Origin of the sequence: Clostridium sp. LS (assembly GCF_002760435.1) — a bacterium.
In the GTDB taxonomy this organism is placed as follows: Bacteria; Bacillota; Clostridia; order Clostridiales; family Clostridiaceae; genus Clostridium.
In genome coordinates this window covers 1-57,671 of sequence record NZ_AUUU01000046.1, presented here as the reverse complement: position 1 = coordinate 57,671, position 57,671 = coordinate 1, and the positions used below count along the sequence as shown (strand labels likewise).

At 30.7% G+C, this 57,671-nt stretch carries 58 protein-coding genes and 1 pseudogene (1 of these 59 running past the window's edge); 48 read left to right on the top strand and 11 right to left on the bottom strand.

The window, feature by feature from the left end:
* The 3 genes from COL3_RS11950 to COL3_RS11940 all read left to right on the top strand — a co-directional run.
* A protein-coding gene (locus COL3_RS11950) for an ATP-binding protein (RefSeq protein ID WP_008423889.1) crosses the window boundary here: on the top strand, positions 1 to 509 show its 3' portion. The gene continues 199 nt to the left of window position 1, outside the view; the window shows 509 of its 708 coding nt (coding positions 200–708); its start codon lies off the left edge, out of view; it ends in the stop codon at positions 507 to 509.
* A gap of 27 nt (positions 510 to 536) precedes the next feature.
* Positions 537 to 2,255, top strand: coding sequence for a methyl-accepting chemotaxis protein (locus COL3_RS11945; protein WP_008423892.1), 1,719 nt, complete (start codon positions 537 to 539; stop codon positions 2,253 to 2,255).
* A 100-nt stretch (positions 2,256 to 2,355) separates the two neighbouring features.
* Positions 2,356 to 3,609 carry an HD domain-containing phosphohydrolase gene (locus COL3_RS11940; RefSeq protein WP_008423894.1) on the top strand — a complete coding sequence of 418 codons (1,254 nt, stop codon included), beginning with the start codon at positions 2,356 to 2,358 and terminating at the stop codon, positions 3,607 to 3,609.
* Positions 3,610 to 3,704: 95 nt separating this feature from the next.
* On the opposite strand, the gene COL3_RS11935 is transcribed toward COL3_RS11940, so the two are convergent.
* Together COL3_RS11935 and COL3_RS11930 are read right to left on the bottom strand one after the other, a co-directional pair.
* On the bottom strand, positions 3,705 to 4,211 hold the full coding sequence (locus COL3_RS11935; protein WP_008423896.1) for an ImmA/IrrE family metallo-endopeptidase: 507 nt from the start codon (positions 4,209 to 4,211) through the stop codon (positions 3,705 to 3,707).
* Between the two features lie 15 nt (positions 4,212 to 4,226).
* Positions 4,227 to 4,676, bottom strand: coding sequence for a helix-turn-helix transcriptional regulator (locus COL3_RS11930; RefSeq protein WP_008423899.1), 450 nt, complete (start codon positions 4,674 to 4,676; stop codon positions 4,227 to 4,229).
* A gap of 166 nt (positions 4,677 to 4,842) precedes the next feature.
* On the opposite strand from COL3_RS11930, the gene COL3_RS11925 reads away from it, so the two are divergent.
* From COL3_RS11925 to COL3_RS28725, 6 genes and pseudogenes are all read left to right on the top strand, one after another.
* A complete protein-coding gene (locus COL3_RS11925) occupies positions 4,843 to 5,397 on the top strand; it encodes a hypothetical protein (RefSeq protein ID WP_008423901.1) in 555 nt (184 codons plus the stop codon).
* A gap of 214 nt (positions 5,398 to 5,611) precedes the next feature.
* Positions 5,612 to 6,022, top strand: coding sequence for a sigma factor-like helix-turn-helix DNA-binding protein (locus tag COL3_RS11920; RefSeq protein ID WP_008423903.1), 411 nt, complete (start codon positions 5,612 to 5,614; stop codon positions 6,020 to 6,022).
* Between the two features lie 528 nt (positions 6,023 to 6,550).
* Positions 6,551 to 8,569, top strand: a complete 2,019-nt coding sequence (locus COL3_RS11915; protein WP_008423905.1) for an ATP-dependent DNA helicase — start codon at positions 6,551 to 6,553, stop codon at positions 8,567 to 8,569.
* A 150-nt stretch (positions 8,570 to 8,719) separates the two neighbouring features.
* Positions 8,720 to 8,860: an SHOCT domain-containing protein gene (locus COL3_RS28735; protein ID WP_008423908.1), complete on the top strand. Its 141-nt coding sequence runs from the start codon at positions 8,720 to 8,722 to the stop codon at positions 8,858 to 8,860.
* A gap of 72 nt (positions 8,861 to 8,932) precedes the next feature.
* A pseudogene (locus tag COL3_RS28730) lies at positions 8,933 to 10,078 on the top strand (recombinase family protein); the annotation flags it as partial.
* 456 nt (positions 10,079 to 10,534) lie between these two features.
* Complete coding sequence (locus tag COL3_RS28725) at positions 10,535 to 11,713, top strand: tyrosine-type recombinase/integrase (RefSeq protein ID WP_035283434.1); 1,179 nt, start codon at positions 10,535 to 10,537, stop codon at positions 11,711 to 11,713.
* Between the two features lie 148 nt (positions 11,714 to 11,861).
* Here the strand turns inward: COL3_RS28725 and COL3_RS11905 are convergent, their stop codons facing one another.
* Entirely contained in the window at positions 11,862 to 12,044 is a 183-nt protein-coding gene (locus COL3_RS11905; RefSeq protein ID WP_008423912.1) for a hypothetical protein, read from the bottom strand.
* A 195-nt stretch (positions 12,045 to 12,239) separates the two neighbouring features.
* Positions 12,240 to 12,614 (bottom strand): helix-turn-helix transcriptional regulator, encoded by a 375-nt coding sequence (locus tag COL3_RS11900; protein ID WP_008423915.1) that lies wholly within the window; start codon positions 12,612 to 12,614, stop codon positions 12,240 to 12,242.
* Positions 12,615 to 12,866: 252 nt separating this feature from the next.
* On the opposite strand from COL3_RS11900, the gene COL3_RS11895 reads away from it, so the two are divergent.
* From COL3_RS11895 to COL3_RS11860, 8 genes are all read left to right on the top strand, one after another.
* Complete coding sequence (locus COL3_RS11895) at positions 12,867 to 13,091, top strand: helix-turn-helix transcriptional regulator (protein WP_008423917.1); 225 nt, start codon at positions 12,867 to 12,869, stop codon at positions 13,089 to 13,091.
* Positions 13,092 to 13,207: 116 nt separating this feature from the next.
* Complete coding sequence (locus COL3_RS11890; protein ID WP_008423918.1) at positions 13,208 to 13,429, top strand: helix-turn-helix domain-containing protein; 222 nt, start codon at positions 13,208 to 13,210, stop codon at positions 13,427 to 13,429.
* 18 nt (positions 13,430 to 13,447) lie between these two features.
* Entirely contained in the window at positions 13,448 to 13,678 is a 231-nt protein-coding gene (locus COL3_RS11885; RefSeq protein ID WP_008423922.1) for a hypothetical protein, read from the top strand.
* 140 nt (positions 13,679 to 13,818) lie between these two features.
* The gene (locus tag COL3_RS11880; protein ID WP_008423924.1) at positions 13,819 to 15,135 is read left to right on the top strand and encodes a phage replisome organizer N-terminal domain-containing protein; all 1,317 of its coding nucleotides are present in this window, start codon (positions 13,819 to 13,821) and stop codon (positions 15,133 to 15,135) included.
* A 49-nt stretch (positions 15,136 to 15,184) separates the two neighbouring features.
* A complete protein-coding gene (locus tag COL3_RS11875; protein ID WP_008423926.1) occupies positions 15,185 to 15,811 on the top strand; it encodes an ATP-binding protein in 627 nt (208 codons plus the stop codon).
* A 164-nt stretch (positions 15,812 to 15,975) separates the two neighbouring features.
* Positions 15,976 to 16,218 carry an AbrB/MazE/SpoVT family DNA-binding domain-containing protein gene (locus COL3_RS11870; RefSeq protein ID WP_008423928.1) on the top strand — a complete coding sequence of 81 codons (243 nt, stop codon included), beginning with the start codon at positions 15,976 to 15,978 and terminating at the stop codon, positions 16,216 to 16,218.
* A 1-nt stretch (position 16,219) separates the two neighbouring features.
* Positions 16,220 to 16,612, top strand: coding sequence for a hypothetical protein (locus COL3_RS11865; protein ID WP_008423929.1), 393 nt, complete (start codon positions 16,220 to 16,222; stop codon positions 16,610 to 16,612).
* Positions 16,613 to 16,685: 73 nt separating this feature from the next.
* Positions 16,686 to 17,441: a phage antirepressor Ant gene (locus COL3_RS11860; protein WP_008423932.1), complete on the top strand. Its 756-nt coding sequence runs from the start codon at positions 16,686 to 16,688 to the stop codon at positions 17,439 to 17,441.
* A gap of 83 nt (positions 17,442 to 17,524) precedes the next feature.
* On the opposite strand, the gene COL3_RS11855 is transcribed toward COL3_RS11860, so the two are convergent.
* Together COL3_RS11855 and COL3_RS11850 are read right to left on the bottom strand one after the other, a co-directional pair.
* On the bottom strand, positions 17,525 to 17,743 hold the full coding sequence (locus COL3_RS11855) for a DUF2922 domain-containing protein (protein ID WP_008423935.1): 219 nt from the start codon (positions 17,741 to 17,743) through the stop codon (positions 17,525 to 17,527).
* A 43-nt stretch (positions 17,744 to 17,786) separates the two neighbouring features.
* Positions 17,787 to 18,011, bottom strand: coding sequence for a DUF1659 domain-containing protein (locus tag COL3_RS11850; protein ID WP_008423937.1), 225 nt, complete (start codon positions 18,009 to 18,011; stop codon positions 17,787 to 17,789).
* Positions 18,012 to 18,300: 289 nt separating this feature from the next.
* On the opposite strand from COL3_RS11850, the gene speB reads away from it, so the two are divergent.
* From speB to COL3_RS11790, 12 genes are all read left to right on the top strand, one after another.
* Complete coding sequence (speB, locus tag COL3_RS11845) at positions 18,301 to 19,200, top strand: agmatinase (RefSeq protein WP_008423940.1); 900 nt, start codon at positions 18,301 to 18,303, stop codon at positions 19,198 to 19,200.
* Positions 19,201 to 19,340: 140 nt separating this feature from the next.
* Positions 19,341 to 20,357 (top strand): ABC transporter substrate-binding protein, encoded by a 1,017-nt coding sequence (locus COL3_RS11840; protein WP_008423942.1) that lies wholly within the window; start codon positions 19,341 to 19,343, stop codon positions 20,355 to 20,357.
* 254 nt (positions 20,358 to 20,611) lie between these two features.
* The gene (locus COL3_RS11835; RefSeq protein WP_008423945.1) at positions 20,612 to 21,838 is read left to right on the top strand and encodes a PucR family transcriptional regulator; all 1,227 of its coding nucleotides are present in this window, start codon (positions 20,612 to 20,614) and stop codon (positions 21,836 to 21,838) included.
* 269 nt (positions 21,839 to 22,107) lie between these two features.
* Positions 22,108 to 22,434 (top strand): P-II family nitrogen regulator, encoded by a 327-nt coding sequence (locus COL3_RS11830; RefSeq protein ID WP_008423947.1) that lies wholly within the window; start codon positions 22,108 to 22,110, stop codon positions 22,432 to 22,434.
* 12 nt (positions 22,435 to 22,446) lie between these two features.
* The gene (locus COL3_RS11825; RefSeq protein ID WP_008423949.1) at positions 22,447 to 22,803 is read left to right on the top strand and encodes a P-II family nitrogen regulator; all 357 of its coding nucleotides are present in this window, start codon (positions 22,447 to 22,449) and stop codon (positions 22,801 to 22,803) included.
* A gap of 27 nt (positions 22,804 to 22,830) precedes the next feature.
* A complete protein-coding gene (locus tag COL3_RS11820; RefSeq protein WP_008423951.1) occupies positions 22,831 to 23,628 on the top strand; it encodes an ABC transporter permease in 798 nt (265 codons plus the stop codon).
* Positions 23,629 to 23,644: 16 nt separating this feature from the next.
* Positions 23,645 to 24,469 carry an ABC transporter ATP-binding protein gene (locus tag COL3_RS11815; protein ID WP_008423953.1) on the top strand — a complete coding sequence of 275 codons (825 nt, stop codon included), beginning with the start codon at positions 23,645 to 23,647 and terminating at the stop codon, positions 24,467 to 24,469.
* Between the two features lie 46 nt (positions 24,470 to 24,515).
* Entirely contained in the window at positions 24,516 to 25,883 is a 1,368-nt protein-coding gene (locus tag COL3_RS11810; protein WP_008423954.1) for an aspartate aminotransferase family protein, read from the top strand.
* A gap of 94 nt (positions 25,884 to 25,977) precedes the next feature.
* Positions 25,978 to 27,111 (top strand): iron-containing alcohol dehydrogenase, encoded by a 1,134-nt coding sequence (locus tag COL3_RS11805; RefSeq protein WP_008423956.1) that lies wholly within the window; start codon positions 25,978 to 25,980, stop codon positions 27,109 to 27,111.
* 47 nt (positions 27,112 to 27,158) lie between these two features.
* Complete coding sequence (locus tag COL3_RS11800; RefSeq protein ID WP_008423958.1) at positions 27,159 to 27,809, top strand: cyclase family protein; 651 nt, start codon at positions 27,159 to 27,161, stop codon at positions 27,807 to 27,809.
* A 99-nt stretch (positions 27,810 to 27,908) separates the two neighbouring features.
* A complete protein-coding gene (locus tag COL3_RS11795) occupies positions 27,909 to 28,940 on the top strand; it encodes an ABC transporter substrate-binding protein (protein WP_008423960.1) in 1,032 nt (343 codons plus the stop codon).
* Positions 28,941 to 28,967: 27 nt separating this feature from the next.
* On the top strand, positions 28,968 to 30,437 hold the full coding sequence (locus COL3_RS11790; protein ID WP_008423962.1) for an aldehyde dehydrogenase family protein: 1,470 nt from the start codon (positions 28,968 to 28,970) through the stop codon (positions 30,435 to 30,437).
* Positions 30,438 to 30,686: 249 nt separating this feature from the next.
* On the opposite strand, the gene COL3_RS11785 is transcribed toward COL3_RS11790, so the two are convergent.
* Positions 30,687 to 31,766 (bottom strand): response regulator, encoded by a 1,080-nt coding sequence (locus tag COL3_RS11785; protein ID WP_008423963.1) that lies wholly within the window; start codon positions 31,764 to 31,766, stop codon positions 30,687 to 30,689.
* A 168-nt stretch (positions 31,767 to 31,934) separates the two neighbouring features.
* On the opposite strand from COL3_RS11785, the gene COL3_RS11780 reads away from it, so the two are divergent.
* The 16 genes from COL3_RS11780 to COL3_RS28720 all read left to right on the top strand — a co-directional run bounded on the left by COL3_RS11780 (position 31,935) and on the right by COL3_RS28720 (position 49,151).
* Positions 31,935 to 34,568, top strand: coding sequence for an ATP-binding protein (locus COL3_RS11780; protein ID WP_008423965.1), 2,634 nt, complete (start codon positions 31,935 to 31,937; stop codon positions 34,566 to 34,568).
* Positions 34,561 to 35,604, top strand: a complete 1,044-nt coding sequence (locus COL3_RS11775) for a response regulator (RefSeq protein ID WP_008423967.1) — start codon at positions 34,561 to 34,563, stop codon at positions 35,602 to 35,604. Before COL3_RS11780 ends, COL3_RS11775 begins: the two co-directional genes overlap by 8 nt.
* 308 nt (positions 35,605 to 35,912) lie before the next feature.
* Entirely contained in the window at positions 35,913 to 37,172 is a 1,260-nt protein-coding gene (gene urtA, locus COL3_RS11770; RefSeq protein WP_008423968.1) for an urea ABC transporter substrate-binding protein, read from the top strand.
* 162 nt (positions 37,173 to 37,334) lie between these two features.
* Complete coding sequence (urtB, locus tag COL3_RS11765) at positions 37,335 to 38,243, top strand: urea ABC transporter permease subunit UrtB (RefSeq protein ID WP_008423969.1); 909 nt, start codon at positions 37,335 to 37,337, stop codon at positions 38,241 to 38,243.
* A gap of 17 nt (positions 38,244 to 38,260) precedes the next feature.
* Complete coding sequence (urtC, locus tag COL3_RS11760; RefSeq protein ID WP_008423970.1) at positions 38,261 to 39,337, top strand: urea ABC transporter permease subunit UrtC; 1,077 nt, start codon at positions 38,261 to 38,263, stop codon at positions 39,335 to 39,337.
* 13 nt (positions 39,338 to 39,350) lie between these two features.
* Positions 39,351 to 40,121: an urea ABC transporter ATP-binding protein UrtD gene (urtD, locus tag COL3_RS11755; RefSeq protein WP_008423971.1), complete on the top strand. Its 771-nt coding sequence runs from the start codon at positions 39,351 to 39,353 to the stop codon at positions 40,119 to 40,121.
* The gene (gene urtE / locus COL3_RS11750) at positions 40,121 to 40,807 is read left to right on the top strand and encodes an urea ABC transporter ATP-binding subunit UrtE (protein WP_008423972.1); all 687 of its coding nucleotides are present in this window, start codon (positions 40,121 to 40,123) and stop codon (positions 40,805 to 40,807) included. Before urtD ends, urtE begins: the two co-directional genes overlap by 1 nt.
* A gap of 81 nt (positions 40,808 to 40,888) precedes the next feature.
* Positions 40,889 to 41,191, top strand: a complete 303-nt coding sequence (gene ureA / locus COL3_RS11745) for an urease subunit gamma (protein WP_008423973.1) — start codon at positions 40,889 to 40,891, stop codon at positions 41,189 to 41,191.
* A gap of 20 nt (positions 41,192 to 41,211) precedes the next feature.
* Complete coding sequence (gene ureB / locus COL3_RS11740) at positions 41,212 to 41,577, top strand: urease subunit beta (protein ID WP_008423974.1); 366 nt, start codon at positions 41,212 to 41,214, stop codon at positions 41,575 to 41,577.
* Between the two features lie 14 nt (positions 41,578 to 41,591).
* Positions 41,592 to 43,310 (top strand): urease subunit alpha, encoded by a 1,719-nt coding sequence (gene ureC, locus COL3_RS11735; RefSeq protein WP_008423975.1) that lies wholly within the window; start codon positions 41,592 to 41,594, stop codon positions 43,308 to 43,310.
* 49 nt (positions 43,311 to 43,359) lie between these two features.
* Complete coding sequence (locus COL3_RS11730; protein WP_008423976.1) at positions 43,360 to 43,830, top strand: urease accessory protein UreE; 471 nt, start codon at positions 43,360 to 43,362, stop codon at positions 43,828 to 43,830.
* Positions 43,831 to 43,950: 120 nt separating this feature from the next.
* Positions 43,951 to 44,649, top strand: coding sequence for an urease accessory protein UreF (locus tag COL3_RS11725; protein ID WP_008423978.1), 699 nt, complete (start codon positions 43,951 to 43,953; stop codon positions 44,647 to 44,649).
* A gap of 16 nt (positions 44,650 to 44,665) precedes the next feature.
* Positions 44,666 to 45,277, top strand: coding sequence for an urease accessory protein UreG (ureG, locus tag COL3_RS11720; RefSeq protein ID WP_008423979.1), 612 nt, complete (start codon positions 44,666 to 44,668; stop codon positions 45,275 to 45,277).
* Positions 45,274 to 46,071: an urease accessory protein UreD gene (locus COL3_RS11715; RefSeq protein WP_008423981.1), complete on the top strand. Its 798-nt coding sequence runs from the start codon at positions 45,274 to 45,276 to the stop codon at positions 46,069 to 46,071. Before ureG ends, COL3_RS11715 begins: the two co-directional genes overlap by 4 nt.
* Positions 46,072 to 46,567: 496 nt before the next feature.
* Positions 46,568 to 47,410: an ATP-binding protein gene (locus tag COL3_RS11710; RefSeq protein WP_008423983.1), complete on the top strand. Its 843-nt coding sequence runs from the start codon at positions 46,568 to 46,570 to the stop codon at positions 47,408 to 47,410.
* 1,594 nt (positions 47,411 to 49,004) lie between these two features.
* Positions 49,005 to 49,151, top strand: coding sequence for a hypothetical protein (locus tag COL3_RS28720; RefSeq protein ID WP_180277937.1), 147 nt, complete (start codon positions 49,005 to 49,007; stop codon positions 49,149 to 49,151).
* 347 nt (positions 49,152 to 49,498) lie between these two features.
* Here COL3_RS28720 and COL3_RS11705 read toward each other — a convergent pair whose 3' ends face one another.
* A complete protein-coding gene (locus tag COL3_RS11705) occupies positions 49,499 to 49,819 on the bottom strand; it encodes a hypothetical protein (RefSeq protein WP_002582491.1) in 321 nt (106 codons plus the stop codon).
* A gap of 371 nt (positions 49,820 to 50,190) precedes the next feature.
* Here COL3_RS11705 and COL3_RS11700 point away from each other — a divergent pair, with 371 nt between their 5' ends.
* The gene (locus COL3_RS11700; protein WP_008423991.1) at positions 50,191 to 53,373 is read left to right on the top strand and encodes a S8 family serine peptidase; all 3,183 of its coding nucleotides are present in this window, start codon (positions 50,191 to 50,193) and stop codon (positions 53,371 to 53,373) included.
* Positions 53,374 to 53,515: 142 nt separating this feature from the next.
* On the opposite strand, the gene COL3_RS11695 is transcribed toward COL3_RS11700, so the two are convergent.
* The 3 genes from COL3_RS11695 to COL3_RS28710 all read right to left on the bottom strand — a co-directional run bounded on the left by COL3_RS11695 (position 53,516) and on the right by COL3_RS28710 (position 54,967).
* Complete coding sequence (locus COL3_RS11695; RefSeq protein ID WP_008423993.1) at positions 53,516 to 53,887, bottom strand: hypothetical protein; 372 nt, start codon at positions 53,885 to 53,887, stop codon at positions 53,516 to 53,518.
* 671 nt (positions 53,888 to 54,558) lie between these two features.
* A complete protein-coding gene (locus tag COL3_RS28715; RefSeq protein WP_008423995.1) occupies positions 54,559 to 54,735 on the bottom strand; it encodes a hypothetical protein in 177 nt (58 codons plus the stop codon).
* A gap of 58 nt (positions 54,736 to 54,793) precedes the next feature.
* Positions 54,794 to 54,967, bottom strand: a complete 174-nt coding sequence (locus tag COL3_RS28710; RefSeq protein ID WP_008423997.1) for a hypothetical protein — start codon at positions 54,965 to 54,967, stop codon at positions 54,794 to 54,796.
* Positions 54,968 to 55,130: 163 nt separating this feature from the next.
* Here COL3_RS28710 and COL3_RS28705 point away from each other — a divergent pair, with 163 nt between their 5' ends.
* Together COL3_RS28705 and COL3_RS11690 are read left to right on the top strand one after the other, a co-directional pair.
* Positions 55,131 to 55,295: a hypothetical protein gene (locus COL3_RS28705; protein WP_008423999.1), complete on the top strand. Its 165-nt coding sequence runs from the start codon at positions 55,131 to 55,133 to the stop codon at positions 55,293 to 55,295.
* Between the two features lie 126 nt (positions 55,296 to 55,421).
* Positions 55,422 to 55,808 (top strand): hypothetical protein, encoded by a 387-nt coding sequence (locus COL3_RS11690; protein WP_008424001.1) that lies wholly within the window; start codon positions 55,422 to 55,424, stop codon positions 55,806 to 55,808.
* The last annotated feature ends 1,863 nt before the right edge of the window (positions 55,809 to 57,671 follow it).

Below are 57,671 nucleotides of genomic sequence, written 5' to 3'. Positions count from 1 at the left end.
AATTGGAATCAAATAAAATTGAGTTAGAAGAAATTACATTTAATTTATATGATATAATAGAAAGATCTATAAAACCTTTTAGCGTGAAGATAAATGAAAAGAAATTAAAATTAGAAGTAATTATTGATTCAGATGTGCCTTTCTTTGTTATAGGCGACCCAACTAGGCTCACCCAAGTGATAATGAACTTAATGAGTAATGCTATTAAATTTACTAATGAAGAAAAAATTTTGCTAAAAATTAGTATTGACAATAATTATATCATTAATAATAAAATAATCTTTGTTGTAGAAGATACAGGGATAGGAATGACGGAGGAAGCAATAAATAAAATATTTAAACCTTTTACACAAGCAGATAAATCTATAACACGTAATTTTGGTGGTACTGGACTTGGACTTGCAATTTGTAAGGAACTTGTAGAAATTATGGGTGGAGAAATAAAAGTAAAGAGTTATAAAGGAAGGGGGACAAAATTTACATTTACAGTAAAGTTAAAAATGGTATAAAATTTTGTATTGGATGGGGGATAGAAAATGTTAAATAATCTTAAAGTAAGAACAAAAATAGTTACTATGGTATTATTTATAGGTGTTTTATTTTTTATAATAGGTTCTATGATGTATGTAAATATTAGAAGTTTGAAGTCAGAACTAGATTCAATGTATAACAATAATTTAGTATCGATACAAAGTTTAAACGATGCTAGAGCGCAACAAAGAGCTGAAGAAGCAGATATTTATTATATTATGCTTCATACTAATGACAAAGAAGCGCAAAATAAAAAATTAAAGGATATTGAAGAAAGAAAGGAAAAATTCAACAAATCAATTGAAACTTATAAAAAAATAGAACTTGATAAATATGAAACTGATCTCTTGCCAACTCTTGAAAGTACTATGCAAAAATATAGAGATGGGAGAGAAAGTGCTATAAAACTTGCTCTTGAAGGTAAACAACAAGAAGCTATTAAAGAATTTGATAAAGTAGAAAATGTATTATTGGAAGTTGGAAATAATTTAAGAGACCTATCTGATTATAACGTTAAAGATGGAGAAAATACAATCAAAAATAAACAATTGGAATATAACAAAACGATGTTAGTATTAAATATTATTATTTTCTTTGCAATCCTTTTTGCAACTATAGCAGTTTATGTTATATCACGAAATATAGTAAACCCCTTAACACTTGTTGTAAATCATTTAAATGTTATGGCTACAGGTGATTTTTCAACGGAGGCACCAGAAAAATTCACAAAAAGAAAAGATGAAATGGGTGAGATTGCACAAGCTATAAGCAGGACTCAAAATTCACTTAAAGAGTTAGTTTTAAATATAACTTTTGAAGCTGATAATATTGAAAATATAGTTGGAAATGTTAAAAATAGTATTAATAATTTAGATAATGATGTAGAAGAAGTATCAGCAACTACAGAAGAGCTTTCAGCAAGCACGGAAGAAACAGCAGCTTCAGCAGAAGAAATGGCAGCAACCTCTGGGGAAATGGAGAGAGCGGTTAGTTCTGTAGCACAAAAGTCTGAGGAAGGTGCGGGGAAAGCTACAGGAATAAGTGAAAAAGCTAAAAATATTATGCTTACATCAGAAAATAATCAAAGAGAAACAGAAAGAATGTTTAAAGAAACAGAAAAAGCACTAAAGCAATCTATTGAAAAAGCAAAAGCAGTAGAACAAATAAATGTTTTAGCAGATTCAATACTTCAAATAACCTCCCAAACTAATTTACTTGCGCTTAATGCAGCTATAGAAGCAGCAAGAGCAGGTGAAGCAGGTAGAGGATTTAATGTAGTAGCAGAAGAAATAAGAAAACTTGCAGAACAGTCTAGTGAAACTATAAATAAAATCCAAAGCACTACAGGAATTATATTATCTTCCGTTAACGATTTAACATCAAATTCTAGTAATATGTTAAACTTTATTGAAAGTAGAATTTTAAAAGACTATGAAATCTTGGTTAAAACAAGTAAAGAATATAATGATGATGCAATATATTATAAAGACTTTTCTACAGATTTAAGTGCAACTTCAGAAGAACTATTAGCATCAGTACAAGAAATTTTAAAAACAATAGATGGAGTTGCAGAAGCAGCAAGCGAAGGAGCTGGAGCAACTACAGATATAGCAAATAGAGTACAAGAAGTAAATGCTAAATCCAATGAAGTTTTAGGAGAAGCTTTAAAAGCAAAAGAAAGTGCAGAAAATTTAAAAATGAAAATTTCTAAGTTTAAGATGTAACATAGAGTATAATAATAAAGAGTAAGTTCTCCGGATTTTTACAGTATTTTAATTATATTGCTTTTATATATTTAAGTGATAGAATTTCAGGAGTGAGTAGATGAAAAAAAGCTTTGAAGTTACTTTAAGACAAATGATACTAATAATTCATAATGCTATCAATTCGGTAGATATCAGACTATTTAACCATGGACAAAGAGTAGCATACATTATGATGAATTTATTAAAAGTAAAGGGAAAATATACAGATGAGGAAATAAGAGAACTATGTACACTAGGTGTTTTCCATGATATAGGGGATTATAAAGTTGAAGAAATAGACAAGCTTGCTGAAATAGATATCAATGCACCTTTTAGGCATGCGATTTATGGTGCATTGTTTATAAAATATTTTTCGCCACTTTCAAAAATGTATGAGATAGTTTTAACACATCATTTTTCGGATAAATACTATAAAAGTAGAAATATGGAGATTATAAGTAAAGAGGGACTATTGCTAAACTTTTGTGATTACATAGAGAGAATTTATTCAATTAAGAAAGAAGCAGCAAAAGAGTTAATCAAGATGAGTGGAGAATATTATACAGAAGAGAATATTAAATTGTTTTTAAAAGCGGATAGGGAGTATAGTATTTTAGAAAAATTATTAGATGATTCATATGAAGAAGAATTATATGGTTTTTTTGAAAAAAAGATTTTAACTAGGGAAGAAATATTAGCAAGTAGTAAGATGTTAGCATATTCTATTGATTTTAGAAGTGAAGCAACAGTTAAACATACCATATTAGTAGAAGCAATAAGTTATCAAATAGGAAAATTAATAGGATTAGATGAAGAAGCTTTAGATAAAATTAAAATAGCTTCAGTACTTCACGATATAGGGAAAATAGCAATTCCAGTACAAATATTAGAAAAGCCTGAAAAACTTACCCAAGAAGAGTTTGAAATTATGAAAAAACATTCCTTAATAGGTTATAATATTTTAAGTAACTTAAACATAGATGATATAAGAGATATAGCAACACTCCACCATGAAAAAATAGATGGGACAGGATATCCTTTTGGAATTAAAGGTGATGAACTCACAGCTGAGAGTAAAATTGTGGCAATAGGAGACATAGCCAGTGCGTTAATAGGTGTAAGAAGTTACAAAAAATCTTTTGAAAAAGAAAAAGTAATTAAAATATTAAATGATATGGTAAAAAGCAACAAAATAGACGCACAGATAACTAATTTATTTATTAACAATTATGATTTTATTGTTTTTGAAGCTTTAAATGAAAGTAACAATTTAATGAAAACTTATATAAATATTAAGGATGAGTATAAATGTTTATTACAATTATATTCTTAAAAGATTAATAATATAATTGTAATCAAAAGGATATGGATATAAAAAATTAAACTACTGATGATACAAAAAGTAATTTTATATAATCATTTTTTGTATCAGTTTTTCAAAAAGTTTCCTTTAGAAATGCATAGTGTACTTATATTATACCCTTTAGCTTTTAATATTTGACTTTTAAAATCAACTAGCTCAATAGGCACGTTTAGTTCAGCAGCTACTGATGAAAAGGTATAATCGCCATAAAATAATTCCATAATAGTAGAGTCTGGAATTAAAAGTTCTGATGCGAAAAGATTAGCTTCTCTTTCAGGTTTTGATGTCATATCAAATAAAGAGAATTCTCTTATAGCATCATTTTTGGCATAACTTTGGTGAAATCTATCATGTCCAAGTTCATGAGCACATATAACTGGTAATAGTTCTTCCTGAATATTTTTATTGATTACAATATACCGAAACTTAGATTGATAGAAATAATACCCCTTTAAGTCACCTAAATCATGATAGCATATATTAATATTCATACCTTTAGCCATTTCAAAAGGATCTCTTGTCTTATATTTTTTAATAAGCTTATCCACTTCTTTAGAAATAAAATTAGTCATAAGCAATTACCTCTCTTAAGGAGTTTTATTATCGTCATTGCCTATAGATGTTGATTTATTACCATATTTTTTTCTTGCCTTTTGTTTTGCATCAAAATATATTTCCGTAATTGACTTAAAAAAAGCATCCTTATCTTCATCGGACAATTCCCCTCCTGCAAGTACTGCAGAAGTTCTCTTTAAAATCATTTCTGCCTCTTTTTTCCCTTTGTAACCAAACTCAGCTTTAGCAGAAGATATAAAATTCTCATCTCTTGAAACATCTTCATTATCAGATATTAAATAATCTACTGAAACATTGAATATTTCAGCAAGTCCAGTAATAATTTTTTGCCCTTTAGGGAATCTAGTATTATTTTCGTAATTACAGATAGATTTTTGAGTAATACCTAACTTTTTGGCTAAGTCTTCCTGAGAAAGTCCAGCTTCTTTACGGAGTAATTTTATTTTATCACCAAAATTCATTTCTGTGACCTCCAAATATAATTTTAAAAACAGAACATTTGTTCTTAAAATTATTGACAAGATAAATTTGCCAATATATACTTATAATTAGAACGAAAGTTCATAATATTATTCTAATTCAGAACAATATTTCTGTCAATGATAAAGTGTAAGGGGGATGTGTCATATGGCTATTTATGAAGGAATTCAAAGTAATAATATTAATGCTGGAATTGATAACATAAAAGATAATAAGAAAGTAAGTCCTAATATTTATCATAATACTAAGCTACTTTTAAAACTATACAATAAAGTTTTATGGAGAATAAATAATTCCTTTGAGGAGATAGAGGAAGATTGTATTTCTTTCTCTGGAAAGAGACTGGATGAACTATTACATAGTCTTACTGATACAGAAGAATTCATAACAGAAGCAAGACTTGAAAGTAGGCTGCAATCTATAGAAGATAGTAAAAGTATTATAAATTTAATTGAAAAAGCTTTACTTATGTTAAAGTCCTATCCTGAAAATGGAGAGAGGTATTATTCAATAATTTATAAGATATATATTTCTGCCTACCCTTATAGTGAAAGTGAAATAATTGATTACTTATGTTGTTCAAGAGCTACCTATTATAGAGAGAAGAAAAATGCAATTAATTTACTTGGAACAATACTATGGGGATTTTTATTTCCTAATTTTATGAAAGAAATTAAAAGCATAAAATTGATACAAGATTGATACTAAAAAGATACATAACTGGTACTGACACCATACTTTGATACTGCTATGATATATACAATGGAAATAATATTAGCTGTTTTTTAGCCTTGAAGCGTTTATATACGCCTCAGGGCTTTTTTTATACCCAAAATTAAAAATTAATATAAAAACTCAGGAAGGAGTCGCACATTTTGTGCGGCTCCTTTTTGCGTTCTGAAAGGAGTTATTAAAAATGTCAAAGGAAGAAAAACAAAAATTTAATGAAGAATTCAAAGTTGTTATTGAGGAAGAAAACAAAAAAGAAAAGAACAATGAACGGAAGTATTATAGGCATAACATTTCTCTGGAATATTTACAAAGTTGTGAGGTGCCAGTGGAATTTGCAGAAACAGAAAAAGATTCTCAGGTTGAAAAAGAGGTAGACAAGCTTATGAAATTCATTGATTTAATTTCAAACCCACGGCTTATAAAAGCACTGAAAAGTTTAAAAGAAGATGATCTTAAAGTAATTGAGCTTAGGTATAGATTTGGGCTTTCTATAAATGAAATAGCATTAAAACTGCAAGTAAAGGATGAAACTGCAAAAAAGAAACATCAAAGAGCAATAAAAAAATTAAAAGTAATCTTAGAAAAAAATAAATAAAGTTTTCAACTTTTGTCCCCTAATGTATTTTCTCAAGGCTATATAGTGAAGGCATTTTTTATAAGTGCTTTTATAGTTCTTTGAGAATTTAATACTCCATATATCAAGAAAACTACCTTTGCTGCTGGGACACGGCAAGCAACTTAAGCAGAGCGCCAGGACCATTAAATATGTGAGCGATTAACTCTAGCTTTAAATAGTCTGTGGAAAGACTAATTGCGATGACAGGCAAAGGGATAAATAATGATACTTCTGCCTTGAACGCTTATCGGCATTGGGCAGCCCACAAAGAATGATGGGATAACGCTCCTTTGGTTTGAGAACTTATAGCCATGGCAGCTTATATGATGCTTCTCCAAAAGCAACTTGATATATGCCCGAAGGTGTCAGGGGTGTTGAGAACAAATATGATGCATATTAATTTAGAAAAAATTATTTTTATAAATAAACTGCTTGACAGCAGAAACTATGCGGTGGAGTAAATTCCACCGTATCCTTGTGCTGTCAAGGAGATGTGAGGAGAAGAAAATGAAAAAGGAAAGAGAAAATTTCCTATTGGAGCCACAAGAAATGATTGAATTTATTTTCAAAAGGCTCATGTATGGAAATGGATTTATAGTAAGAGATAATCAAATTGAACTATCTAAAAAAATATTTAATGGTATAAAAAATAATAATATTTCAATCTGTGAAGCAGGGGTAGGTACTGGTAAGACTTATGCATATTTAGTAGCCTCTATAGTATATTCCCTTTATAAAACAGGTAAGAACAAATCAGTTTCAATAATATCAACATCAAGTATTGAGTTACAGAATGCCATAATTAAGAACTATGTACCAGTTTTATCAAAAATTTTAGTTGATAATAAGATTATAGATAAGCCATTAAGTGCAGTTTTAAGAAAAGGTAAAGAACATTATTTTTGTATCTTAAGATTTAGTAGAATAATGAACTATTTGAAAAGCAGTGATAAGGATATTGATAAGGAACTGCTTAATAAATTAATAGGTTTAAGAATAGGAGAAATTTCAATAGATTTAGATGAGTATAAGGGACTTAAAAATCATATAGTACAAAAGATAAATGTACCTAAAGGCTGTAATTATAGTTGTCCTTTTTATGAAAATTGTAGTTATATAGAACTCATGAAATATGTAAAATCATCAACCCATGATTTTCAAGTTTGTAATCATAACTACTATATAGCCGATGCAATTAAAAGATCTAAAGGAAAGACAAGTCTTATGCCAGAGCATTCGGTAGCAATAATTGACGAAGCACATAAATTAATGGATGCTGCCATTCAAATTTTTGAAAAAAGATTTTCTTATGAAGACGTACTTATTATTGTTAATAGCTTAAAAAGTAAAATAAAGGGAAATAAAGCATATTTGACAGTGGCAAAAGGCTATTTAGATGATTTATCTCTGGAGGCTAAAAAGTTCTATCAAAGTCTTTTAAATCAGTTAAAAAACATTGAGCTTGGGGAAGAGAGTTCTCAGATTAGAGTTAAACTTGGAGCATATGAAAGAAAAATACTTGGAAATATCATTTTAAAACTTGATAAGATAAGCCTATATTGTAAAGCTGATATTGAAAAAAATAGACAGCTTGAGTTAATGATTGAAAGTTTAAGAGAAGTTATAGAAATATTTCATGGGTCGGTTAATATAATTTATTGGCTTGAAAATCCACAAAGTGAAAGATTAATTTCTATTTGCTCTATTCCAACGGATATGGAAAAACAGCTTTATAAGGTTCTATGGAAAAGTGGAGTGCCTAAGATACTAACATCAGGTACACTTTCAGATGATAGAGGCTTTAATTATTTTAAAAGCACTTCAGGAATAGATATGAGCTACAGTAATAAGCTAAGTGAAGTTAGTTATTCATCACCCTATGACTATAAGAATAATACCTTACTATATATTAATGAAAACATACCTTATCCAGATAAGCAAAGTGAGGAATATATTTCAGCCATAGCAGATGAAATTTTAAGGCTTATAGATGCATCTTTTGGACATGCAGTAGTTCTATTTACAGCCTATTCACTGTTATCAAAGGTTTATGAATTAACAAAAACTAAAATAGAATATCCATTATTTAAGATGGATAAAAGTGAGAAGAACATCGTTGATGCTTATAAAAGGAGTAAAAACGGTGTTTTATTTGCAACTGGTTCCTTTTGGGAAGGCGTTGACTGTCCTGGAGATATTTTATCATCACTTATAATTGTAAATTTGCCTTTCCCAACACCTACACCTATTTATGAGCATAAAAAAATGCAGTATGAGGAGCTAAAGGAATTTATAGAGTACATTGTGTTCCCTGAAATGCTAATAAAGCTAAAGCAAGGTATGGGAAGGCTTATAAGATGTGAAACGGATACAGGTGTTATTTCAATACTTGATTATAGAGTAAGCTTAAAAGGAAAGTACAGAAAAAGAGTTCTTCAAGCTCTTAAAGATTATAGGGTAACAGATTCTCTTTATGATGTGAGAAGATTTTTTAGGAAAGTTAAAAAAGAAGAATATTTTTTATAACAATATAAAGCAATTACAGGATTAGCTGCTTTTCCTATATTAAAAATTAACAAACACAAATTGTATTTATAAGTAACAGGCAAAGAATTAATGACTTTTTAATTCTTTGCCTGTTATTTTGATTAGAAAAAGTAAGGGGGATATTATTATATGGATAATAACATGAAATATAGTGTTCAGCTTGCAATGTTAAGTCAACTATTAAAATTAAATTTGATATCAAACAAAGAATTTGTAGCAATAAAAAATGAATTAATGAAAAAATATAAGATTAGTATGATCAGCGCTTGAAAAAACATGATAGGAGTCATATAATAGTAACTAATAAGTTATAGGAATACATGTTTTGAAGGAGCGATTCATATGGCAGATGTTCAGGTGATAAAAGCTAGTACAAGCAGAGTTAATAGAAAAAATGCAAAGGTTATAGAAAGATTAAGAGTAGCTGCTTATTGCAGAGTAAGTACGGATTCAGAAGAACAATTAAGTAGTTATAATTCCCAAGTAGAACATTATAGAAATATGGTAGAAAATAAGCCGGATTGGGCACTTGTTGATATATATGCAGATGAAGCGATTAGTGGGACTCAGACAGATAAAAGATTAGATTTCCAAAGAATGATAAATGATGCGGTAGATGGGAAGATTGATTTAATAATAACTAAATCAATATCCAGATTTGCAAGAAACACTTTAGATACATTAAAATATGTAAGACTTCTTAAAGAACATAATGTTGCAATCTTATTTGAAAAGGAAAATATCAATACCCTAACAATGAATGGTGAAATGCTACTTGTCATTTTAAGTTCTTTAGCTCAACAAGAAAGCGAATCTATTTCAGCTAATGTAAAAATGGGATTAAAGATGAAAATGAAAAGAGGAGAAATGGTTGGGTTCAATGGATGTTTAGGGTATGATTATGATCCAATAAATAAAGTAATTACAATAAATGAAGAAGAAGCTAAGACAGTTAGATACATTTTTCAAAGATATGTAGAAGGTGCAGGCTGTTTTGTTATAGCAAAAGAGCTTACCAAATTAAAGTATAAAACAAAGAAGGGAAATACAAATTGGAATGATGGTTCTGTAAGAGGTATAATTAAAAACGAAAAATACAAAGGAGATTTACTGCTAGGTAAGACTTTTACAGTTGATCCAATATCCCATAGAAGACTTGATAATATGGGAGAAGAAGAAAAATATTATATTAACTCACATCACGAACCAATCATTTCAGAAGAAATGTTTAATGAAGCTCAGAAGATATTAAATAAGAGAAATTCAGGAAGCAACAATATGGGAAGAAAAGAAAAATATAGCAGGCAGTTTGCATTTAGCAGTAAAATTGAATGTGGTTTTTGTGGAGGAACGGCTACGAGAAGAAGATGGCATAGTAATACTTCTCATGAAAAGACCATTTGGCATTGTGTTGTATCAACTAAAAAAGGTAAGAAATACTGCCCAGATAGTAAAGGGATAGACGAAAAGATAATAGAAAATGCATTTTTGGAAGCATTTAATATGTTTTGTCTTCAAAATAAAGAAATAGTAGAAGAATTTATGGAAACAGTAGAAAATACAATCAATGCTACTAATTCTATAAAAGAATTAAAAAAGCTTCAAAGAGAAGTTTCAGCTATAGAAAATAAGATTAGAAAATTAGTTGATATGAGAATAGATGAAATGATAGACAAAGATACTTATGAACTTAAATACACAGAACTATCAACAGAATTAGAAAAACTTAAAACACAAAGAGATGAAGCAGAACTGGTTAATGAAGATAATATTGATGTAAAGAAAAGAATTGAAAGTTTTAGAAAAGTTTTTGATAGCAATAAGCCTATAAAAGAATTTGATAGAGTAGTTTTTGAAAGTGCAGTTAATAAAATAATATTAGGTGGAACGGATGAAGAAGGAAATAAAGATCCATATATGCTAACATTCATATTTAATTCTGGCATGAGCCATTCATTAAAAGGGGAAGGAAGCGTTAGAAAGAAAGGTAACAAATGGTACTATAGTTTTGAAGTAGGAAAGGAGAATGGAAAAAGAAAAAAGATTGAACGTGCAGGAGGATCTACAAAAAAAGAAGCACTAGAATCGCTAAGAAAGGCAATTATTGAATTTGAAAATGCAGGTAGCTATATAGATGAAAGTAATATTAGCGTTAGTGACTACTTTGACTATTGGTTTAAAGAATATGTTTTACTTAATTGCAAACCTAACACTCAAGTTAGCTATAAACAATTAATTCAAAACCATATTAAGCCACAAATAGGTATATATCACCTAAAAAAAATTACTCCTGCTAAATTACAAGAACTGATTAATACAAAGTATAGAAATGGATTTAGTAAGAACTATTTAAGCAATCTATATGGAGTTTTAAGTGGAGCATTCAAAAATGCTGTATATCCATATCAATTAATAAAAGAAAATCCAATGACATTTGTAAAAATGCCTAAGTACAATCAAAAATTAATTAATAATCTAGAAGATTTAAAAATTATAACTCTCGAGCAGTATAATACTATATTAAAAAGATTCCCTTATGGCAGTAACATGCATATCCCACTTCAAATAGGTTTCCACACTGGAATGAGAGCTGCAGAAGTTATGTCATTAACTTGGGACTGCATAGATCTTAACGCTCATACTATTAAAGTAGAAAAAATACTGTATAGAAACGAATTTAAACAATGGGTTTTTGGCACTCCAAAAACTCAAAGCAGTTATAGAACTATAAAAATTGGAGGTACATTAATTTCTTTATTAAAAAGATTTCATACTGATCAAAAAGCAAACAAATTACGTTATGGTGAATATTACATTAAAAATGATTATGATTTTGTTTGCTTAAAAGAAAATGGTGAACTCCTAACTACAGATAGTATTAAGTATCTAAGTAGAATTGTAAATTATGAATTAAACATACCATTTAAATTTCATTCATTAAGACACACTCACGCAACCATGTTATTAGAAGCTGGTGCCAATATAAAAGATATTCAAGAAAGACTTGGTCATAGTAAATCTTCAATTACCATGGATGTTTATTCTCACGTTACTAAAAAGATGTCAAATGATAGTGTTAATATTTTTGAAAATATGTTAAAAATAAATCTTCCGACCACATAAATCCACGGTCGGAAGAATGTCGGAAGTCGGAAGATTTTTAACTAATTATGCTATCAAAAATGGCTTTATTGCTTAATTAGCTTCACTACAGTTTCAACATGTGGCGTGTTCTGTATAGGAACACACTTTTCCCTCTTTTGAATCACCATTAAATTTTACCACATCTTCCATGTTTTAACACCTCCACGTTAGCTATTGTTTCGCAATTTGCATTATTTATACTTGATAACTCTTCATCATTTTTATGTATGAAATTCTCATTTTCGCCTATATCCCTTTTATAAACGATTTCATTATTGAGTTTTATCTTCAAAATGTATTTCCACAACATTAAAATCTCCCCCTAACATAAAGCGAACTCTTGTTCTAAGGAAAATTATAACATTATGTAAAATTAATTTCAATATTTTGGAATAATTTTTTGATTTTTTAGGAGAAGGCATAAATATTTAATACATTAAACTCAAAAATAGTATAAAAAACAAATAAAAAACTATAGATAGTTTCTACAGTTTTTCTTTGTACTTTATTTCTTTTTAGAGTTTTCAATTAGTTTGTTCACATCTAAACCCACGGCATCTAACTGCTTAATTATGTTTTGAACCTCTTCAGCAGTTAGTTCATGAGGAAATCCTTTATCGATTTCAATTTCTATAGTTTGATTATGCAATGTCCCAGAGTATACTTTTGAAAGTTTATCATCAGTTCGGCCTAGAAGATAATCAGTGCTACAGTCAAAATAGTCAGCAATTTTAATTAATACATCATCCTTAGGAAATCTATTTCCTTTTTCCCAATTGGTTACTGTTGCAGGTTCCACGTTCATAATTTTAGCAAAATCTTTACCTAATAACCCTTTTTCTTCACGAAGTTCTTTAAGTCTAATAGGAAATTTACTCATATTATCACCCCCCTATAACTATATGCAATTCACTAACCTATATTATAAACTATTTGCTAATTAATAAACATCGAATTAACTAAAAGAAAAAATAAAATTTATTAAATTAAGTAAAATATGTTGAAATTATCTAAATGCTAATTTATAATAAAGCTAAATTAGCATTTAGATAATATACATATTCTGATTATCATTTTGAAAATTAAAATAATAATTAGTTTATAGTGAATAATTAAAAAAGGAGAATGAGAGATGTATAGCAAATTAAAAGGCCTTATGGTAGAAAAAAGAATTACTCAACAGGAATTAGCTGAAAAACTTAAAATAACTGGAAGTGCTTTAAACTACAAAATAAATGGTAAATCTGATTTTAGTGTAACAGAGGCTAAATTCATTTCGAATTTTTTTGGGAAAACAATAGAAGAACTATTTATTATTGATGAATTTAACAATATGAAAACTGATAGAAACGCTTAATATTAAGTAGAAAATTATAGATACGATCTTTTTGTTAGGTTGGAGTGAAATAGCACTTGTAATGTGAAGTAAATTTGTGAGGGTTGAATTATTGAGATGAGAATAGGGGGATAATCATGGAGCCGGTTTTATATACTGTGTCTGAAGCTGCAGAGTTATTAAAAGTTAATAGAAATTCTGTGTATGATCTATTAAGGAATAATGTGATACGAGGATTAAAGCTTGGAAGTCTAAAGATAACCAGAACAGAATTAATGAAGTTTTTAGAAGAGAGCAATGGAAAGGATTTATCTAACTTAGAGGATATTAAAGAATTAACTTTTGATAGAAATGAATAATAGAATAAATTCATTTTTATGGATATAGTTAACGATTTTAGAAAGAGGGGATTTAGATTGATTAGAAAATTTGAAGGATTAACAGCTAATGATTTAATACAAATATTAAAGAATTATCAAAGGGATACAAAAGTATGCATCCAAATGCTAGGAGAAAATTTTCCGGTTAAGCAACTTGAAGAGTGTATTTATTATGACTTTGAAAAGGGGAAGAGGGGAAAGGCACATAAGGGAATTCTAATAAAATAAGGTATTACTAAATGAGGGAGAAGGGTGAATTTTAAAATCTTAAAATGTTACGTATATGTTTGTAATTCAATTGGAATAAATCCATCCTGGGATGGACTTGAAAGATTTAGAAAATTTTATTTATGGGAGCGTGAAAAATAATGGCAGATATTAAATGGATTAAATTAGCTACTTGTATGCCTGATGATGAAAAAATGAAATTAATAGATGCAATGAAAGAAAGGGATACAATCCATTATGTGTGGATAAGAATACTTTTACTAGGTGGAAAGCTTAATGCTAATGGTGAAATATTTTTATCAGAGGGAAAGCCTCTTACTGCAAATATGTTAGCTATATTATTTTCCAGACCAATAGATGCCATTAAACTTGCATTAAGAGTTCTATCTAAATTTGGAATGATTGAAATAGCTCCTGATAAAGTAATCAGAATTGTAAACTGGGACAAGTATCAAAATATAGAAGGAATGGAAAAAGTTCGTGAGCAAAATAGAAAAAGAGCTGAGACTCATAGAGAAAAGAAAAAATGGGAGAAGAAGTCTAGTAAAAGTGATGCTCAAGAAAGCTATGAAGATGAAGTTTTAGAAGAAAGCATAACTTTGAATGAAAATGAGCAATTAGAACAAAAGAAAAATTCATCAGAGGAGAATTATGCGCCAGAAGAAAATAAAGCTCTTGATGAAAATGCAACATTAGAGAATTTAGAAACAAGGGAAGAAGCTTCTGTAAATACTGATACTGATGAAGCAGCTAGTGATATCAGTTCGGAAATTGCTAATAATAAAGATATCAGTAATAACATTATAGAAATTACTGATAATAATAGTACTGTTACTAAAAATACTAGTAACGTTACGCAAAATAAAAGTAACGTTACAGTAACGCAACAGAATAAGAAAGAGATAGAGAATAAGATTAAGAAGGAGAAAAAAGAAATAGATAAAGATAAAAATATAAAAAGTACAAAAAGGATTTTTGATTTAAATAATAAAAGCTTAACTTATGACATGAATAATAAAAACTTAGATTGTAATGAAGCAGTAAGTCAACCTAATCTCTTTGATAATAATAATAATGGGTCGGTAGAAGAGGTGGATATAAATTCTAAGGCAATGGAGCTTATGAAGTATCATGAAAAAATAACAGGAAAACCAGGTAGTTGTGAGTATGTTGCGCTTAGATCAGCTATTGATCTTTACGGAGAAAAGTGGGTTAAGAAGGCTATGGATGTTGGGTTTCAAAAAAATTGTCCAGACATAAATTATGCAATTGGCGTATTAAAAAACTGGAAGAGAGATGGATGTCCAGAAGATAATGTGGAGGTGAAGAAAAATGGCTTTAGAGGCACTAGAAAGAGTAACACAGCAGATAAAAATGAATTTGCAGGATTCAAGCCAAAGGAACCACGAAAACTTACAGAAGCTGAAAGAAAGAGGATTGAGGCAAATCTCATATAGGTGTGACAAATGCTGCGATACTGGATGGATACTTATCAAGCAGGAGCATATGCAGCCTCTTGCTGTAGCTTGTGAATGCAGGAAAATAGAAAAGCTAAAAAGTGAGTGGAAGTATTCAGGAATCAATGTTGAACAAAGTAAACTTACTTTTTCTAGTTTTGAAGTTTGGAATGAAGCGTCAAGTAGAATCAAGGATACTGCTGCAGCGTATTGTACTGATTTTGATGAAATAAAAGATAATAGGCGAAATAGTATTTTATTATGCGGACAGGTTGGCAGCGGTAAAACGCACTGCAGCATTGCTGTTGCATTAAACTTTTTAAAGCAAAGGATTAAAGTAGTGTACATGCCTTATCGTGATGTAATCACAAAGATAAAACAAAACATGATTGATGAAGAATATTATACTAGGACAATTTCAAAGTATCAATTATGCGAGGTCCTTTTGATTGATGACCTCTTCAAGGGGAAAGTAACTGAGAGTGATGTAAATATTATTTTTGAAATCATTAATTATAGGTACCTTAACTTTCTGCCTATTATAGTCAGCAGCGAATTTTCTATTGATAGACTATTAGCTTTTGATGAGGGGGTTTCTTCAAGAATATATGAAATGTCAAAAGATTATGTAGTAGAAATTGAGAAGGATATTAGGAATAATTATAGGCTTAAGTAAGAGTGTAAAAAGTGGGCTTTCACATTTGGCTGCTCGCACTTACTCCTATGAATGTGAGTAGGAATTTCCTTAATTTTGCCTAATCTGTTATGAAAATGTGATTTTAGAAGAAAAGATAAGAGTAATTCAATGCAAGAAATAATTTATATGAGGAGGAAGTAAAAATGAAAGCATCAGGGATAGTAAGAAATCTCGATAACTTGGGAAGGGTTGTAATACCAAAGGAAATAAGAAAAGTGTTAGGCATTAATGAAGGAGATCCAATCGAAATAGCTAAGGTTAACAATGATATAGTTTTAAGGAAATATAGTAAAGGATGCATCTTTTGTGGAAGTGATAAAGATATAAGTGAATTTAATAATGTGCTTGTTTGTAGTGGCTGCAGAAAGACTTTAGGACAGAATTAGAATGAACAGACCGAAAGATTTACCTAACCGTCTGGAATGTGCATATTGCAAGAGGAATTATAAACATGGTGGAGAATGTCAGGGGAAAAGCACGAACAGAAATGAAGATGGATGTCTTTATTTTAGTATGAATGAAAAAGGTTGTATAAGAAATTTAGATCAAAGTATACCTTTTAATCTATATAGTGATATTCCACCAGTTGGTATGTGGAGAGATGGATGGACTATATATAATCAAGATACTCAGATCAGAATAAATAAGATATATGCTTTAAGCTGGAATGAAAGAAAAGGTTTGTTGTATGTTAAATGTAACTTTGATTATTTTATTAATGAGTTTAGTGAAGATTATAAAAAAGAAGCTAATAAGCCAAATCTAAAGATTATAAAATAAGTTAATATGGAATGAATATTTTATATTATAGAAGTATTAAAAAGATAAAATTCTGAGAAAAGGAGATAAACAAATGGATAGTTTACGAATTTTTAAAGATGAACGCTTTGGAGAAATAAGATGGTTAAAAATTAATAATAAAGATTATGCTGTTGGAATTGATATAGCAAAAGCTTTAGGGTATAAAAATCCAAGAGCTGCACTTTTAAGACATTGTAGGGGTGTCGTGAAACACGACATAGGGGTAGTAACAGGAAAAAGGAAAGATGGAACGGATGCTATCCAAAATGTAGAAATGAGTTTAATACTGGAAGGGGATGTATACCGCCTAACTGCAAAATCCGAATTGCCAGGTGCAGAGAAATTTGAGGCATGGATCTTTGATGAGGTATTGCCTAGCATACGAAAAACAGGAATGTATGCTACAGATGAATTATTAGATAATCCAGATTTACTTATTGTTGCAGCTACTAAGTTAAAAGAAGAGAGAAAAGCAAGGGTTGAAGCCGAAAATAAAGTGAAGTTATTAGAGCCTAAAGGACAATTTTATGATGATGTTGCAGGCTCTAAAGATGCAATTGAAATGGGACATGTTGCAAAGGTTCTTGGAATTAGAGGAATGGGAAGAAATAGGCTGTTTTCTCTACTTAGAGATAAAAAAGTTTTAGATAAAAATAATATTCCTTATCAGCAGTTTGTAGATTCTGGTTATTTTCGCATATTGGAACAAAAGTATACTGTACCTAGTGGAGAAACTAAAATTAATATAAAAACCATGGTATTTCAGAAGGGGATAGATTTCATAGGAAGAAAGATTAGAGAGTTATAAATTAAAGATTTGTATGAGAATTCATATATATAAATGGAGGCTATCCTATTCGTAAGGACAACCTCCATTTTTAAAAAAAGCAACTAAGCTACTTCATATTTAGTAACTTGTCTTTGAGTCAATTGAGCACTAGATTTCTTAACTAAATCGCCAGAATTAGTTTTGAAAATATTCTTGGCAATAACAACATCCATAAGTGCATTTACTTCATCTTTAGTGAGAGTAGATTTAACACCACTAACGCTTAAAGTAGTCTTTAAACCAGCAGCAGTTAAAAAAGTCATAGCTAAAGTGTATTCCATTTAACATACCTCCAATCTTAAAAATTTACTTAGGAATGCTATCCTAAGCATTTAATAAACTAGAAGATTCATTTATAAAGTAATCTCTAGTTGAAGCTTCCATAACGCCTTTTATTGCTTCAGCAACATCATAGACATTTTGAGGAGCAGCATCTGTTTTTACACCAGAAAAAGTCTTCTTGCTGTAGATCGCGTCCCCCGCTTTATCAGTCCCGCTTTGAACTTCAATGCTTAGGGATGCAGTTTGAATTGATTTTGTTACAGCCATAGTTTTTACCTCCTTCATTTTGTTTTCATAAAGGATATATGGACAAATGTTCGCTATTACATAAATAAATAAAATTTATTTGTTTTTTAATCAACAAAAGAACTAAAACAGATTAAAAGTATTCAAAGGATAAGTATGTAGTAATAATAAAAAAATAAAAGCTCTCGGTTTTGTAGATCAATTTGTATTGTGCTTTTAGCACAATAGTTTTTGATAGATGGCAATATTGTTAAAATAAAAGTGATAGTTATAATTAAAGTATAGTTAAACATTGATTGGAGGAATAGTAATGGAATATGAAGTTCAAAAACACTTGCACTATGCTGGAATACCAAGCTTTAATCTTTATCCAGTAACCAGAGATCTTAATGATGTAGATATTGTTGTAATGGGAGTACCTTTTGATAGTGGTGTTACTAACAGACCAGGTGCAAGGTTAGGACCAAGAGCAATACGCAATATGAGTCAGTTGACATGTTGCTTTAAATATCCATGGAATTGTAAATTAAGCGATGAGGCTAAAATTATAGATTATGGAGATATTGGTTTTTATGTTGGTGCTGATACAACAAATATAATGCTTGAGGAAACATATAAACATGCTAAAAAGATCATTGATGCGGGTTGTAAGCTCCTTACATTAGGTGGAGATCATACAATTCCTTATGGTATGGTACGTGCAGCAAGTGAAAAGTATGGAAAGCTTGCATTACTACATTTTGATTCACATCAAGACAGTACACCAAGTACAGGAAAAAATGTTTCACATGCAAATTTTGCATATGATTTACAGGAGGAAGGATGTGTTGATCCAAGCCATTCAGTACAGGTATTTATACGTACAGAAATGTCTGAATGTGGATACAATATTATTTATGCTCAAGATGCAGTCTTTATGAACATGGAAGAATTGGCTGAGAAAATTAAAAAGATTATTGGGGACATGCCTGTGTATATAACATTTGATATAGACGCATTAGATCCTTCAGCAGCTCCAGGAACAGGGACTCCAGTTATTGGAGGACCATCAACAGCTCAAATGCGTAAACTATTGTATAACTTAAAAGGGTTAAATGTAGTTGCAGCAGATTTAGTTGAAGTTTTGCCGGCATATGATCATAGTGAAATTACGGCTTTAGCAGCAGCAAATATTGCTCAGGATTTAATGCATCTTATGTATGAAAAGTAATAGAAATAGAATAAAATTTATAAATCAAAGGCGATTTTCAAATTAGATTTTGGGGTCGTTTTTTTTTGATAGTGTAAAGAAAGCAATAAAAAATATAAGTAAAAATCAACCGGAATTTATTAACCAGAGGAGGCATAATTATGAAAAAGAAAATTTTAGGTAGTATGCTTGCAGTATTTATGATGTTTTCATTGGCTGCGTGCGGAAATGGAAAAACAGTCGATAGTTCAGCAAAAAAAGAAGGTGAACTTACTAAAGTAACGTTAGGTATGACTACATGGCCAACAAATGAACTTTACTATCTTGCAAAAGAAAAAGGAATCTTTGAAAAAAATGGACTGGATGTAGAGATTCAAGAATTTACTTCTACAACAGAAAGTTCAAATGCATTTGTAGGTGGCAAATTAGATTTTTGTACAGCCCCATCTTCAGAAACAATAGCCCCATATAGTCAAGGAGGTAAATTTAGTGTTGTCTTAGTTTCTGACAAATCGAATGGATGTGAAGGGTTGATTGCTAAGCCAGAAATTAAAAGCATTAAAGACTTAAAAGGAAAAACAGTAGCTACTCAGTTATATAGTGTTGATCATATGTTTTTACTAACACTTTTAAATGATGCAGGGATGTCAAAGTCAGATATAAATATTGTTGACATGTCAATTCAACAAGCAGGTAATGCTTTTGTTGCTGGGCAAGTTGATGCAGCCTGTGTCTGGGATCCATATTTCTCAAATGCAAAGAATTCAGGTGGAACAGTTCTATATTCCTCAAAAGATAATCCAGATTTAATTACGGATGCACTTTTAGCTTCATCTGATATAGTAAACAATAAGCCGGAAGTTGTGCAAGCAGTTGTTAAAAGTTTTTTTGAAGCTAGAGAATATTGGAAGCAAAATCCTGATGAAGCAAATGAATTTATGGCTACAAAAATGGGTGTAGATAAAAAGGAATTTGCTAGCGAAATGGAAGGTCTAATTATTCCTGATATTGATGAAGAACTTAAATTATTTGAAGAAGCTGATAACTATACTTATTGGGGATATACACAAAATAAGATTGAAAGCTTTATGAAAGAACTTGGAGTTATAACTAAGGAGGTTGATTGTAAAGATCTGCTTAATGATAAGTTTGTAAAGGAATATGCAAAAAGCAAGTAGATAAAATGGAAAACGTTATGTACGAATGATGCATAACGATTTTTCTATTTTTTAAGTTAATTAGTTCAATATACATACTATGGGTTGTTGTAGATCCATATAGTAAAATTGATTGTTTTACATAAATATGTTATAACTTAATATAAATCTGGAAAATTATTTTCATTTATGATTATTAATATGATAAAAGTCAAAACAAAATTAATAAAATATAAATGTAAATTTATAAAAAATGGGGCGGGGGTTGTTGAAAAATGAATTGTGAAGATTTACTTCATATAAAGCAGCTCAAAGAGGGCTTAGAGCTTATTGCAGGTGAAAGTGGATTAAACCGCTATATAAGATGGTTATATTTTGCAGATTGCATTCAATGTTTGAGTGAAGATTATGATTTTGGTGAGCTGATTCATGGCGGAGAGTTAGTTATTGTTACCAATGAGAGTTTGACGAATAATGAAAAAAGAATGCTAGAAATTATTAGAACAGCGGAAGAACAAAAAGTTGCAGGAATTGTTATTAATGAGGGGCAGATTTTAGATTCAGTTAAAAACATTTGCAATGAATTAGAAATACCTCTATTTGAAATATCTATTAATTTGCATTTGATAGATTTTTCTCAAATAATTTGCAAAGCATTAGTGGAAGAAGAAAGCAATGCAAATTCAATGGAACGAATTTTATCTAATATTTTGTATGTAGACAATTTTTCAGTAGAGAATATAATTGAACAAGCTCAGTATTATGGAATTAATTTAAATAGAAGTTATCAAATTGCAGTATTTCATATTGATAATTTAAATGAGGAGCTACAAAAATTACAGATTAAGGATAATGGTTATATTAATGAAATAAAAGAGAACATAAAAAAAAGTATAAAAAGGGAATTTAATAATTATGGACTTAGACATATGATGACATTAATACAAGGTGAATTTGCGGTAGCATTAATTCCTACAGATATGTTTAGTGATGATTTATTAATTATGATACTGAAAAATATTGTGAAAAAGGTTGAAATGTCATATCATCTACAAATAGTTGTTGGGGTAGGAAGTAGTTATAGCTATATAGAAGAAATAAAGCTTAGTTATCAAGAAGCAAAAAATACAATAAAAATTTCAAATATTTTGAATTCTAAAGAACAGATTTATTTCTATAATAATCTTGGATTATATGCATTTTTAAGTCAAATTAAAAATGATAAATTTTTAGATAATTATAAAAATAGTAAATTAAAAGTATTAGAAGATGCTGACAAAATTCAGGATGGATGCTTATGCGATACTTTAGAGGCTTATTTAGATAATAATTGTAATGCAAATGCAACTGCAGAAGCTTTATTTATTCATAGAAATACTATGCGCTATAGAATGGACAAGATTAAAAAGATATTAGGAACTGACTTAACAGATGTATCATCATTTTTAGAGTTAAAACTTGCTTTTGCAATAAAGAAATATCGTGATAATATTAGTGTCTAGCAATAACATATAACATAAATTTATGTGGTGATAAAACGAAATGATATATATTTTTATTCCGCAGGGCTATGAAAATTTCTCATTCTTTGTGCTAAAGGCACAAGTATAATTATGGATTGATTCCATTGTCAATGAGTTAGTTAAAAGCTTATAATTAAATCAAGAAATAAAGGAAAAGCAAAGGCGCTTTAAATATAGAAATATATTTATGCGTTTTTGCTTTTTTTATAAGCAAAAAGAGAATTAACACAAGAAAGGAAGTAAAGATTATGAAGATGATAAAGGCAATAATAAGACCAGAAAAATGTGAAGAGGTTTTAAAGAAGATGTGTGACAATGGATTTCGTGCTGTAACACGATTTGGAATTTTGGGGAGAGGAAAACAAAGAGGATTAAAAGTAGAAGATGTATATTATGATGAAATTCCTAAAGAAACCCTAATGATTGTTGTAGATGATAGTGATGTTGATAAGGTTACAGATATCATCGTTAAGAATTCGAGGACAAGCAATGAAGGTTCTTTTGGGGATGGGAAAATATTTATTCTTCCAGTTGAAAAGGTAATAACAATAAGTAACGGTAAAAATGAATTATAGGAGGCACATTTTATGAAGCAAATTGTTGTAATAATAAGACCTAATTTGTATTTTAAGACAAAACAGGCATTAAGCGATCACAGATTTTTTGCAATGAGTTCCAAAGAGGTGCTTGGAAGAGGAAAACGAGCAGTTCAATTTACATCAGGAGAAGGGGATCCAGCCACAGATGATATATATAATAATACGTTAATTGCAAAAAAAATGATCGAAATGATAGTTAGAGATGAAGAAGTTGATGAAGTCATTAATGTAATTATGTCTGTAAATCATAGTAATATGAATGGCGATGGAAAGATTTTCATTTTACCTGTTGATGAAAGCATAAGAGTTCATACAGGTGAAAAGGGTGATGATGCGTTAATGTAAAACTAGTGTTATTAAGGAGTGAATTATATGAAAGCTAAGGGAGATAAAGGTGATTTTAGGCTAAGAAAAGATATAACAAAATCTCGTTATGGAATAATTACAATATCAACGTTTGTTATTATTTTTGCTTTATGGCTTGCAACTAATATGAGCGGCTATGTAAAAGAAATGTTTCTTCCATCTCCTATTAATGTTATTAGTGATATTGTAAATGGAGTAAAAGAAGGAAACTTATGGAATAATATGGGAGCTAGTATTTACCGTATTACAATGGGATTTATTTTAGCAGTTGTACTTGGTGTACCGCTTGGAATTTTTGCAGGGTGTTTTAAACCATTTGAAGCAGTTATAAATCCAATTTGCGAATTTATAAGATATATGCCTGTACCAGCATTTGTACCTCTTGTCATGGTATGGTGCGGCATTGGAGAAACAGCTAAGATTATGGTTGTATTTTTAGGAGCTTTTTTTCAGTTGGTTTTAATGATTGCTGATGATGCAAGATCAGTTCCAGATGATTTATTATCTGCAAGTTATACTTTAGGAACAACAAGGTGGACAACAATAACAAGGGTATTGATTCCAGCTATGGCTCCCAGAATGATGATTACATTAAGAATGATGATTGGATGGGCTTGGACTTACTTAACAGTTGCAGAACTTGTTGCATCTAGTTCGGGTTTAGGATATCAAATATTGAATGCACAAAGATTTTTCCATACGCAAAGTATTTTTTCTGGTATTTTAGTAATTGGCCTTTTGGGGTTGATTACAGATAGAATATTTGCATTTGTAACAAAGAAGATGTTTCCATGGAATGAGTAAGAAGGAGGAATAAAAAATGTTAGTAAAAGAGAGATATAATAATGCTGGTGCCAGCTTAGAGGCAACTGTAGCAAGCACTAAGATTCTTGTTAAACATATTGATAAGATTTATACCTCCAATAAAAAAAGCACTACGGCAATTAAAGATGTGTCAATAAACATTCAGGATAACGACTTTGTATGTATTGTAGGACCTTCTGGATGTGGAAAATCTACATTGTTACATATGCTTGCTGGATTAGATTTTCCTACAGTTGGAGACATTATTGTAAATGATAAAAAAGTGACTGGACCTGGACCTGATAGAGGCATGGTATTTCAATCATATACTTTGTTTCCATGGATGACAGTAGAGGATAATATCAAATTTGGACTAAAAACTAAAAAAATGTCTAAAGAAAAACAAGATGAAATTACTAGCAAATATTTGGATGTTATAGGACTTAGCAAATTCGCTAAAAGTTATCCTAAAGAATTATCAGGTGGTATGAAACAGAGAGTAGCAATAGCAAGAGCTCTTGCAAATCAACCAGAAGTGCTGTTAATGGACGAGCCATTTGGAGCTTTAGATCCACATACAAAATCTATGATGCAGCTATTACTTCGAGAATTATGGGAAAAAGAACATCCTACAGTAGTATTCATAACACATGATATTGATGAAGCAGTGTTTTTAGCTAATAAAATATATGTTATGTCGGCAAGGCCAGGAAAAGTTATCAAACAAGTAAATGTATATCTACCGCATAAAAGAGAATTGGAATTAAAAGATACAAAAGAATTTATTGAAATCAGAAAAGGAATTAACAATTTATTGTATGCCCCAGACGGACATAATTAGAAACTCGATAAAAGAATAGTAATAGAATAGAAAGGAAGTCTTAATCGTGTTAAGAGATGAATTACCTAAAATCATTACAGGTTCTGTACCTGGACCAAAATCAAAAGAGTTATTAAATCGTAGAAATGCAGCTATACCTAAAGCATTAAGTGGAAGTACTTATCCAATTTGTATTAAAAGAGGAGAAGGCGCAATTTTAGAAGACTTAGACGGAAATAAGTATATTGACTGGATTGGAGGTGTTGGCGTTTTAAATGTTGGATATACAAGACCGGAAATAGTAGAAGCTGTAAAAGAGCAGTCAGAAAAATATTTCCATACAATTTTTAATGTTGTTGTACATGAGGGTTATGTAGAGCTTGCAGAAAAATTTAATGAGATAATGCCTTGCCGCGGAACAAAGAAAAAGACTTTTTTTGCTAATAGTGGTGCTGAGGCTGATGAAAATGCTATAAAAGTTGCAAAGGCTTATACTAAGCGTCAAAATGTAATTTGTTTTTCAGGAGCATTTCATGGCCGTACTAATTTAACTATGGCATTAACAGCTAAAAAAGCTTATTCACTTGGAATGGGACCTTTCCCAAGCGGTATTTACAGAACAGAATTTCCATATCTTTACCGTGCTCCTAAAGGCTATACAGAAGAGGAAGCTATTAATTACTATATAGAAAAACTAAAAAAGATATTTGATGAAGCAACTCCAGCTTCTGATGTTGCAGCAATGCTTATCGAACCAATTCAAGGAGAAGGCGGATTTGTGCCTGCACCAATTGAATGGGTAAAGGCGGTACGGAAAATTTGTGATGAAAATGGAATTTTGATGATTGCAGATGAAGTTCAATGTGGTAATTGCAGAACAGGAAAATATTTTGCATCAGAGTATTGGGCTGAAGCTGGAGCAGCTCCGGATATTGTTGCTACTGCAAAATCTATGGGGGCAGGTATGCCAATTAGTGCGATTACAGCAAGAGAAGAAATTATGGATTCTGTAGTTCCAGGAACTATTGGTGGTACTTTCTGTGGAAACCCACTTGCATGTGCTTCAGCATTAAAAACAATGGAAATTATGAAGAAGGAAGACTTTTCAGGAAAAGCTGCTAAAATTGCAGATAAAGTAATGAAAACTTATATGAGATTTAAGGAAAAGTATGAAGTTGTAGGCGACGTTCGTGGTTTAGGCGCAATGATTGGAATTGAGTTTGTAAAAAATAAAAAGGATAAAGAACCATATCCAGAATTGGTTAATAATTTAGTTCAAGCAGCTATTCAAAAAGGATTATTAATTGAAAATGCAGGATCTGCTGGTAATGTTATTAGATTCCTTGCACCACTTTGTATTACAGATGAACAGTTAGATAGAGGATTAGAAATATTTGAAGAAACACTAAAGGAAACATTAGATAAATTAAGTTAAGGATACTATTGTAATATAAGATGCTCAGTTAGTATTAGGTTACTCATTGGGCATGATTTGTTTATGAATTGATATGCAAGAAGGAGATGACAAAATGAAGTTTGATTATAATTTACCTGTTAATTTGATTTTTGGACGTGGCAGGGTAAATGAAGTTGGCCAAATAGCTTCAAAATATGGGAGTAAAGCGTTGATTGTAACAGGACATAGTAGTACTAAAAAATCTGGTTTATTAGATCGTACTATTACATATCTAAAAAATGCAAATATATATTGTATTGTTTTTGATAAAGTAAGTCAAAACCCATTAACCACAACAGCATATGAAGGAGCGCAAATTGCAAAGAATAAGAAATGTGATGTAATTATAGGTCTTGGTGGCGGAAGTATTATGGATTGTGCAAAGGCAATAGCTTTTATATGTAAAAATGATGGCGATATTAATGATTATATTTTTGGAAGATTGAAGAGTGATGAGGCGCTTCCTATAATACTGATTCCTACAACATGCGGTACCGGTAGTGAAGGAAATGGTTTTGCTGTTTTAACAAATCGTGGAAATGGAGACAAGAAATCACTTCGCTGCAATGCAATTGTGGCAAGTGCTTCTATTATAGATTCTGAATGCATGATGACTATGCCAAAAAGTATTTTAGCATCTGTTGGTTTTGATGCTCTTTGTCACTGTATGGAAGCCTACATTTCAAGAATTGCACAGCCTATTTCAGATATGATTAGTCTACAGGGAATAGAATTAATAGGAAAATACCTTGTACCATTGTATGAAGGCAGTGATGATCCAAAAGCGTGGGATGCCATAAGTTTAGCAAGTACATTTGGAGGCATGGCTATTAATACTGCAGGTGTAACGCTGCCACATGGAATGGAGCACCCAGCAAGCGGCCTAAGAAATATTGTTCATGGAAAGGGGCTTGCAGCACTTATACCAGTCGTTTTTGAAGAAAGTATAAAAGAGTGTCCAGAGAAATTTGCAGACATTTCAAGACGTTTAGGCGGGAAAGATGAAAATGATTGTGTTGAAAAAATAAAAGAATTATTAGAAAGATTGGATTTAACTACTACATTGTCAAAGCAGGGAATAAAGGAAGATGATGTGGATTGGATGGTTGAAAATTGCTTTAAGGTATCAAGTGCAGGTATAAATTATCATCCAGTAACTTTTAATCATGAGGATATAAAAAGAATGTATTTAAAATCATTATATTAAAAAATTTATAAAGAAGCTTATTAGATTTTGTATGGAGGATTTTAATTATGAGAGTAAAAAAAATAGTTGATTTATCTTGGCCATTAACAAATAATACTCCAATTTATCCTGGAGATCCTGAACCCAATATAACAGTTGCAACTACCATTGAAAAAGAAGGATATAATTTATCTAGAATTATTATGGGAACACAGACTGGGAGTCATGTAGATGCACCCTATCATTTTCTTAATGGAGCAAATACCATAGATAGGATGGATTTGAGGATGTTTTTTGGAGAAGCTGTTGTTATTAAAGTTACGCATAAAAATAAAAGAGAAGAAATAACACTTAAAGATATTAAGAAATACAGAGATAAGATAAAAGAGAATGATATTATTCTTTTCAATACCAATTGGTATAAGAAAGTAGGTACTGATGAATATTTTGATCATCCGTATATTTCAATTGAGGTTGCAGAGTTTTTAATAGAAAAAGGCGTTAAATTTATATGTATTGATACAATTAATGCTGATGCAACAGGAGGAAGTGAATTTCCAGTACATGATTTATTTGCAAAGAGTAACTGTATGATTGGAGAAAATATGGCATATTTTGATAAGATTGATTTTGAAAATGTGATTATAGCTTCATTTCCAATGAATATAGTTGGATGTGATGGCTCACCAGTCAGAATAGTTGCAATGGAGAGTGAATAAATACGTATATTTCATATACTAGAAAAAATTAAGATAGTACTGAATTTCTAAGATTAGAAAGGTAATGAATTTGTTGTATTAAAGCAAGGAGGAAGATATATGAAAAAAATAGTAAGTATATTAGTATCAATGTTTATGTTGTTAGGTTTATATGGATGTGGTGCAAACAACAATACAAATAAAATAGATAATACAACTGCACAGGTTTCAGATGAAAAAATAATTAAAATAGGAATTACTCAATGGCCAGGATCTTATGTATGGTATGGAGTTGAAAAAAGAGGTTTCTTTGAAAAAAATGGAGTAAAGGCAGAGGTTCAAATGTTTCCAGTTTACTCAGACGGTATAAATGCACTTGCATCTGGTAACATAGATATGTTTATGGCATCTTATTCTGATACAATAGCGCCATATAAAAATGGAAGCGAATTCAAAATAGCAATGGTTGAAGATTATTCAGCTGGATCAGATGGTATAGTAGTTAAAGATGGAATTAATTCTTTAAAAGATTTAAAAGGTAAGAATGTTGCAACAGAGTTTGGGTCAGTCGATCAAATGTTCTTATACAAGTGTCTTGAGAAAGAAGGACTTAAAAAAGATGACATTAACCTTACAAATATGACTATAGGTGACGCAGGTAACGCATTTATTGCTGGACAAGTTGATGCAGCTGCAATTTGGGATCCATCTTTATCTCTTGCAGTTGAAAATGGAGGAAAATTACTTTATACAACAAAGGATACTCCAGGATTAATACCAGCTGTAATGGCAGTTAATAATGAGACACTAGAAAATAAAAGGGATGACGTTAAGAAAATCATTAATGCTTGGTACGATGGAATTGAAGATTTTAATACAAATCATGATGAGTTTGTCAAATATGTTGCAGAAGAAGCAAAAATTTCAGCTGATGATTTTAATAAACTAATGAGTGGAGTAAAACTTGCAACATTAGATGATAATGCTTTAGCATTTGAAAACTCTAATGACAATATGAGTCTTGAGTATTCTGGAAAAGAGCATGCGGAATTCTTAAAAAGCGCTGGGCTAATTGATGATGTACCAAAGGATATAGCACCACTACTTGATGGGTCAATTGTTGATGAAGTAATTAAAGAAAGAAAAAAATAAGGAAGTTAAATATAGGAGGATAATTCTATGGAGAATTTAATGAAAATGTATATTGATGGTGAATGGGTCACATCTATAAGTGGAGAAACTCGTGAAATTATAAATCCAGCAAATGGAGACATTATTGGTATATGTACTGAAGGTGATGAAAGAGATGTTAAAGAAGCTGTGAAGGCGGCTAAAAGAGCATTTTATGAAGATGGTTGGATGGATACTACTCCGGATGTACGTGCAGCACTTTTACTTAAAACTGCTGATTTACTTGAAAAAAGAAGTGAAGAGTTTGCTCTTATAGAAACTATTAATAATGGTAAGACTTTGGACGAATCAAGATATGATATAAGTGACTCTGTACACTGTTTAAGATATTATGCAGGAATCATTAATAAACCAAGTGGTCAGACATTTTATGTTGAAGATAATGTTCAAACTATGGTTATAAGAGAACCTATTGGTGTATGTGGTCAGATTGTTCCATGGAATTTTCCTTTGCTTATGGCAGTGTGGAAACTTGCTCCAGCACTTGCAGCTGGAAATACTGTTATATTTAAACCAGCAGAGATTACACCAATGAGTGTGATAAAGCTGTTTGAAATATTTCATGAAGTGGGTATTCCTAAAGGCGTGGTAAATATTGTTTTAGGTTCAGGTTCAAAAGTAGGACAGGAAATTGCATCAAATATGGATATTGATAAGATTGCATTTACAGGTGGTACTTCAACAGGAAGAAAGATTATGAGTTCAGCAGCAGCAAACATTAAAAATATTTCATTAGAATTAGGAGGAAAATCTCCTAATATTATATTTGCTGATGCTGATATGGAGTTAGCTCTTGATTACGCACTTTATGGAATTTTTCTTAATCAAGGTCAGGTTTGTGCAGCAGGTTCCAGGCTGCTCTTAGAAGACTCGATTTATGATGAATTCATAGAAAAGTTAAAACAAAGAGCAACTAAAATAAAGGTTGGTAATGGAATAGATAGAGATACAAAAATGGGGCTTTTAATTAGTAGAGATCATATGGAAAAAGTTTTATCATATATAGAAATAGGGATAAATGAAGGTGCAAGATTAGTTTGTGGGGGACATAGAATTGTGGATAATGGCATGGATAAAGGCTTTTTTATTGAACCTACAATATTTGCGGATACTACCCCAGATATGAGGATAGTCAAGGAAGAAATATTTGGCCCTGTACTTGTAATACAAAAATTTTCAGATGAAAAAGATTCTATAAGATTGGCCAACGATTCGGAATATGGACTTGCAGGAGCAGTATTTACCAAAGATATTACAAAGGCTATGAGAGTAATTAAAAAATTAAGAGCAGGGATTACATGGGTTAATAATTATCAGCCTGCTTACTGTGAAGCTCCATGGGGAGGATACAAGCAAAGTGGTATAGGTAGAGAACTTGGTACAATCGGCTATGAAGAATATACAGAAGTAAAGCAGATTAGTATTAATTTAGCCCCTAAGCCTAATTACTGGTTTTAGTAATTAAATGTTATATAAGTATAGATAAGAGTTAAATTTTATCTATACTTATATTTTATTAGTTTTTATTAAGCAAATTTAGTATATAAAATTGATATATCTGTTTTAGGCATTATATACCATAATATTGACTTGGAGTAATTATTTGCTTATAATTTTATAAAATTATAAAATCTGTATTTTAATATATTTAACAAAACTATCAAATAAAATAGTTTTGTATTTTGGATGTATTTACATTGTTATTTATTATTTAGGAAAAGATAGAGTAACAGTTACACCTTTATATAATTGACTGCATATGTAAACAGCGCCATTGTGACGATCCATAATTCGTTTAACAATAGCTAGGCCTACACCTGAACCTTCAAATTCTTCTTTTGAGTGAAGCCGCTCAAATATGCGAAACAGTTTGTTGGAATATTTCATATTAAAACCAACTCCGTTATCTTGAATTGAAATTTCATAACTATCTTTTCGATCATCTAAAAAGACATTAATAATTGTTATATCATTTTTGTTAGAGAATTTTAAAGAGTTGCTTAAAATATTTTGTATTAAAAACTTTAATAAAGTTTTATCACCATTAATAGTTGGTAATTTACCAAGATTAAATTTGATTTTGCGGCTGGGTTTTTCTAAAGAGGTAAGTTCATTCATTATTTCGTTAAAGAGGCTGTGAAGGTCGACAGCAGTATAATTACATTCTAATTGCCCCATTTTAGAAAATTCAAGCAAACGTTCAATCATAAGAATAATTTCACTTGATTTATTATCAATTCTGTTCATAATTTCTAGGGCATCTTCAGTTAGTGTATTACCTAATTCTAAGCTGAGAAGATTAGAAAGCTGTTTAATAACATTAAGTGGTGATTTTAAATCATGAGAAACAGTATGACAAAATTGGTCAAGCTCCTTATAGGCAGATTTTAATTCATTTGATTGTGATGCAAGCTTAATATGAGTTTTAACGCGGGCTATTAATTCTGAAGATTTATAAGGCTTTACAACATAATCTTGTGCTCCAAGTGAAAAACCTTTTTGAATACTCTCTTCATCTTGATCTGCTGTCATAAAGATTATTGCAATATCTTGATAAAGGGGATTTTTCTTTATAATATTACATATTTCAAATCCATTTATTTTAGGCATTATAATATCCAGCAAAATTAAAGTTGGAATTTGCTCTTTAATAAGTTTTAAAGCTGTCATACCATTATTAGCTACACGAATGGGGTATTTTAAACTTTTAAGTATAGAACTAGCAATACGAATATGTTCTAGGCTATCATCAACAATTAATATATTGATATTGTTTTTTGAACTCATATTCTACTCCTTTCTAAATTTGGACAATAGATTAAATTTATTATAGATTATATCAGAGAATTATTTGCTTGCAAAGATAAGGTACAATCAAAAAAATAATAGACCAATAGGCCATATCTATTATTTTCTTCTATGTTCCTAACAGTAAACAGTAAGAGGTGCACTATTATGAAATATTCCGTAAGCCAGAAAAATATAAATATTATTATTTCTATAGCCTTTTGTTTTATTGTATTTTTGATTATTGACAGTTTTACATACATACGCTCCAGTGTACAAGCTGAACAAGAAACAGAGAAAAGGAAAACACAATATCAAACCATGGGTAGTATACTAGATACAGCATCAGATGATTTGACAGAAGAAGTTAGAAAATTTGCAGTTACTAAAGATATAGAACATTTAAATAATTATTGGAAGGAAGTAAAGATTGATAGAAATAGAGAAAAAGTTATTGAAGCTTTATCTTCTTTGAATTTACCCGAGTCTGAAGAACGGTTGATTTACCTTGCAAAGGATTATTCTGATTTTTTAATGGATTCTGAAATAAAATCTATGCGTCTTGTATTAGATACTATGAACATAGATGAAGAAAACTTACCTAAGGAAGTTCGACAATATAAGTTGAATGTAGTAGATAGGGGATTGAGCAATGAGGAAAAGTTAGAAAAGGCCAGACAGCTTATATTAGGAGAAGAGTATACTATAAATAAAAAAATAATTACAGATGCAATTGATAAATTTAATGAGACTATGAATGCAAGATTAGAAGATGAGCTTAATCAAAATAGAGAAAGAACCACTCATGCACTTATTGTGCAGATAATATTACTTTTTTTAAGCTTAATTTTAGTATGTTTGGTTTTGGTTATTTCTTATGTATTTTTTATTTTTCCTATTCAAAACTATACAAAAAAACTAAAGGATGGAAGTTTCAATAATGCTGAAGCTATGTTAGAGCCACAAGGTTCAAAGGAATTATACTTGTTTGCGGAAAAATTTAATGACTTATATAGAAGTTTATTGGAAGCAAATAAAGCTAAAAGTCAATTTTTAGCCAGTATGAGCCATGAAATAAGAACTCCACTTAATATAATTATGGGATATGAATATTTATTAGAAGAAACTTCGCTTAATTCAGAGCAAAGGCAATATATTAAAAACAGTAAGTTGGCAGCAAAGGGATTATTACAGATTATTAATAACATTCTTGATTTTTCTAAGTTAGAAAATAACAAGATGCAATTAGAAAACATATCTTTTGATTTAGACGAATTTTTAGAAGAGGAAAATCAGATATTTTCATATACTGCTTTAAATAAAGGTCTTTATCTAAAATTTGATATTGATAAAGATGTACCACGCTATGTTAAAGGGGATTCCTTAAAATTAAATCAAGTCCTAAACAATATCATATCTAATGCTATTAAGTTTACTAGTAAAGGTGGAGTTACTGTAAAAGTTTCATCAGCTACGATGGAAGTAAATAAAGTAAAATTAACTTTTGAGATTGAAGATACTGGAATAGGTATATTAGAAGAAGACAAGAAAAGAATTTTTGAGGCCTTTGAGCAATCAGATGTATCCATTACAAGAAAATATGGAGGTACTGGACTTGGTCTTTCTATATGTAAAAAAATAATAGACTTATTTAATGGGAAGATTACAGTTGATAGTGTTTATGGTAAAGGTTCAAAATTTACTATTGAAGTAAATTTTGAAATTGGAGAAAAAGAAGCTGTATTAGAAGATAAAAAAATTAACTCAGAAAAAAATATGAAATTTAAAGGAAAGCAGATACTTCTAGTGGAAGATAATGAGATTAATCAAGCGGTAGAAAAGGAAATGCTCAGATCTTTAGGCTTAAGGGTGACTGTTGCTAAAAGCGGTCAGAAAGCAATTGAACTGTCTAGAAAGATAAAATTCGATGTTATTTTTATGGATATCAGAATGTCTGGAATGGATGGATATAAAACAGCTAGAGCGATTAGAAAATTAGAAGAAAATAGATTTACGTATATAATTGCATTGACAGCAGATGCTGAAAATAACTCAGTTAAAAGAGCAAAAGAAGCTGGAATGGATGATTTTATAACTAAACCTTTAAATTTAGATCATATTATTAGGATTTTAAGAAAATATTTTGAAAATGATAAAATAGAAATAATAAATGAATCAGTAAATAAAGCAGCCAAAGAATATGATAGTAAGTATCTTATGGCAGGCAGTGTTATAAAAAACTTAAATGGCAATGAAGAATTATATTTTGAACTTTTAAGCTCCTTTATAGAAAAGCATAAAGATGAAGTGAATATTTTGAAACATTTCATTGAAACAGAAGATTATCAAAATGTAAAAGAACAATTGCATATGTTAAAAGGAGTCTGTGGCAGCATTGGGGGGAATATAGTAAGAAAAAGTATAATAGAACTAGAAGAAGAATTAAAATCTGAACAATATTCAGGCAGTAAAATAAATTTACATATAGAAGAGTTTATAGATAACTTTGATAAAACAATAGAAGCCATAAGGATTTTATTAGAAAAAGTGTCCTTTAGTAAAGAGGAAACAGATATTGATTTAGATTCAAATAAAAGTTTTAACGAAGTTCTTAATGAATTTATGAAATACTTAAAATTTAGTGACATTGAAGCAGTTAATATTTTTGAATCTAGCAAAGATTTATTTAGGAAGAACTTTAGTAAAAATTTATTCAAAGAACTGCAAGAATATATTGAAAAATATGATTTGGACAAAGCGTATTATATATTAAATGAAATAGGGGATAATAGCAATGTATGAGATTCTTTTTGTAGATGATGATGAATGTATAGGCTTTATAGCATCAAAATTTAAATTATGGAATAATAGTAATTTTAAAATTAAAAGTCAGGCTAGAAATGGCAAAGAAGCACTAGAAATTTTAGAAAAGGAAACCTTTGATTTAATTATTACAGATATAAGAATGCCAATAATAGACGGCTTAGAATTAATTAAAATCATGAGAGAAAATGGAGATAAAACGGCAGTTATCTTATCAAGTACATATAGTGATTTTGAATATGCTAAAAAAGGGTTACAATTAGGTGCAATAGATTATATAGTAAAACCATTTTCAGAAGAAGATTTATCAAAAGCTCTTTTTAGAACTGAAAAGCTGCTTTTAGAAAATGAAAAAGAAACAAAGAAAATAATTTCTGATGATTCTATTTCAGAGGCAAAAATACAGCAATGGTATAATCATATAATCCATTATGAAAGAAGCAAAAGCCAATTAATAGGGGAGTTTTATAGAGAATTAGAAGAGTTATTCCCCGAGAAAAATGAAATATATCCAAAGTTGATTAATAATATAATATTACATGAAATTTGGAATAGAATATGTAATACTTTTCCTTGGATTACTTATATAGAAGATTTCAAAGTGATTTCACAAGATGGACAATTTACGTTCGAGGTAGAGGTTTTGGTGGAAAGCTTGCAGTCTATTGTAAAACAATATGAATTAAATAAGTATGACAGCGTAATTAATAAGATATGTTCAATTATAGTTGAACATATAAGCAATGATAAGATATTAGATGTAGTATCGTCAGAGGTAGGGTTAAGTAAAGATTATATGGGAAAATTATTCCGTAGTAAATTAGGCATGACTCTGGGAGAATACTGTACCAAAGTAAAAATTCAATATGCAAAGAAAATGCTACAAGATAGTAATATGAAAGTATACGAAATAAGTGAATTTTTAGGTTATTCTACAGTAGATTATTTTTCAAAACTATTTAAAAATAATGTTGGACTTACACCAATGCAGTATAGGAAACAACTGATTGTATAACTGAAAGAACGGAAAAGTATAGGAAAATATCTGAATTATTAGGTTTTTTTTCGAGCCTAAATAAAGTATGATAATATCAAGTTAAATAACTGAACGGAATATTTAGAAGCAATGGTGCTTTATATAAAAATTGATTTTTATATAAAGCACTTTTTATTTTTAGAAAAATCAAGGCAAAGAAGTCTTAAAGCTTATTTTTTATATTCCTAAGTTATATTGATAATAAAATTTGCATGGCAAAGGCGTCTAAAATTCTTTTTAATTTTAGACGCCTTTATTTAATAAAAAAATAAAAAGGGGATAATAGTATGAAGAAACAAAGATTATTAAGAACACTACTAGCAGTAGCTTTATCAGCAACAATGGCATTCGGAGTAGCTGGATGTGCATTAAATGAAGATAAGGGATCAGACAAAAATAATTCAGCATCTGCAAGCAGTGGTGAAACAATTAAAGTAGGTATTCTCCATTCATTAAGTGGGACAATGGCAATGAGTGAAACTTCCGTAAGAGATGCTGAGCTTCTTGCAATCAAAGAAATAAATGCATCAGGCGGTGTTCTAGGAAAACAGATAGAAACAGTAGTTGAAGATGGAGCTTCAGATCCAGCTACTTTTGCAGAAAAAGCACAAAAATTATTGACAAAAGATAATGTTGCTACAGTATTTGGCTGTTGGACTTCTGCAAGTAGAAAAGCTGTATTACCAGTATTTGAAAGTAACAAGGGATTGTTATGGTATCCAGTACAATATGAAGGTCAAGAATCATCTCCAAATATTTTCTACACAGGTGCAGCTCCAAATCAACAAATTGTTCCTGCGATTGAGTATTTAGTAAAAAATAGAGGTAAAAAAATCTTTTTAGTAGGTTCTGATTATGTATTTCCAAGAACAGCTAATGCAATTATAAAAGCACAAGCAAAATCACTTGGTGCAGAAATAGTTGGTGAGGAATATACGCCAATGGGATACACTGATTACACAACTATCATAAATAAGATAAAAGATACAAAACCAGATTTCGTATTTAATACTTTAAATGGCGATTCAAATGTAGCATTCTTTAAACAATTTAAAGATTCAGGATTAACACCTGATCAAGTACAAACTTGTTCTGTATCTGTTGCAGAAGAAGAAGTAGCTGGCATAGGAGCATCTTATATGGAGGGACACTTAGTTGCCTGGAATTATTATCAAACAACTCAAACTGAACAAAACAAGAAATTTGTAGAAGCTTATAAAGCGGAATATGGACAAGACAGAGTTACAGATGACCCAATAGAAGCTGGTTATAATGCAGTTTACTTATGGGCAGCAGCAGTTAAAAAAGCAGGATCAATTGATGTAGATGCAGTAAAGAAAGCCGCAGCTGGAATAAGCTTTGACGCACCAGAAGGAAAAGTTACTATTGATGGAGATAATCAACACCTATACAAGCCTGTTAGAATTGGTAAAGTAAATTCTAATGGTCTTATTGATGAAGTTTGGAGTACAGATCAGCCAGTAAAACCAGATCCATATTTAAAAGGATATGACTGGGCTCAAGGGTTATCTGCTAATGCAAAATAATACTTAAACTTATGAGAGCTTCTAAAACCAGGAAGCTCTCTCCATAAACACTAATATTATGTATTAAATATATCGTAAAAAAATAATACTTCAACATAAATTAAGGAATTTTGTAAGAAAAGTGAGGTAAGTAATATTCATCATGTAGAAGGAGTGGTAAAAATGGAAATATTAATAATGCAATTATTTAATGGTATAAGTGTAAGCTCAATTTTACTCTTAGCGGCAATTGGACTTGCTATCACATTTGGTCTTATGGGAGTGATTAATATGGCACATGGTGAATTTATTATGATTGGTGCCTATACTACTTACGTTGTACAAATTATATTTCAAAAATACGTATCAGAAAATTATTTTAATTTATATTGTTTAGTAGCAATTATTGCTTCATTTGTTATTGCAGGAGCATTTGGATTAATATTAGAAAGATTAATTATTCGTCATTTATATAGTAAAGCTGCAGATAGTTTATTAGTAACTTGGGGAATAAGTTTAATTCTTCAACAGCTTGCAAGAACTATATTTGGATCTCCTAATGTTGGAGTTAAAGCACCAACTTTTCTTGAGAATAATTTAAAGATTACTAGTGTCATAATACTTCCTTATAAACGCTTATTTATATTGGCAATTGCAATTACATGTTTAGTAGGAGTTTACTTATGGATGTATAAAACAAGACAAGGCAGAAATATCAGAGCAGTTATGCAAAATAGAAATATGGCTGCAAGTTTAGGGGTTAATACAAAACTGATCGATGCAGGAACTTTTGCTATTGGATCAGGTCTTGCAGGTATTGCAGGATGTGCACTTTCATGGATTGGAGCTATTGGACCAACACTTGGTACAAACTATATTGTAGATACATTTATGACAGTAGTTGTTGGCGGGGTAGGAAGCATTATAGGAACAATTATAGGTTCTTCCTTTATTGGAATTGGGGGCACAGCATTTGAGTTTCTAACAGATGCATCTATGGGAAAAGTAATAGTATTTATCTGTGTTATAATTGTTCTTCAATTTAAACCTAAAGGGATCTTTACAGTAAATACTAGAGCTCTTGATGATTAAAAATGGAGGTGAAGAATATGATACTAAGCAAAAAACTTGATTGGAAAACAATCATAGCAATTATTATATTTATATTTCTAGCAACAGCACCCATATATATGACAATGTTTCGTATTAACTTATTAGGAAAATATATGTGCTTTGCAATTGTAGCTATAGGGCTTGATATGATTTGGGGATATACAGGAATACTAAGTCTTGGACATGGTGTTTATTTTGGAATTGGGGCATATTGTATGGCAATGTACTTAAAATTAGAGGCAGCGCATGGAGGATTACCTGATTTTATGCAATGGAGCGGAGTAGAAAAATTACCTTTCTTTTGGAAGCCTTTTTCAAATGCGGCATTTAGTATGACAGCTATAGCTGTAGTACCTGTGATTCTTGCTGTTATAATCGGATATTTAACTTTTGTTAACCGCATTAAAGGTGTATATTTTTCAATACTTTCACAAGCATTAGCAATGATATTATCTGTGCTGTTAATTGGAATGCAGTCTTATACAGGAGGATCAAATGGTCTAACAAATTTCTCAACTATATTTGGAAGAAATATTAATTCAAATTTAACAAAGTTTGTACTCTTTTATATAACATTAATATTTTTAGCTGCAATTTTTATTCTTTGTAAGTTTTTAATTAACCGAAGAGTAGGTAAAATATTTATTGCAATTCGAGATGGTGAGAATAGAGCGAGATTTACAGGATATAATCCAGCTAACTATAAAGTTTTTGTATATGCATTATCAGCTTTTATTGCTGGAATTGCCGGAGCTTTATATGTTACTCAGGTTGGCATTATATCACCAGCAGAAGTAGGAGTAACTCCATCGGTAGAAATGATTATCTGGGTTGCTATTGGAGGAAAGGGAACATTAGTTGGACCTATTATAGGAGCATTATCTATTAATGGTATAAAAACAATAGTAAGTGAGAATTTCCCTGATATTTGGTCATATTTTATAGGAGTCGTATTTGTAGTTGTAATTCTTTGGCTTCCAGGAGGAATTATTTCTTTAAAGGATGTATCTACAAAGTTAAAAAAGAAGTTAAGAAAAAAGAAACAAGAACAAGAGCAGCCTATTACTGTATAGAGGAGGAAGTAATATGTCAAGCCAGAATGAAACTAAGAAAGCAATCTTAACTATTGAAAATATCAGTATTAAATTTGGAGATTTTAAGGCAATAAAAAATGTTTCAACAAAAGTTCAAGAAAAAGAAGTTCGCTTTTTTATTGGGCCTAATGGTGCCGGTAAAACAACAATATTAGATGCAATTTGTGGTAAAAATAAGATTTCAAATGGGAAAATTATATATAAAGGAGAATACGAAGTATCTAAGATGAAAGAGCATAAGATAGCGGAATTGGGAATTGGACGTAAATTTCAAGCACCAAGTGTATTTACCGGAATTACCATACAAGAAAACATGGAGCTTGCAGCTGCAAAAAATCATTCTGTACGTTCAGCGATTTTTGATAAATTATCTAAAGAAAGTTTAGAATATATTGATTATGTATTACAAGCAGTAGGACTTGAAGAAAAACGTTCGTATTATCCAACATTATTATCCCACGGGGAAAAACAATGGCTGGAGATTGCAATGATTATGGTTACAAAACCAAAGCTTATGCTTTTAGATGAACCAGTAGCAGGCATGGGAAGAAAAGAAACTGAAAAAACAGCAGAGCTTTTACACAAAATAAAAAAAGAATCATCAGTTATTGTAGTGGAACATGATATGAAGTTTGCAAAGGATGTATCTGACAGTGTTACTGTATTTCATGAAGGACAAGTTCTTGATGAAGGGACTATGGATTCTGTTCAGTCAAATGAAGAAGTAATAAGTGTATATTTAGGACGCGGAGGTGAGAGATAATGCTTAAATTAACAGATTTGAATGCTACTTATGGTGAGGGAATGATACTTAGGAAAGTAAACCTAGAAGCACTAAAAGGGAAGGTTACTTGCTTAGTAGGCCGTAATGGTGCAGGAAAGACGACCACAATGAGAGCTATTATGGGGCTCATAAGTACTCCAAATGGAAATATTAAATTAGATAATAAGAGCATTATTAAATTGCCTACTTATGAAAGAGTAAAATGTGGAATTGGATATGTGCCACAGGGACGTGAAATTTTTCCGCAATTAACAGTAGAAGAAAATCTATTGTTAGGGTTAGAAGCTAAAAATGGCAAAGGCGTGATACCAGATTCTATTTATGAAACATTTCCAATTCTTAAGGAATTCTTGCATCGTAAAGGTGATGCATTATCAGGAGGTCAGCAGCAGCAGCTTGCTATAGCCAGAGCAATTTTAGCTAATCCTAAGGTACTAATTTTAGATGAGCCAACTGAAGGAATTCAGCCTTCGATTATACAAGAAATTGGACGTGTTATTACAAAATTAAAATCAGATATGGCAGTTCTAATTGTCGAACAATATTTAGAATTTGTGCTTGAAATAGCAGATTATTGCTATATAATGGAAAATGGGCGCATTACAATTGAGGGTGAGCCTGATAATTTAGATCACGATGCACTTCAAGCAACTATGTCCCTATAAAAGTTGAGAATTAATCATTGATTATTGTGAATTGTGCATTACAGAGGTTTTATTTTAAATGAAATGGAAGTGTGATATAAAATGAGATTAACACCAAAAGAGACAGAAAAATTAATGTTACATTTTGCAGGAGAGCTGGCGGCAAAAAGAAAGAATAGAGGACTTAAGCTGAATTATGTAGAGGCAGTAGCATATATTAGTGCAGAACTTATGGAACTTGCAAGAGATGGGAAAGAAGTAGTTGAATTAATGCAGATAGGTACAACACTTTTGAGCAAAGAAGATGTAATGGATGGAGTAGCAGATATGGTACATGAAGTACAAGTTGAAGCAACATTTCCAGATGGAACAAAGTTAGTTACAGTGCATAATCCAATAAAGTAAAAGGTGGTGTCAAAGTATTTATGAAAGTCGGAGAAATTATTTGTAAAGGCGGAGAAATTACAATAAATGAAGGAAGGAGAACAGTAAATGTGAAAGTGGCGAATATTGGTGACAGACCAATACAGGTTGGGTCCCATTTTCATTTTTTTGAAGTTAACAAGCTTTTAAGTTTCAATAGAGAAAAAGCCTTTGGAATGAGATTGAATATACCTTCGGGTACTTCAGTGCGATTTGAACCAGGGGAGGAAAAGGAAGTATCTTTAGTTGAATTAGGCGGAAAGAAACAATCTTATGGATTAAATGCTTTAACCCAGGGAGAAATAAATGAAGAGGTGCTGGAAAAAGCATTGGAAGAAGCTAAAAAGAGAGGATTCATAAAGGAATAAAGGGGGCTTGGAAAATGAGTTTTAAGATGTCATCAAAGGATTATGCCATGATGTTTGGTCCTACAACAGGAGATAAGATAAGGTTGGCTGATACAAATTTACTAATTGAAATAGAAAAAGATTATACAGTTTATGGGGATGAGATTAAGTTTGGTGGAGGAAAAACCATACGTGATGGAATGGGACAGTCTGTAAATACTACTAGCGAAGATGGAGACTTGGATTTAGTAATAACTAATGCAGTTATACTTGACTATAAAGGCATTTTGAAAGCAGATATAGGAATAAAGGATGGAAAAATAAGAGCAATAGGAAAAGCAGGAAACCCAGATATAATGGATGGAGTAACTGAAGGAATGACAGTTGGTGCATCTACAGAGGCAATTGCAGGAGAAGGGCTAATAATAACTCCAGGAGGAATAGATACACATATCCATTTTATATGTCCTGATCAGATAGACACTGCACTTTTCAGTGGAGTTACGACTATGATTGGGGGAGGAACGGGGCCAGCAGATGGAACAAATGCTACTACATGTACTCCAGGACCTTGGAATATGTCTAGAATGCTAAGGGCAGCAGAAGAATATCCTATGAATTTAGGCTTTTTAGGAAAAGGAAATTGTTCAAGTGAAAAACCACTTGAAGAGCAAGTTAAGGCTGGAGCCATAGGACTTAAAATACATGAAGACTGGGGATCAACACCTGCAGTAATAGATAGATGTTTAAATGTTGCTGACAAATATGATGTTCAAGTGGCAATACATACTGATACTTTAAATGAAGGTGGATGTGTTGAAGATACTATAGAAGCAATTAATGGTAGAACTATTCATACTTATCACACAGAAGGAGCAGGAGGTGGACATGCGCCTGACATTATAAAAGCAGCAGCATTTCCTAACATACTTCCTTCATCAACTAATCCAACTATGCCATTTACAATAAATACTCTTGATGAACATTTAGATATGCTTATGGTATGTCACCATTTAGATAACAAAATTCCAGAAGATGTCGCTTTTGCAGATTCTAGAATACGTCCAGAAACTATTGCAGCAGAAGATATACTTCATGATTTAGGTGTATTTAGTATGATGAGTTCAGATTCACAGGCGATGGGAAGAGTTGGTGAAGTCATTACAAGAACTTGGCAGACAGCACATAAAATGAAGGAACAGAGAGGAAGATTACCGGAAGATAGAGCAGAAAATGATAATTTTAGAGCTAAAAGATATATAGCAAAATATACTATTAATCCGGCTATAACTCATGGAATATCCAAGTATGTTGGATCTGTAGAAGAGGGTAAATTTGCAGATTTGGTTATATGGAATCCAGCTTTCTTTGGTGTGAAACCTGACATAATAATAAAAAATGGAATGATTATCGCTGCAAAAATGGGAGATGCCAATGCATCCATTCCAACTACTCAGCCAATAACTTATAGACATATGTTTGGGACTCATGGAAAAGCGAAATATGATACTTGTATAACTTTTGTTTCAAAAGCAGCTTTTGATAATGATATAAAGGAAAAGCTAGGATTACAAAAGCTAGTATTACCAGTAGAAAACTGTAGAAATATTGGAAAGAAAGACATGAAATTAAATGATGCAACTCCTGATATTACTGTAGATCCAGAAACTTATGAGGTAAAAGCGGATGGGGAGACATTGAGTTGTGAACCAGCAAAAAAGCTTCCTTTAGCACAGTTGTATAATTTATTTTAATTATACTCACATGTTATTAATCTATGAATTTAGTTTGGAGGACTTATAAATGATTATTGAAGAAGTAATAGGGAAATTAAGTGAAGATAGATTTAAAGGATATAAAGTAGATTATGTTGATATAGAATGGCATGAAGCTTTTAAGAAACTTCATAAAAAAAATTCACAAAATGGCAGAGAAATCGGTATGAAATTAGGTAATGAAATTCTTACTAAAGGTTTAAACCAAGATGATGTTTTAGCAGTTGACGGTGAACATGTTGTTGCAGTTAATATACCACCATGTGAAGCATTATTAATAACTGTTGGAGATCATCATCTTCTTCCTAAAGTATGCTATGAAATAGGGAACAAACATGCGACGTTATTTTGGGGAGAAAATCATCATGAGCTTATTACACCGTATAATGAGCCAATGAAGGTTATGCTAGAAAAATTAGGTTTAAAAGTGGAAAAGAGAGATATTAAATTGGATTTTAGCAGGAGTATATCATCATCAATTAATTCCCACAGCCATTAATAATTTATATACTTAATAAGCTTAAATTATTGGGCACAATGAAAAAAATAATAAACCAGTAAACTCGTTTATTTGGTCTGTTATTTCTTTCCATTTGCCTTAGCGGAAAGGAAATTAGGAATGGATAGTAGGAAGACATTTATTTTATTGCAGATAAATGATGGATTATTTCCAATTGGAGCATACTCGCATTCTTACGGCATTGAAACCTATGTGCAGAAGAACATAATTTGTGATGCGGAAACTGCATTTAGATACATAGAGAATAATATAAAATATAATTTTCTATATACAGAGCTGTTAGCAGTTAAATTAGCTTTCGAATATGCTCAAAGTAATGATTTGGAAAAATTGTCAGAGTTAGATGAAATAATTATTGCAAGTAAAACACCTTTAGAAATAAGAAATGCATCCTTAAAGTTAAGTTCAAGATTTATAAAAACTTTAAATAATATAACCGTAGAATATGAAAGTGATATTTTTAATAAATATTCCAGTTCATCTACAGTAAAAAATATGACACAGACTTATGCAGTTTCATATGGAGTATTTTGTGCAGCTGTTGGAATAGATAAGGGGATGGCTTTAGAAGCCTTTTTATATTCACAGACTTCTGCATGCATAACAAACTGTGTAAAATTAGTTCCACTAAGTCAAACTCAAGGACAACAGCTTCTATATAGGAGTTACTGTATATTTGAAGAAATATTAAGTCAACTTGAAAATCTTACAATAGAAAAACTTTGTTTATCTACACCAGGATTTGATATAAGGTGTATGCAGCATGAATCATTATATTCAAGACTTTACATGTCATAAAAAAGGAGAGATAAAAATGTCTTATACTAAGATAGGAATAGCAGGTCCTGTAGGGTCTGGAAAAACTGCGTTAATAGAAGTATTAACAAGGACATTAACAAAGGAATATAGTATAGGTGTTATAACAAATGATATTTATACAAAAGAAGATGCGGAATTTTTATGTAAAAACAGCGTATTACCAAGAGAGAGAATTATTGGAGTAGAAACTGGAGGCTGTCCACATACTGCAATTCGTGAAGATGCATCCATGAATTTAGAAGCCGTAGATGAAATTGTAGAGAGATTTCCAGATATAGAGCTTATCTTTATTGAAAGTGGAGGGGACAACCTTTCGGCTACTTTTAGTCCAGAACTTGTAGATGCAACAATATTTGTAATAGATGTAGCAGAAGGGGATAAAATTCCTCGTAAAGGCGGGCCAGGAATTACACGTTCTGACTTATTAATTATAAATAAAATAGATTTGGCACCATATGTTGGAGCAAGTCTTGAAGTGATGGAAAGAGATTCGAAGAAAATGAGAGGAACACGACCATTCTTATTTACAAATATCTTAGGAAATAAAGGTGTGGATGAGGTTATTAGCTGGATAAAAAGCAATGTATTATTTGAGGAATTAAAATGAGTCTAAAAAATTCCTTTGGAAAAACATCAGTTTTAAATATATCATCGATAAAGAAAGAAAATAAGACTATTTTAGATAATATCTATTTCACTGCACCTTTTAAAATAATGTCACCATTTTATATAAGTGATGATTATATTAAAGTAATGTTATTATCAGTATCAGCTGGAATAATGGAAGGAGATACTCAAAATATAGATATAAAAATAGGTGATGAAACCAAAGTTGAAGTTATTTCTCAATCATATGAAAAAATTCATAAAATGAAAAGCGGAAATGCTTCGAGATGCTGTAATATTTCAGTAGGTAAAGATGCTTATTTGAAATATAACCCACTACCTACTATACCTTTCGCAGATTCATCTTTTGATAGCATAACTAAAATTAATTTAGAAGACGATAGTTCAAGATTAATTTTTAATGAGATAATTACTTGCGGTAGAAGCGCTATGGGTGAAAAATTTTTATTTAACCATTATAACTCTTATTTAGAAGTGAAAAAAAAATGTAGGCTGATTTACAGAGACAATACTGTATATGATAAATACTTATTTAATATGAGCAGCATAGGAATGTTTGAAGGATATACACACATTGCTAATATGATTATAGTTAACTTTAACAAAGAGGATTCATTTATTGAGCAGGCAAGAAATATAATTGACGAATGTGATGAGGTTCAAGGCGGAGTATCAACATTACAAAACAATGATATTATTATTAAAATATTAGGAACCACATCTCAAAAGTTGATAAATATTTGCGAGGAAATAACTAAATTATTAGAGGTGTAAAAATAGTAAAGTTTATAAAAAAATAAAGATTATTCCTTTAATATTAACTCGCTTTGCTCAGACAAGGGAAGAAAAGTACAAGCAAAATAGAGCCTCTATAGTTTTATTTATAAGTATATTTAATAAGTATATATTATCGTTAGCATAGGTATATAGCTTGCACTTTTCAGTGATTTTATTGCCTGCGCCAGCAAGGAAATTGTCCTAGCCCTAAAGGGCTGGAACAATTGAAAATATATTTGTTGGAGCTGGTAATCCAACCTATTAGTGTTTTTAATTATTAATATATCTGTTATTGCGAGAGTATAAGATTTTAACAAGAGAAATTATTTTGGCGCTTTAACCATCACAAAAAAAAAGGACAGGTCTATTCATCAGCAAGAAATTCTAGTGACTTATATGAGTTTTTGGACAAGCTTCAACTTTAACTGATGAAGAAATATTAGATGCTAGAGGATTTATATATGAAGATAAATTAACAGTAGCAGGAGCAGTATTGTTTGCAAAAAATCCAGAAAAGTTTTTTCCTAGCTGTAGAATAAGGTTTATAAGATATGATGGTTTAGAAGGTAAAGTTGGAACTGAAATGAATATTATTAAGGATATTAGCATTTATGGACCTCTTCACAAAATGTTAGAGGAAGCAAAGTCTGTAATTGCTGCTCAGTTGAGAGATTTTCAATCATTAAATCCTAAGACAGGGAAATTTGATATAGTAACAGAATATCCTGAATTTGCATGGCAGGAAGGAATAGTAAACGCAGTTACTCATAGAGATTATTCCATTAAGGGAGAGCATATTAAAGTAATAATGTATGATGACAGACTTGAAATTTTAAGTCCGGGAAAGTTACCTAACATAGTAAATATTAAGAACTTAAAATATACCAGATATTCAAGAAATCCTAAAATAGCTCGTGTATTATCTGAGTTTGGATGGGTTAAGGAATTAAATGAAGGTGTTAAGAGAATATATAAAGAAATGAGTGATTATTTCTTAGATGAGCCTAAGTTTTCTGAACCAAATATGAATTCTTTAAAATTAACTTTAAAAAATAATATAGTCATGAGAAAGATTAGAAATATGGAGCAAATGTCAGCGCAGTTTACTCCAGAATTATGGGATACTCTATCATCAGACGAAATAACAGCAATTGAACTTGCTTATAAACATAATAAAGTTACGACTAAAATGTTAGAGGATGAATTAGGAAGAGATATAAGGGTTACCAGAAAAATCTTAAATACATTAAGAGATAAGAAGATACTAGAATGGAATGGTACATCCAAAAATGATCCAAAGCAATATTATAAGATTAGTAATGAAAAACAAAATTAATACTATTAATAAAATCGGGAATGGGATTGTATATTAATCAAATGTTCTAGCAAAAAATTAATATGCACTAGTAGAGAAGAGGAAGGGCTTAAATTTTGTAAGTATAGAAATTAAATTTGTACTAGTAAAGATTCAAAATGCTCTAGTATACATGTAATAACTAATAGAATTAATACAAAATTATGTTTTTAGAATGCTCTAGTAAAAATTTAAAATGCACAAGTAGTCTTATTATAATGCAGAGAAAGATTAAGAAATAAATTTAAATAATAAGAACTAGTAAAAATAAATTGTGACTAGTAGGTAAAGATAAATAAAAGAAAGTGCCAATTAGAAATAAAGGAGTTGGCATTTTCTTTGTTTTATTTTAGATAATCAAGAGTTTTTAAAGCTAATGTTTCTATATACAATCCTTCTAACCTTAAATTTACAGAATAAACTTAAGTCCAGAAAGAAACAATTCGCAATACCATAAAGCTTCGCTTTAAGCTATTACATTGTTACTTTCTTCTACAATTTCTCTAAGTGCAGCTAGAGACTTCAAGGCTTCGCCTTCAAGTCAAAGGAAGTAATAGACAAGCTTATATTATTATTTGAAATATTTATAGAAAAGTATGTTGATATCATATAGGTCCAGTTGCAAGTTGTTTAATTAAAGCTTGCCTATTACATTAAATTTAACTCGCTTATGCTCAGACAAATGAAGAGAAGTACAAGCTGTAGTAAGAGATTTAAGTATTTTTGAGTAAGTTACATTATTCTTTTATATGTTACTTGAAAGTATCGTCTTATAGCTTGCACTTCTTATTGTTTTCATGGCCTGCGGCAGCAAGGAATAAATATACTAGGAGCACTGCGTGCTCCTTTGTGGCTACGCCACTCCATAAGGTTTTATTTTATCATTAAGTATATAATTTTTATTAAGTAGCTATATATCAAATTAACTATATATTACTACATGTATATTAAGTACTCCTATATACGTATTTTTTATAGTACAAGACTTTACATTTAGTATAAAGAATTATTTGGGCGCTTAATCCATCACCCAAAAAAGGACAGGTCATACAGCAAGAAATTCTAAAGACTTAGATGAATTTTCCGGCAAGCTCCAACTTCATCTAAGTCAAGAAGTTCTAAGCATTAGACTAGTCCTTTGTTTGGGTACCCGATGGAGCGCAAGAAGGCAAGCACACTTCGCTAAGATAAGTCGTTGTCCCGTAAATGATACAAGCCCACAAGGGGCTTGCACACTTCGGGAAACGTTATTTAGCTAAATGTACATGCCTTCTTTGTGATACTGGAGATAATGCTGCATGCGCAGATAAGAGTTTTTGTTGAAATGTGAGAATGGGAAGAGAAATTTAATGTTTTTCTTTTCAAAGAGGATCCTTTAAATTTACTTCTAAATTCTAACTCCATAAAGAGTCAATACGTAATACCCAGAAGCGCCGCTTCTGGTATTACATTGGCACTTTCTTCAGATGTTGTTTTTAGTGTGGTGATAGGATTAAAGGCTGCGCCTTAAATCCTATGCAATAATAAAATGGTATAAATATAAGGTGTTATTCTAAAGATTATGGAGAGGTCCTATTTGGTTAATTACATGATTTATGGAGAAGTGATGCATACGCATAAGAAAAAGGGCGCCTTGGACTTGCCCTCACAGTATAGAGATAAGGATTATTGGAAGGTGAGGGCAGGTCCACAATGTGCTTGCTTACCTGCTAGTCCTTTTTAGCAATGGCGTTCTTTCCGCTTAAGAAATCCAATCACTAAAAATAATAGAATAGATATTAACAAGGAAATTATTTTTAGTGATTCGGTTTCTTGCGCTTCAATAACACTAATTACTAATAAGGACAGGCAGAAAAGCATGCACATTGACGGCGCCTCGCGGAATAAAAGTAATTTAATATTAAGAACAGTAATGCATAGTCTGTAGAAAGTGCGTAGTAGTTGATAAAAATAATGTTCTTATAGAGCGTAGTCCACAAAAACTTTTTTGAATGAGAGTATTTATAAATATCTCAAAATTAAAACTTTAATACACGATATTAAAGAATAGAATATATGTTAAATTTCTATTTATTTAGAAAAAGTAATGGCTATTTCCCCCTTACCAACTATTGCTATAAGATCAGCATTATTAATAAAACCTAAATTTATAGATTCATTTTCAGTATCGAATCTGTTATAAAATTTTTGATTACCAGTTGAGTCAACTATACTTAAACTTGTAATGCCACCATTTGCTTTAACAAGTTTAGCTGTAGCACGAAATGGGTTTGCTTCAGAAATGTCATAAATACCTTGTTTATAAACATCTGATTTAACAAGAGCTTTTGGGGTTTCTGTAAATGCAATTATTGATATTAAAAAAATTGCTAAAAATTTATTGATTTTCATACTAACACCTCACTTCAGTCTATTTTTTGTGTTTTTGATTAAAATATACATTCCATATAATATCCAGGTTAGCATTATTTTTTACAAAATTCTAAAGGATCAATACCCAAATAAGTTCAGTTTTACACTGTCAAGAACTGAGTGTTACATTTTTTTGTGTTGAACCATTCTAAAAGGCAAAAATTTTAGTTTCGTATCGTCACTATGAGTACTTTGAATTTATTAAAAGTCGTATGGGAGAGATTCATGTGTATGAGTTTATGAGAAAAAGGAACTAGGAAAAATATTTTTGAGGGTTACATACTTAATTGTTTCACTAGATAGTTGTCAGCATAGTATGTTTATATATATTAATTTAGAGCGTGGTTGTTATGGCTGAGATACAAAGAGAAGTTTCTTCTAAAGCTGACGCATTAATAGGATTATTAACTAATGTACCAAAAGAAATATTGGATGAGCTTGGATATAAATATCAAAGTCAAGATAATAATCTAGAACTTACTATCTTATATAGGGGTACTCCAGAACAAACAAAAGCATTCATTGAAGGATTAGGTGGAAAATTTCAAGATCTAGGATTTAATTTTGCTGTAGTTAATATACCTAGAGAAAAGTTAGAGCAATTATCATTAAGTAATGCAATTCAGTATATAGAACTGCCAAAGAGTCTGTATGAACAAGATCAGGAAAGTAATAGAGTCTCTTGTATTGCCCAATTAGCTCCTAACTTTGATGTTTCAGGTGAAGGAGTATTAGTTGGGTTTGTAGATTCAGGAATAGATTATACACATCCAGCATTTATGAATACTGCTGGTACGACAAGGATAGAATATATCTATGATTTAAGTACTGGTGGAAATATTTATAATAAGCAAATGATAGAGGAAGCAATAAAGTCTTCTAATCCATATTCGATAGTTCCGTCTATTGATAATACGGGACATGGAACACATGTTGCAGGAATTGCATGTGCTGGTGGTAACATAAACCCTATGTATAGAGGTGCAGCGCCTAATGCATCAATAGCGATGGTTAAAGCAGCAAGAGGAACTGCAGTTTTAAGTTCACAGATTATGCAGGGAATTAAGTTTCTACTAGATAGAAGCAAAGAACTAAATATGCCTTTAGTTATTAATATTAGCTTAAGTACAAATGATGGAGCTCACGATGGGAGTAGTCTATTAGAGCAATATATTAGAACGGTTCAAAGCCTAGAGAGAGTAGCTATTGTTATTGCAGCTGGTAATGAAGGAGATGCTGGACACCATGTTGGAGGCGAACTAACAAAAACTCAAAGGAAAATTTTTAATATTGCAAGTGAAGAGAAGTCAATTGTTATGAATTTATATAAGCCGATTTTACCTGATATATCAATTAATGTAATAAACCCAACAGGTCAAAGTAGTGGAAATATTACTATACGGGAAGGATACATTCAAGGAACTATAGGAAGTAATAGATATGATATATATGTATCAGGTCCAAAACCCTTTCAACTAAATAGTGAAATAAAAATAATACTTTCTGCTAGAACTGGATTTCTTGCTGAAGGTGTATGGACATTGGAAATAAATGTTTTGAATGAATATTTAGGGGAATATTCAATATGGCTCCCAGTACTTGAAGGGCTTAATCCAGCAACAAAATTTTTAGAACCAAACCAATACAATACTTTAGGTATACCAGCAACAGTCGACAATATTATTGCAGTTGGGAGCTATAATTATAGAACTAACAATCTATCGTCGTTTAGCGGACGGGGAGCACAAAATAGAGGGGATTTAGTAAAACCTGATTTAGTCGCACCGGGAGAAGAGATAGTTGGACCAGTACCAAATGGAGGATATGATAGTAAAACAGGTACGTCAATGGCAGCACCTCAAGTTGCAGGAATATGTGCATTAATGATGCAGTGGGGGATAATCAAAGGAAATGATCCATACCTATTTGGGTTAAGATTGAAATATTATTTATTAAAAGGTGCTCAGAGAAGACGTACAGATGTAACGTATCCCAATCCATTATGGGGTTATGGAGAAGTATGTGCACTTAATAGTTTCAATTTACTTCAAGCTGACTTAAATGCTATTTTATCTAGGCGATATGTAAAACCGAAAGAAATGGTAGTAACAAATAATACTCTTAGACAATATAATATTATGAAAAAAAATAAAAAGAGGAAATCTATGAGTAATAGAAGTAATGGAAATCTTAGAGCAGACGTTGGTGGATTAAAGATTCAATGCTTCAGAGGTGATGATTATATTCCCATTGGTGGTGCTAGGATAACTGTTAGTGGAACAACAGGTTTTGAAAATGTTAATAATATTGAGTTAGTTACAGATGTAGTTGGACTAACTCAAATAGTAGAGCTGCCAGCACCACCTGTAGAATATTCTTTAGATCCGAATATTAATCAGATGCCATATAGTTTATATGATCTAACTGTAGAAAGAGATGGATTCGATACAGTAATAATAAGGGGATGTCAAGTATTTCCTACTCAAATTGCTTATCAAGTAGTTAATTTAGAAAACAATTTAGGAAGAGGAGGTATGAGACAAGAAGTTATAAATATACCACCCAATACTTTGAACGGAGATTATCCTCCTAAGATACCAGAGGATCCAGAGAAACCACTGCCACCGCCAACCTCAGGAGTTGTATTACCTCAACCTATAGTACCAGAATATATTATTGTTCATCAAGGAGTTCCTGATGATCCATCAGCACCAAATTATAAAGTACCTTTTAAAGATTACATTAAAAATGTTGCTTCATGCGAAATATATTCAACTTGGACAAATTCAGCAATAAGAGCAAATATTTTTTGTATAATATCTTTTACATTAAATAGAATTTTTACTGAGTGGTATAGAGGTAAAGGAAAAAACTTTGATATTACAAGCTCTACAGCTTATGATCATGCATTCGCTTATGGTAGAAATTTCTATGATAATATAAGTCAAATTGTCGATGAGATTTTTTCCACATACGTACGAAGGATTGGAAGGAAGCAGCCACTTTTAACACAATACTGTGATGGAAAGCGGGTTAGCTGTCCCGAATGGTTGAGTCAATGGGGTAGTCAGGAATTAGGAGTACAAGGTAAGGTACCATATGAGATTTTGAGATACTATTATGGAAATAACATTGAATTAGTTACAGCTGAAAAAGTTGCTGGAAGCCCTCAATCATATCCAGGTAGACCATTAACTATTGGTTCATCTGGTTCTGCTGTAAGGACTATTCAAAGCCAATTAAATAGAATAGCAAGAAACTACCCATTAATTCCGAGAGTTGCTGAGGATGGAATATATGGACCAAAGACTGCAGAGGCAGTAAAGACATTCCAACAAATATTTGGATTACCACAAACAGGAGTAGTTGATTATGCAACATGGTATAAGATATCAGATGTTTATGTTGGAGTAACAAGAATTGCAGAACTTACTACTACTGAATCAAGTAGATTGGAGAGGCTAAATGAGTTTATACCGCCAATTATACCAGGATTGGGTAATAAAAGAGGAATTCCAAAATTTTATTATTGAATAAATCAAGATAAAGAAATATTTTATTACGTAATTCTAAAATTGAGCAAATTGTAGATATTATAAGTTAATCATGTGAGAAATTTTAAAAGGATAACCTTAATGTAGTGAATAGATTGAGTACAACCACTACATTAAGATTTTATTTAGAAGGAGAAATAGATACTTCTCCATTGCCAAGCACTATCCCAGTATCTCCCTCATGAAGAGTACCTAGTTTTACAATTTCATCTGTATCATCTAAGTGTATAAATTGTATAAGTTTACCGTTACTATCAACTGTTATTAAAGTAGCAGTGGTATTTGGAGTTATAAGTTTAGCGGTGACCTTATATCCATCGAACAAAGAAAGTGAATAGATGCCTTGTTTATAAGTAGTTGAAATAGGGAATATTTGTTGTTCTGAAACTTCAGCAATTGGAGATGGCTGTATTTCTGTAATTATAGTAAAGGTGAATATATATATTAAAAATATTATCAATAACTTCTTTATTTTAATAACATTTACCTCCATTAATTATTATTTTGTTATTTTTATGAAAATATACACCTTATGTGTAGCTGAATTATTAAAACTATAATTAATTAATATGAAATAATATTTTATGATTGTCGCTTTATTTAGAATAAATTGGTGATGTTTTTATGCACAATACTATTAAATGCAGCAGATAATATAAATTTTATTTTGTCATAATACTGTCACAAATCCACAGTATTATAAAAGTATAAAGTAGTTAAACATTATTTACCCCTTATTAAATAAATATTAACCAGTATTGAGAATGATCTATTACACCCTAGTAGATCATTCTTTTTTATTTATAGAGTTAGATAATTTATGGTATATGGAAGTACCAATACGGAAATTTTAGATAAGCCCTATTACTAAAGAAAATTATAAGAGATAAGTATTTGATAAATAAAGAAATATTTGATTTTTTAGTTTTTTGATAGAGCTTATCTAAAATAATGTTTTTTGGGAGAGCAATTATACCAATAGAAAATAAATATTGTAAAGGGGAAATTCGCTATGCTCACCCCTGTACAATATTTATTTTCTATGGAGCTTAAGTACTTGCCAAAAAAACACCAGAGGCTTGTCCTATAATTTCGGCAATTGATTCTGTAGTTTGTGGAATATTAAAAGTAAACGAAATAATCCTGAAGAGGACCTCTTCAGGATTATTTTATTTCAAGTTCAAGCTGCATTGGTCTTGTGTCAAGGTAATATTTATATTCAATTTTATAGTATAGAATTAATTTTCTTCGACTTTCATAAGGAAGTTTTTTTACAAGTGAATCAAATTGTGCTTTTGATACAAAGCCTTTTTCTTTCACAAGCCATGTTGTAAATGTCATTCAATCAAATCCTTTCCTGTATGTATTTTCATATAGGAGATGGGGAAAGCATATGCTGCTAATCCCATTCAGTCTGCAAGTAATTTAAAAAATATTGGTATTTTTCGTGATAATATAAATCAGTCTTTTTAGACTCTTCTTTTGAAAAAATAGAAAGCCATGATTTATAGTGACTATATGAATTAAAAGCTTCTTTAGTAGTAAGCCATTTTGTAAATGAAAAGTATCTCATATATATGTAAAATCCTTTCTTAAATTGATATTATAATTATTGCCAATTATGAGAACAAATATTCGCAATTACTTGTACTTATTTGTATATTTTTTAAAGGAATATAAGTATAAGAATTTTGATTGGTGGATAGACTATTTGATATGGAAGGAGTGGAAGAACATTGGAAAATAAAAAGAAAATTAAAAAAGCAAAACCACCTACAAAGCAGCTCCATGTAGAATGTGAAATTAAGTTGTATGAAGACTTTGAAGCATATTGTCATAGGAATGGGAAAGACGTTAGTAAGGCAATAAGAGGGTATATGAAATTATGTATTGGAGAATAAATTATAAATAGTAAAAGTGCCTTAAAAGGTGCTTTTTTTGTACATAAAAAATGTCTAAAATTTTTATAAGTGGGCATAATAAAAATATGGGAGGAGAGGAATTAAAAAGAAAAGGTGGCCATAAAAGTGGAAAAGAGAAAATATGAATCAAAAACATTAATAGCAGAGTACAGGTATTTAAGTGAACATGACAAGTTCAGATTTTCTGAAACAGCTTATAGGCTAAAGGATGGGTCAATAATTATTGAGTATAATGGCGCTCCTTTAAGTCTTTATGGGGTGAAATTAAGCTATAACAAGAACATAGGAAGAAAAGGAATATTCAGTATTACCAATGATGATTATGAATTTTGGAAGTCATTTAGAGGCAGAATTGAGGGTAGCAGTTTTGTAGATTATGAAGCTGAAAGAAATGATATTTTAGAGAAAGCCAGGGAAGAATATAATAATCAAATAGGTGCAAAACATGAAAATATATTAGAAAGCCTGTCATGTGAGGAATTGCCATACTAAATACATAAGGGGAGAAATCCCCTATAAATAAAGCAGTAATAAGGACAAGCATTAGCGCCAGGAACCTATAATTAAAGAAAATAGTACAAGCCTTATTAATATATCGCGAAACACTTTAAAATAGCATGTCCAACCGAGCAGCATAATATCTCATAGGTTTTTTCATAATGACCACACATATTTATTTAAAATTATTGTCAAGATCAAAAGCGAAGCGTATCTTGACAAGGATTTTAAATAAATATACCCTAACTTATGAAAAAATACAGTTAATAACTTATCTATAGTTTCTAATGGGGGCGGTCTTGTACTGGCTTTTTAATACCTCTACATAATCAAAGATAGATAACAGCTCTGAAAATCGTATCATTAAAAATAATTTCCCTGTGATATAATTTATTATTTTTAGTGATTGGATTTTTAGAACGGAAAAACCATATAATCTAACATAATAGTAATAAGCCTAAGCCTGTACAAGATAGGCAAGCCGTCACATTACTAATACTTTCTTATATAATTGTGATGGCATGTCTAAGCCCCCAAAATTCTTGTCAGCTTGTCTGACCAACTAAACCTTATCTTTATATTTTTCTATACCAGAAACAATAATTTATAATCAACTTAAAAAAGAATCATAAACAAAAATTCCAGTCAGAGGGATGGATTAGTATGCTTATACATATTTTAAAGAAAGAATTTAATCGCATAGTTACTTAATTATAATTTATTCATGAAAATCTCCATCCCGAAGTGCCCCACCGGGAACCCAAACAATGGATTAGTCTAATGCATACAGATTCTTACTTTGTAAAAGGCTCCGAGTGAGGAGGAGACTTTTACAATGTTAGAAGACTGTAGCTGTATGACCTGTCCATTTTGGGGTGGTGGATTGCGGCACCCAAGGAGCTCTTAAGAAAATAAGATTGTCCTTTAGAAAATACGTATATAGGTATATAAATAATAACTACAATATAACACTATAAATAAAATATAAGATATTATAAATTAGTTAGTTGTATATAAAGATAATTTAAATTGAGTACGTAGAAATTAAACTAAACTAATAGAGTGGCGCAGCCACAAGGAGCATGTAGTGCTCCAATATATTTATTCCTTGCTGCCGCAGGCTACAACAATTAATGAGAAGTTCAAGATATATAGATTTTACAAATGCTTAGAATATACTATCGTGACATATAGGTTCTAAAAATAACAAAATATATAAAATAGCTTGAACTTCTATTCCTTAGGAGCGAAGCGACGTTATTGGATTACAAAAGATGGACTGAATGAAGCTATAGCTAGATTTGAAAATACATTATAGCTATAATAGGTTTGTTCTGTCCATCTTAACTCCTTTTTTACAGTAAACTCTTTTAATTCCTCAAGGTTGATAGTTTTACGAAGAGTAAGAATCTTATAAAAAATTTTTGATTCATTTTTTAAGATAGTTTTCTTCTAAACAAATATATATATATATATTATAATTTGCTTCGATTTTAGTACCATAAATAACTACATTTTCAAATAGTATTTAGTTTCGCTTAGCTAAATAATTAACTTACATGCTTCACCTTCATTATATTCAAAATCATTTTTAGAAATATTTGATATTCTTTTTCTGGCAATAAATTATTGACATCCTTTAGCAGTATTTTTATGTATCATCCTAAGAGATATATGATTATTCATTAGAGATTCTAAAGTTCTTAAAAATTTTATAATTTAGGAACTTTAGAATATATATTCTGCGGAATTTTAGAACTTAAGAATATAAAAGGAAATCCGACTCACATGCGTTCGCTGTATAAGTGATTCACACCAAATCATAGATTTGGGTTCTCTACTTAAGAATTTGCTTAT

What these genes read in the sequence shown, in the direction of transcription:
- COL3_RS11945 (WP_008423892.1), top strand. Translation starts at nt 537, where the DNA reads ATGTTAAATAATCTTAAAGTAAGAACAAAAATAGTTACTATGGTATTA.
- COL3_RS11940 (WP_008423894.1), top strand. Translation starts at nt 2,356, where the DNA reads ATGAAAAAAAGCTTTGAAGTTACTTTAAGACAAATGATACTAATAATT.
- COL3_RS11935 (WP_008423896.1), bottom strand. Translation starts at nt 4,211, where the DNA reads ATGACTAATTTTATTTCTAAAGAAGTGGATAAGCTTATTAAAAAATAT.
- COL3_RS11930 (WP_008423899.1), bottom strand. Translation starts at nt 4,676, where the DNA reads ATGAATTTTGGTGATAAAATAAAATTACTCCGTAAAGAAGCTGGACTT.
- COL3_RS11925 (WP_008423901.1), top strand. Translation starts at nt 4,843, where the DNA reads ATGGCTATTTATGAAGGAATTCAAAGTAATAATATTAATGCTGGAATT.
- COL3_RS11920 (WP_008423903.1), top strand. Translation starts at nt 5,612, where the DNA reads ATGTCAAAGGAAGAAAAACAAAAATTTAATGAAGAATTCAAAGTTGTT.
- COL3_RS11915 (WP_008423905.1), top strand. Translation starts at nt 6,551, where the DNA reads ATGAAAAAGGAAAGAGAAAATTTCCTATTGGAGCCACAAGAAATGATT.
- COL3_RS28735 (WP_008423908.1), top strand. Translation starts at nt 8,720, where the DNA reads ATGGATAATAACATGAAATATAGTGTTCAGCTTGCAATGTTAAGTCAA.
- COL3_RS28725 (WP_035283434.1), top strand. Translation starts at nt 10,535, where the DNA reads ATGAGCCATTCATTAAAAGGGGAAGGAAGCGTTAGAAAGAAAGGTAAC.
- COL3_RS11905 (WP_008423912.1), bottom strand. Translation starts at nt 12,044, where the DNA reads ATGTTGTGGAAATACATTTTGAAGATAAAACTCAATAATGAAATCGTT.
- COL3_RS11900 (WP_008423915.1), bottom strand. Translation starts at nt 12,614, where the DNA reads ATGAGTAAATTTCCTATTAGACTTAAAGAACTTCGTGAAGAAAAAGGG.
- COL3_RS11895 (WP_008423917.1), top strand. Translation starts at nt 12,867, where the DNA reads ATGTATAGCAAATTAAAAGGCCTTATGGTAGAAAAAAGAATTACTCAA.
- COL3_RS11890 (WP_008423918.1), top strand. Translation starts at nt 13,208, where the DNA reads ATGGAGCCGGTTTTATATACTGTGTCTGAAGCTGCAGAGTTATTAAAA.
- COL3_RS11885 (WP_008423922.1), top strand. Translation starts at nt 13,448, where the DNA reads ATGGATATAGTTAACGATTTTAGAAAGAGGGGATTTAGATTGATTAGA.
- COL3_RS11880 (WP_008423924.1), top strand. Translation starts at nt 13,819, where the DNA reads ATGGCAGATATTAAATGGATTAAATTAGCTACTTGTATGCCTGATGAT.
- COL3_RS11875 (WP_008423926.1), top strand. Translation starts at nt 15,185, where the DNA reads ATGCAGCCTCTTGCTGTAGCTTGTGAATGCAGGAAAATAGAAAAGCTA.
- COL3_RS11870 (WP_008423928.1), top strand. Translation starts at nt 15,976, where the DNA reads ATGAAAGCATCAGGGATAGTAAGAAATCTCGATAACTTGGGAAGGGTT.
- COL3_RS11865 (WP_008423929.1), top strand. Translation starts at nt 16,220, where the DNA reads ATGAACAGACCGAAAGATTTACCTAACCGTCTGGAATGTGCATATTGC.
- COL3_RS11860 (WP_008423932.1), top strand. Translation starts at nt 16,686, where the DNA reads ATGGATAGTTTACGAATTTTTAAAGATGAACGCTTTGGAGAAATAAGA.
- COL3_RS11855 (WP_008423935.1), bottom strand. Translation starts at nt 17,743, where the DNA reads ATGGAATACACTTTAGCTATGACTTTTTTAACTGCTGCTGGTTTAAAG.
- COL3_RS11850 (WP_008423937.1), bottom strand. Translation starts at nt 18,011, where the DNA reads ATGGCTGTAACAAAATCAATTCAAACTGCATCCCTAAGCATTGAAGTT.
- speB (WP_008423940.1), top strand. Translation starts at nt 18,301, where the DNA reads ATGGAATATGAAGTTCAAAAACACTTGCACTATGCTGGAATACCAAGC.
- COL3_RS11840 (WP_008423942.1), top strand. Translation starts at nt 19,341, where the DNA reads ATGAAAAAGAAAATTTTAGGTAGTATGCTTGCAGTATTTATGATGTTT.
- COL3_RS11835 (WP_008423945.1), top strand. Translation starts at nt 20,612, where the DNA reads ATGAATTGTGAAGATTTACTTCATATAAAGCAGCTCAAAGAGGGCTTA.
- COL3_RS11830 (WP_008423947.1), top strand. Translation starts at nt 22,108, where the DNA reads ATGAAGATGATAAAGGCAATAATAAGACCAGAAAAATGTGAAGAGGTT.
- COL3_RS11825 (WP_008423949.1), top strand. Translation starts at nt 22,447, where the DNA reads ATGAAGCAAATTGTTGTAATAATAAGACCTAATTTGTATTTTAAGACA.
- COL3_RS11820 (WP_008423951.1), top strand. Translation starts at nt 22,831, where the DNA reads ATGAAAGCTAAGGGAGATAAAGGTGATTTTAGGCTAAGAAAAGATATA.
- COL3_RS11815 (WP_008423953.1), top strand. Translation starts at nt 23,645, where the DNA reads ATGTTAGTAAAAGAGAGATATAATAATGCTGGTGCCAGCTTAGAGGCA.
- COL3_RS11805 (WP_008423956.1), top strand. Translation starts at nt 25,978, where the DNA reads ATGAAGTTTGATTATAATTTACCTGTTAATTTGATTTTTGGACGTGGC.
- COL3_RS11800 (WP_008423958.1), top strand. Translation starts at nt 27,159, where the DNA reads ATGAGAGTAAAAAAAATAGTTGATTTATCTTGGCCATTAACAAATAAT.
- COL3_RS11795 (WP_008423960.1), top strand. Translation starts at nt 27,909, where the DNA reads ATGAAAAAAATAGTAAGTATATTAGTATCAATGTTTATGTTGTTAGGT.
- COL3_RS11790 (WP_008423962.1), top strand. Translation starts at nt 28,968, where the DNA reads ATGGAGAATTTAATGAAAATGTATATTGATGGTGAATGGGTCACATCT.
- COL3_RS11785 (WP_008423963.1), bottom strand. Translation starts at nt 31,766, where the DNA reads ATGAGTTCAAAAAACAATATCAATATATTAATTGTTGATGATAGCCTA.
- COL3_RS11780 (WP_008423965.1), top strand. Translation starts at nt 31,935, where the DNA reads ATGAAATATTCCGTAAGCCAGAAAAATATAAATATTATTATTTCTATA.
- COL3_RS11775 (WP_008423967.1), top strand. Translation starts at nt 34,561, where the DNA reads ATGTATGAGATTCTTTTTGTAGATGATGATGAATGTATAGGCTTTATA.
- urtA (WP_008423968.1), top strand. Translation starts at nt 35,913, where the DNA reads ATGAAGAAACAAAGATTATTAAGAACACTACTAGCAGTAGCTTTATCA.
- urtB (WP_008423969.1), top strand. Translation starts at nt 37,335, where the DNA reads ATGGAAATATTAATAATGCAATTATTTAATGGTATAAGTGTAAGCTCA.
- urtC (WP_008423970.1), top strand. Translation starts at nt 38,261, where the DNA reads ATGATACTAAGCAAAAAACTTGATTGGAAAACAATCATAGCAATTATT.
- urtD (WP_008423971.1), top strand. Translation starts at nt 39,351, where the DNA reads ATGTCAAGCCAGAATGAAACTAAGAAAGCAATCTTAACTATTGAAAAT.
- urtE (WP_008423972.1), top strand. Translation starts at nt 40,121, where the DNA reads ATGCTTAAATTAACAGATTTGAATGCTACTTATGGTGAGGGAATGATA.
- ureA (WP_008423973.1), top strand. Translation starts at nt 40,889, where the DNA reads ATGAGATTAACACCAAAAGAGACAGAAAAATTAATGTTACATTTTGCA.
- ureB (WP_008423974.1), top strand. Translation starts at nt 41,212, where the DNA reads ATGAAAGTCGGAGAAATTATTTGTAAAGGCGGAGAAATTACAATAAAT.
- ureC (WP_008423975.1), top strand. Translation starts at nt 41,592, where the DNA reads ATGAGTTTTAAGATGTCATCAAAGGATTATGCCATGATGTTTGGTCCT.
- COL3_RS11730 (WP_008423976.1), top strand. Translation starts at nt 43,360, where the DNA reads ATGATTATTGAAGAAGTAATAGGGAAATTAAGTGAAGATAGATTTAAA.
- COL3_RS11725 (WP_008423978.1), top strand. Translation starts at nt 43,951, where the DNA reads ATGGATAGTAGGAAGACATTTATTTTATTGCAGATAAATGATGGATTA.
- ureG (WP_008423979.1), top strand. Translation starts at nt 44,666, where the DNA reads ATGTCTTATACTAAGATAGGAATAGCAGGTCCTGTAGGGTCTGGAAAA.
- COL3_RS11715 (WP_008423981.1), top strand. Translation starts at nt 45,274, where the DNA reads ATGAGTCTAAAAAATTCCTTTGGAAAAACATCAGTTTTAAATATATCA.
- COL3_RS11705 (WP_002582491.1), bottom strand. Translation starts at nt 49,819, where the DNA reads ATGAAAATCAATAAATTTTTAGCAATTTTTTTAATATCAATAATTGCA.
- COL3_RS11700 (WP_008423991.1), top strand. Translation starts at nt 50,191, where the DNA reads ATGGCTGAGATACAAAGAGAAGTTTCTTCTAAAGCTGACGCATTAATA.
- COL3_RS11695 (WP_008423993.1), bottom strand. Translation starts at nt 53,887, where the DNA reads ATGGAGGTAAATGTTATTAAAATAAAGAAGTTATTGATAATATTTTTA.
- COL3_RS28715 (WP_008423995.1), bottom strand. Translation starts at nt 54,735, where the DNA reads ATGACATTTACAACATGGCTTGTGAAAGAAAAAGGCTTTGTATCAAAA.
- COL3_RS28710 (WP_008423997.1), bottom strand. Translation starts at nt 54,967, where the DNA reads ATGAGATACTTTTCATTTACAAAATGGCTTACTACTAAAGAAGCTTTT.